The following is a 57,671-nucleotide window of genomic DNA, read 5'->3' on the forward strand; positions in this document are numbered from 1 at the left end:
GGGCCCTGACGTTGAAACGTCAGGGCCCGCCTGCTTCTGAGAGCGTGGAGTTCAGGTGCCGGGCACGATGGACTCGGTTTCGTGCGTGATCGTGCCATCGGTGACCTCGAGGCTGCTGGTCCCCTCGGCCTTGAAGAGGCGGTCGATCAGCTTGACCGGCACGCTGGTGATGGTGGGGGTCAGGCTTCGATCGACCCTGATGGTGCGGTACGAGTTCGCGTCGGTCGTGGAGATGAGGTCGTCGGTCGCCTCGCTGGTGCCCTTGTAGGCGAAGGCCTTGATCCGGTACGTGGTCTTGCGGTGCAGGCTCTTGAAGGTCACCGGCTTGTCGATCGCCGTGCTGCTCACGTCCGCCTGGACCTGGCTGGCGCCGTCCATGACGGGGCTTGGGGTGCCGCTGGCGTCCAGGGTGTAGAGCTTGAGGGTCACGCGGGCGATGCTGGCCTTGGTGTAGGCCGTGAGGGTCGATTGGGTGCGAAGCCCGCCGTCCTGGACGGCGCTCACCACCGAGAGGCTCGCGTCTCTCCCGGCGAGGTTGCCGGCCAGAGGGACGGCGCAGCCGGCGAGGAGCATGGCCGCGGCGCTCATTACAGCCCATTTGAATTTCATCTGAGGTTCACTCCGTGACGCGAGGGGAAGCTACTGTCGGGGCTGGCCGGGTTCGATGACCTCGTCCACGTTGGTGAGGGTGCCGTCGTCGAACACGATGCTGCTGGTGGCCTCGGCCCTGAAGGGCCGATCGGCGAGCTGGACCCTCAGCTCGCCCACGGTAGGCCGCTCGTCCGTATCGACCTGCACGTCGAGGCTGGAGCTGGCCTCGAACGAGATCAGATCGCCTTCGGCCTCGCCGGTGGCCTTGTAGGCGTAGGCCTTGATCCGGTAGCGGGTGTTGGGGTGCAGGTTGACGAAGCCGACCGGGGTGCCGAGGTCGGCCTTGAGGACGTCCTTGGTGATGGGGCGGCCGTTCGCATCCGCGATGGCGCTCTCGCCGGTGTCGTTGACCCGGTAGAGCTTGAGCAGCAGGTGCACGACGTCGTCCTGGCCGTAAGGCATGATCCCTGCCGTCTGGGTGCGGTAGGCGCCGCTGGCCAGCTGGGTGCGGATCTGGAGGCTGGCCTTCCCCTCGGCGGGCCGGGTGGGCGTGCCGAAGGGAAGTTGGGCGCAGCCGGCGAGGGCCACGGCGGCGACGAGGGGCAGGATCAGGCGGATGGCTGACATGGGATGGGTCTCCTTCGAGGAGTCGATCGGCCTTGCGGAGGAGGGCGCGTCGGCCGCCCCCGAGGGTGGGTGGCCAACAGGACATGAGAGTGCTAATCGCAGCAAGCTTATTCAAGAGAAGCAATCGGCGACAAGAGGGCTAGCCCCCCGGTTTCGACACGCTCGAGAGGGCTAGCCCCCGCCCTGCTTCCTGCACGACGCGACGGACCGCCCTGAGGCGGTCCGTCGTGAGGGGGATGAGGGGAGATTTACGGGCGAGGGCTCGCCCAGCAGCCTCGCCTCTTCGAGAGCTGCTGCCACCCGCCGCCAGTCGCCCTTCTCTTCGAGGGTCCCCGGCGCGGTCCGCTGAGACCTGGAAGCCTGCTTGCAGTGAGCACGAGTGGAGCCCCAGGATCTACGCAACCAAGTTATCCCTGATGCTGTGTCGCTTACTCCAGGGCACTGGCCGGATTCCGTATTGTCCAAGGGCCTCGGTGACGCCCGAGGGAATCTTGTGCTCGTCGTCGTTGAGAAATGCGATCAACTCCGCGTTCGGGGGGCGAACCTCCCGGGAGTCGACCCAGGCAAAAGCCAAGTTCTGAGCGGAGTCGCGAGCAGGCCGGTTGATGGCCTTGACGATTCTCTCGGGCTTTTTCTTGGAATGAGGGATCACGAAGTCGAAGTGGTGGCTGAACCCGCTCTTGCCAGTGAAGTTCACGGATGGCGCGTAACGGATGTCATTGTCTTCAAGCCACGCCTGCACGTCCTCCAAGAAGAGACTCTGCACCTGGCCAGCAGCCAGCACGAATAGGTCGTTGACAGTCACCATGGCCTGAACCAGTGAGTGCTTGCGATGGGGAAAGTCTTCACGCGTAGCTTGGACGCAGAGGGCATCGTCCAGAAGTTGAACCCCATGGCCGTTGAGGATGGTCTGAAGCAAGGCGAGACGCTTGGGGGTCTTCAGTTCGCACCCCGACATGCGAAGATCATCGAGGGTGTAGCCATCATCGGTCAGCCAGAATGTGCCGTTCTCTTCCTTGAGGTAGATTACCAAGCGATCGTTGTGCCGATCGAGAAACGGCGTCTGGATCTCCACCCACCCGTTGACATCACGCAACGCCGTCCGGTCTTTCAACCAGTCGGTGTAGGAAACGATCAGCCGTCGGGCCTCCGAGAGCATCAAACCCACCCTTGCTGCATGCGTGGAGGGAGCGTGATATTACAATACCCCATGAAATCGAGTAACGTCCGCTCAGTATCCTCGGGATTGGAGAAAACGTCTGGCAGGGGGAACGCCCACTTGTCGCCGTATCCCTCCCGGTAGAGGTGGATGTGGGGCGGTGGGACCTCGGTTCCATCCGGGTTATCGTGAGAGGGACCTCGCAGATCGACTCGCGCCAAGATTAGCGAGACCCGACCTCGGTTCTGGAAGGTACGTCGCACCAGATCTATCCGGTAGCGCTTCACGTCAAGAACGAACTCTTCCTTGAGGTCGGTTGACTGCAAGGGGATCTGCACGGACGTGCCGTGCGCGGGATACTCCCACACCTTTTCATCGACCCTCTGTTTTTCGACTGCGAGGAGGGCGTCTGCGAAGGCTTGCGAAACGTGCTTGTCAGCCATTTGGGAAAGACCTCCACAGTCTCGTAGTGCCCCGGTCGGGCAGGCCGATCGGGATGTCCACGGCGATGATTTCGTAGTGGCCGCTTACGACTTCTTTGAAGGTCCTGGCCAGGTGGATGGTCACGGACCCAGGCGGATCAGTGTCCTCCCAGGACGCCACTACCCAGCCGCTCGAGCAGCCATCAGCCCCCGCAAACCTCATGAACGGCCCGCCAGTTTCGCCAGCTCGAACCAAACGGCCTCGTCCCAAAACCCGCTCGCAGCCCCAGAGGTCGAGGGTGCCACGAAGATCTGGGTCGCCCCGATGTGGCACCCGGCCTGCAGCCCGAACTCGACCTTCTTGACCTGCAGGTAGGCCATCGTCGCCTGCTTCCCGTTGAAGCAGATCACCTTGGGTTGGGCCTCAAGGATCCGCTGCTCGAACCCCTCGCGGTCGTAGTCGGCCTTTTGCAGGGTGTGGTCCATCCCTGCCTTACCCTTCACCAGGTCGGTCAGGCCGATGCCGAACTCGGGCAGCTGGACGTACTCCTCGGGCTTGAGCTGTCGTGGGGTGAGGCCCGCCCGATGCAGGGTGCGCCAGAACTTGTTTCCGGGGCCTGCGTAATAAGCCTGGCGTCGGGCGGACTCCGTGCCGGCTGCCGTTCCACAAAACACGAGGTCAAGCCCAGGGTGCAGAAGGTCAGTCAGCACGGTTACCCCCTTGCCTCGGTCAGCTCTCGTGGCTTCCGGCCCCGCCGCGCCTTGGGCACGACCGCCTCGGCCCTTTCGCCCCGGATGCGATCAAGCAGAGCTGACGCGGGCTCGTCGTTGGGATCCTGGGGAACCAACTCGCCACGGAAGGCCTTGGCGAGGATGGACTGGGTTAGGGTTTCTAACCCATCAAGAGTTATTCCGACCGTTTCCCTTACTTGGCCTCGGGACATCAGGGCTCTCTCAACCACGGCGACGATGTGGCGCTGCTCTTCGAGAGGTGGTACTGGTATCGTGAGCGCCCTCAACTTTGAGCCGTTGATGTTGGCTTGTCCCACCTGTTGGTTAATGTTTTCGCCCACCCAGGCGCGGCCGAACGGAGAGTTGATGTACATCGAGACAATCTGGGGGAGGCATCCCCGGACCCGGACCCTAATCAGGTAAGAAGCGAACGAAACAGGTCCGTCAGCGCCTTCGAATACGGCAGTCTTTCCAACTAGCTCAGGGCTGTTTGTCCGGTTGAACAAGATGTCCCCGGCCTCTAGGAATAGCTCAGGAAACTCATCGTGGTCTGCTGGGAGGTACTTCAGTCCTTCCATCAACAAGGTGCCGTCCACGATATTGCCCATCCTCAGGACTGGGATGCCGGACGGATCCTCGTAGGTCTTGGCTGACGATCCGTACTGGGTGAGCACCGCAAGTTCGTCTACAGTGGCCCAACACCACCCCTCGGGCAGCGACGGTAGACCGTCAGACTCGGGGGCAAGGGGATCTTCGTACTTCGCTCTTGATGGGTCCTTCCCCTTCGTCCGTAGGTTCTTCTCCCACTTCCGATACCGCTCCTGGCGAATCCGATCCAGAAGGACCGACGCGGGCTCGACATCCGGGTTCTTCGCCCTCCACTCCGCCGTGAGGTCGCCCCGGAAGGCTGCGGCCAGCACCGATTGCCTGAAGCGGTCCAGAAGGGCGGGGATGGCATCCAGGGCTTCTCGGGCGCGGTGACTTCGGGCGGTCAGCTCCGTGATTTTGGTGACGATGTGGCGCTGCTCGTTGAGGGGAGCAACCCGAAGTTTGATCCCAGCCAAAGCCTTGAGGTAGATCCCCTTTTGGGCGGTACCCTTAGCTTCAGCTTCAAGTTGGGTTTGAATGATTGGGCTATCGAGCTGAAACTTGAGAAATTCTGGGATTACTCCCTGAGGAGCCAGAACCGCAACGCTACGTTGGAGAGTAAATGGCTGGATACTATGAGGCACAATTGCAGTTCGCCCAATCGTTCCCACAATCGTTAGAAGTACATCGCCTGGACTAACTTGAGTTCGGGCGTGTTCAACCTTGAAGCTCTGCTCTGAGATAAACCGATACTTTGTAAATTGGATCTGCCCTTCATCGATATTTCTTGCACTGAGCATCGGGAAGCCGAAATCGGCCTCCTTCGGGGGATTGTGCGATCCATCGACTAGCTTGGTAGTCAGTTCGCCCAGAGATGCTTCTGCCCAGCCAGTAGGAAGCTTTGTTGCTAGATCAGTCATCGTCAGTTAGGCTTCCACATTTGTCGCCGGCTCTGCCAGCAACTTGCTCAGCGCCTCCATCTCCTCTAGCGCTGTCCGCAGGTTTTCCATGATCTCGGTGGCGATCACCTCTGGGGTGGGCAGGTCTTCGGAACTCTCAACGCTGTCATCCTTGAGCCACGAGATGTCGAGGTTCTCTCCCCGGGCCTTGATCTGCTCGCGAGTGAAGTAGCGGAACCGCCCTTGCTCGCCCTGGTAAACACGAGGACTCTGGCCAAGCGGATTGTCGCCATAGGCCTCCTCGAAGGGCTTGAAGTGCTCGCGGGTCAGCGGGGTCCGCTTCCCGAACGAGGGCATATTGGTCCGCAGGTCGTAGACCCAGACCCCCGGGGTGTTGCCCTTGTCGGTCTTGCCCCTAGTGAAGAACAGGACGTTGGTCTTGACCCCCTGGGCATAGAAGATGCCTGTGGGCAGCCGCAGGATGGTGTGCAGGTCGCACTTGTCCATCAGGTCGGCGCGGATCTGGGCGCCGACGTTGTCCTCGAAGAGCACGTTGTCGGGCAGGACAACCGCCGCCCGGCCGCCCGGCTTCAGGCTGCGGTAGATGTGCTGAAGGAAGGCGAGCTGCTTGTTCGAGGTCGGGAAGGTGAAGTCGTCCCGAGTGGGAAGCCCTCCGCCTTTCTTGGTGCCGAAGGGCGGATTGGTGAGGATCACGTCCGCCTTCGGCAAGGCTGCGCCCTGGGGCGAGAGGGTGTCGCCCAGCAGGATGTCGCTCTGGATGTCGTGCAGCATCGCGTTCATGAGGGCGAGCCGATGGACCACAGGTCCAAGTTCCATGCCGTAGAAAGCCTCTCGGCGCTGGAACTCCTGCAGCTTCTCGCTCAAGTCGAAAAGGTCGTCGGTGATCTCCTTGATGTAGCGATCGGCGGCAACAAGGAAGCCTGCAGTTCCGGTTGCCGGATCCTGAACTCGCTCTCCTGCTTGTGGCTTCACCAGGGCAACCATGCTGTCGATAAGTGGCCGAGGCGTGAAGTATTGCCCCGCACCAGACTTGGCCTCGCTCATGTTCTTCTCAAGCAGGCCCTCGTAGAGGTCACCCAGGCCCTCGTGACGGGCGCTGTACCAGTCCAAGTCGTCGATCGAGTCGGTCAGCTTCTTCAGCGTGGTCGGCTTGGTCAGCATCGTCGAGGCGTTGGCGAAAATCGCTTGCACTCGGCCCGACCCGTGAGAACCAAGATGGATCAACATCATTCGATAGAAGGTCAGCTGATCGATGCCATCCTTGCTATCCAGGTCCTGCCAACGATAGCCCTCGGGGAGCTGGTCCTCGGTGCCGACTTCCTGCGCCATCTTGAGAAAGAGCAGGTAGGTCAGTTCGGTAACGTAGGCGAGGTACGAAACACCGTCGTCCCTAAGGACGTGGCAGAGGCTCCACAGCTTCTGGACGATATCCTGGGTCGTGCTCATCCGGTTCTATCCTGCATCTTTCCAGACCTGCTCTTGCAGGTCGCCGAGTATCATTTCAAGCTGGCCCTCGAACATCTTGTCGATCCGGGCGAAGCCACCGCTGGCCTTGAACTGGCCGCGATCGAGGGCCTCGCGATCGACGATCGTCTCCTGCTTGAGCTGGCTACCGATCCGCTCGAGCCACTTCCGCTGGGGCTCGGTCCAGTAGCGGCTGGCGACGATCTTCTTGACGGCCCGCTCCACCCGCTCCGCGTAGGGCACGAGGGGCGAGCCCAGGGCTCGCTGGCGGATGAACCCGATGATCGAGGCTGCGATGTCCTCGTTGGTCATCTCCTGCCAGGCCGTCTGAAGGGCTGCCTCATTGTACCCCGCCTGGTCCAGGGCCAGCTTCAGCTCCTTGAGCTGCGCGCGGGTCAGGTCGCGCGGGCGCTGGGTGACGATCGAAAGGGCGGGGATCAGGTTCATGTTGTCGCGGATGAACGCCGTGAACGACTCGAGGTAGTCCTCGGGACGGGTGGCGTTGCCGTAGCCTCGCTCCACTCGGCGCAGCTCATCCTCATGGTGGGAGATGAGGAGCGTGGGGCCGTCCCCGGTCCTCACCCGGTCGAGAAACAGGGCCAGGTCCTGGTGCGTCTTGAACCAGGTGGACGATCCTGCGGGCCCCTGCGACCTCAGGTGGGCGATCAGGGCGGCTGGGTTCATACCTGCAAGGGTCTCGAATCCTTCGTGACCCTTGAGCCTCTTGGCCTTGCGCTGGAGCTTGGCAAGCAGCTGGTCGTGGACCTCTTGCTGGGCCTGCGCGTGAGTCACCGATTTCAGCTCCTCGACGAGCTGCTCGAACGTGATCGTGGGGGTGGTGACCACCGGCTTCATGGTCGAGACCGGGGCCAGGGCCTTGTAGAGGTCCACCGCGTCGAAGATGCGGAAGCGATCTTTGCCGATGTCGTCGCACAGGCGGGTCGCGCGGCCCAGCATCTGCTCGTAGAGGATGCGGCTACGGACAAGGCGGATGAAGACCAGGTTGACGATCTCGGGAACGTCGATGCCCGTGGTCAAGAGGTCCACCGTCACCACGACCTTGGGGTGCTGCTCGTTCTTGAAGCGGCGGATGAGCCCCAGCGGGTCGTCGGCCGAGCCCGTGATCTTGACGATGGCGTCGTCGTCGATCCCGCCGTGCTGCTCCTCGTAGGCCTCCTTGAGGAGCCTGACCACGAGGTCCGCATGGCTGTCGGTGGCGCAGAAGAGCAGCGTCTTTCCCGGTAGCGAAGGGTCGATGTGCCGCGCCAGCTCGCGGCAGACCACCCGGTTGAAGTTCTCGGTGACTACCTTCCGGTTGAAGGCGTCCACCTCGAGGGCGACCTCATCGGGCGCCTGAAGCAGATCCACGGTGTTGAGCCGGACGTTGTAGACCGGGATCGGCTCGCCCACCTTCCAGACGATGCCGTCCTCGGCCAGGCCCGTGACGATGCGGATGGGTGGCTCATGGTCGACCAGATAGCCGTCGATGACCGCCTGGCGGTAGCTGTACTGGTACACCGGCGCGCCGAAGATCTCGGTGGTGTGCAGGGCGGGCGTGGCGGTCAGGCCGATCTTCACCGCGTCGAAGTGGTCGAGCACCCGCCGGTACTTCGAGAAGTAGTCCTCCTCGCTGCGGAAGGTCAGCTCGGTCTCCGAGAGGTCCTTGTCGAGGTTGTAGCCCCGGTGGCACTCGTCGATCACGATGCAGTCGTAGAGGTCCACGGGAAAGGGGCGGTCCTCGGTCGAGGGGTAGAGGATCCGCTTGACCATGCCCTGGACGGTGGCGATGTGCAGCCGGGTATCGGCATCGGGCACCATGTCGCCCATCCCCTTGACGTCGTAGATGTCGGAGAAGGTTTGAAGGTTCTCGAGCCGGACGTCCTTGAAGGCGTTGAGGGTCTGCTCCCCGAGCGCCGACCGGTCCACCAGGAACAGCACGCGACGGAAGCGCTTGGCCTTTGCGAGGCGGTAGATGAGGCCGATGCATGTGCGGGTCTTCCCCGTGCCGGTGGCCATCGCCACGAGCATCTCCCGCTGGCCTTGGATGATGGCCTGCTCGACGGCCCGGATGGCCTCCTTCTGGTAGTCTCGCAGGTCGAGGTAGGAGAAGGCCTCCGACGCGAGGGCCTCGTTGGAGCGATCGACGTCCTGCTCCAGGAGACCCAGCAAGCCTTGGGGGGTGTACCAGGCCTCGAGGGGATAGGGGTGGTTCTGAGCCCGCCGGGCATCCAGGAACCAGACCCCGCTCTTCTCCTTCAGTTGCCGCAGGAAAGGTCGCCCGTTGGTCGAGTAGAGGAACGGGATCTTGTACTCGCCCCACGGTCCCCCCGGGGCGGCTTCACCCGCGGATGGCTTGTAGGTCTTGCTGTAGCGCTTCGCTTGACGGATGTAGGCGGCCACATCCTTGTTTCGGCGCTTTGCCTCCACCACCCCGAGGGGCAGGAGGCCCGCGAACAGGACGTAGTCTGCGGGCCCGCTCTCGGTCGGCCACTCGGCGATGGCGAGGTTCTTGCCCTTCTGGGGGCGAACACCCTTGGCATAGGTGAGGTTCTGGGTATCGACCTCCCATCCGGCCTCGCGGAGTTGCTGGTCGATCAGGCGGCGGGTGTCCGCTTCGTCGATGTCGAGGTGCTGACCGGCCTCCACGGCCTGGGCAACGAGCTGCGAGATGGCCTCGGCGGGGCTGGAGGCAGCCTTGGCCTGCACGGCCTCGAGCTCGAGGGTGAGGCGCTGGCGTTCGGCCTGGAACTGCTCCTCGGCCTGCTTGGCGGCGGCCTCGAGTTGCTCGCGCTCGAGGGCGACGTGCTGCGCGCGGGCCTCGGCTTCGAGGCGCCGCAGGGCTTCCTCGCGGGCCGTGTCCTGGGCGGCGGTGGAGGCCTCGCGGGTCGCCGCAAGCTCCTGCTGCAGGCGCTCGATCTGCTCGGCCAGCTCGCGGGCCCCGTCGGCCGGCCGAGCAGGAAGCCTGAACGGCTCGGGCTTGAAGGCCCGCTCCTTGCCGAAGGCCTGGTGGAACCAGACCGCCAGGGCGCGGGCCATCCTCAGCTGGTGCAGGGCCTCGTCGTACTCGCCCCTGAGCGAGTGCGCGGCCCCGTTGCCGGCCTTGCGGATCCCGTGAAAGAGGTTGGCCACGTCGGGGGCCAGGACGTTCCGATCCCGCATCCGGTCGAGGATGTCCTTGAAGGAGTCCTCGGTCGAGGTGTAGAGGCCGATCCTTGCGGCGACCATTTGCGCCAGGATCTCGGCGTACTGGCGCAGCTTGATGAGGCAGGTGTTCGGGTCGTCGGCCAGGTAGCGCTCGGCCAGCGTGGCAGTGGTCACCAGGCGAGGCGAGTGCTCGGCCAGGAACGAGAAATTTGATTGGACCGTGGTCGTGCTGTCGCTCATCCGGCTCCCCGATCGCCACTACCCAAGGCTCGCTTGGTTATTGGCAATTATCGCCGGACAGGACAGTCAGATCAAGAGAGTCTTGTGTCGCAATCAGGTCAGGCGTCGGTCCGGTTATTGGACGTTCTGAGGGCTCGCCTGCGGAGCGCCGAGCGCGCCGAGGGCGAAGCGGCGGTGAAGGGCCCGCACGGCATCCTCGGCTCGGGAGCGGTCGATCACGCACGAGACCTTGATCTCGGAGGTCGAAATCATCTGGATGTTGATCCCCGCGTCGGAGAGGGCCTCGAACATGGCGGCCGCGGTGCCCGGGTGATTGATCATGCCGGCGCCGACGATGGAGACCTTGGCCACGTCGCCGGCCGCGATGACGCCCGAGGCGCCGAGGCTCTCGGCGACCTCGTTGACGATCCGCCGGGCCGAGGCCAGGTCCCCCTCGGCGACGGTGAAGGCGATGTCGGTGCGATCCGAGCCGTGTGCCGCATGCTCGGTCTGGATGATCATGTCCACGTCGATGTGCTGCTTGGCGAGCGCCCCGAAGAGCTGAGCGGCCACCCCGGGCCGGTCTGGGACCTGGAGGACGGCGAGCTTGGCCTGCTTGAGGTCCGCGGTGACGCCGGTGACCGGGTTCAACTGTTCCAACTGATCCACCCCCTTGACGACCGTCCCGGTCCCCTCGTTGAAGCTCGAGCGGACGCGCAGGAACAGCTTGGCGTGCTTGGCGTACTCGACCGAGCGCGGGTGCAGGACCTTGGCCCCAAGGCTTGCCAGCTCGAGCATCTCGTCGTAGGAGATCTCGGGGTGCATCCGGGCGTCGGGCACCATGCGCGGGTCGGCGGTGTAGACCCCGTCCACATCGGTGAAGATGTCGCAGAAGTCGGCCGAGAGGGCCGCCGCGACGGCCACCGCGGTCGTGTCCGAGCCGCCCCGGCCGAGGGTGGTGATGGCGCCCCCCTCGCTGACCCCCTGGAAGCCCGCGACCACCACGACGTAGCCCTCCGAGAGCAGGTCCTTCATGCGCCGGGTGTCGATGGTCTTGATGGGCGCGTTGCGGTGCACCGGCTCGGTGGTGATCCCTGCCTGCCAGCCCGTGAGGCTCACGGCGCTCACCCCCTCCTCGATGAGGGCCTGGGCGAGCAGGGCGATGGAGACCTGCTCGCCGGTGGAGAGCAGCATGTCGACCTCGCGCGCGGAAGGTGAGCTCGAGATCTGGCTCATCAGGGCGACGAGGCCGTCGGTGGTCTTGCCCATGGCGGAGACCGCGACGACGACGTCGTTGCCCTCGCGCCGCGTCTGGGCGACGCGGCGCGCGACGTGCCGGATCCGCTCCACGTCGCCGACGGATGAGCCGCCGAACTTCTGAACGATCAAGGCCATGGGGTGATCCTCTCGAGACGGCCCGTCATGCGGCCGGATGGATGGTGGCGCCCTGCGCGGCGATCGCACTGGGAAAGGCCCGAGCGGCGATCCCTTCCGTCGCCCAGGCCTCGGCCATCGCCAAGGCGACGGCCTCGCGGCGCTCGGAAGGACACCAGGCGAGCAAGGTGGGCCCGGCCCCGGAGAGGGTCACCCCCCACGCCCCGGCGTCGCGCGCCGCGCGCACCACCTCGGGCATGCCGGGGATCAGGGGCTCGCGGTAGGGCTGGTGGAGCCTGTCGGCGAGGGCCTCGGCCAGTAGCTCGCGGCGGCTCGAGAAGAGGGCGGTGACCAGCAGGGCCGCGCGCCCCACATTATAGACCGCATCGGCATGGGGAACAAGCGAGGGCAAGGCCGCGCGGGCCTTGGCGGTCGAGAGCTCGAAGGAGGGGACGGCGACGGCGAGCCCCGGCGCGTCCATCACCGCGAGGCGCTCGGCCAGCAAGCCCCCCTCGCCCTGGACGGCGACGCAGACGCCCCCCAGAAGGGCGGGGGCCACGTTGTCCGGGTGGCCCTCGATCTCGGTGGCCAGCCGCAGCAGGTCGCCGGGCCCGAGCCTCTCGCCGAGCACCCGGTTGGCGGCGAGGAGCCCGCCGACCACGGCGCTCGCGCTGGAGCCGAGGCCGCGCCCGAGCGGGATCGAAGCCTCGCACGCGACGGCCAGGGGGGGAAGCTCGGCGCCCACTTCGGCGGCGAGCCGCTGGGCCGCCACCCAGAAGAGGTTGCGCTCGCCCTCCAGCGCGGAGCCTGCGCCCTCGCCCGCCAGCCGGTAGGAGCCCGGCTGCCGCGGAGCCGTCTCGACCCGGAAGCGGTTGCCGAAAGGCAAGGCAAGGCCCAGGCAGTCGAACCCGGGGCCCATGTTGGCGGAGGTCGCGGGGACGAGGACCTCGAAATCTGGCATCCTACCGAGCCTTCCTGGGGCGACGCGCACCGGTTTTTTAGGCGCGCGCGCCCTTCGTTGCGCGCGGGGAAGATTGTACCATCTGAGCCGATCCGACCCCCGGATCCGGGAGGCCTTGAATGCGCGTTTGCGTCATCGGGAGCGGCCGGCTGGGCCTGGCCATGGCCGCCTTCCTCGCCGAGATCGGCCACCGGGTGCGATGCGTCGATGGAGACCAGGAGCGCCTCGATCGCCTGGAAAGAGGCGAGCTGAAGCTTCGCGAGCCCGGCCTCGAGGCCCTCATCGCCGTCAACCAGATGGCTGACAACCTTGAATTTTCGAGCGACCTGCCCGCGAGGGTCGCCGAGGCGGACGTGGTGGTGATCGCCGTCGAGCCCTCCATGCGCTCGAGCGGGGAGCCCGATCTCGGGGCGCTGCGCCGCATCGCCCAGGAGGTGGGGCGGGCCCTCTCGGGCGAGACCCTCGTCGCCCTCAAGGGCATGATCCCCGTCGGCTGCGCCGCCTGGGTGGGCATGTGGATCAACGAGGGGGCGAGGCTTTCTTTGCCCCACGGCAAGGCGCACCCCGCTCCGAGCGCCTTCGAGGTCGTCACCCTGCCCGGCCCCCTGCGCGCGGGCTCGGCCTTGCACGACGCCTTCCATCCGGATTGCCTGGTGGTGGGGGCGAGCGCCCCGCGCGCCATCGAGGGGGTGCGCAGGCTGTATGCCCCGCTGCTCGAGCGGCGCACCCCGCAAGGGGGAGAGGCCGTTCCCTTGGTCGCGACCGATCCGGCCACCGCGGAGCTCATCCCCTACGCCACCACCGCCCTCATCGCCACCCGCGCGGCCTTCGCCGACGAGCTGGCGCAGCTGTGCGAGCGCTTCGGGGCGGATCCCGACGACCTGGCCCTCGGCCTGGGGCTCGATCGCCGCCTCGACGGCATCGGGGGGGGCTGGAGCTGGGGGGAGGCGGCCCCGACCGGCGAGGTGGCCTCCTTGATCCGGCTGGCCGAGGAGTACGGCGAGGCGCCCGGGGTGCTGAAAGCGGCGCATGCGACCCTGCTGCGGCGCCGGGGGACCGCCCTCACCAAGCTCCAGCGTCACCTGAAGGTGCTGAAAGGCCGCACCGTCGTGCTCATGGGCCTGGACCCGGGGCTCGACGACTGGCGCGACTCGCTCTCGATCGCGCTGGCCGAGGACCTGCTCGCGCGCGGCGTCAAGGTCCTGGCCTACGACCCCGAGGCCGCGAGCGAGGCCGCCCTGCGGTGCCCCGCCCTGCGCGTCGCGGCCTGCCCCTACGAGGCTGCCAAGGGGGCCGACGCCCTCGTCTTCGGCACCCGCGCGCTGCGCGGCGCGCTCGATCTCACCCGGCTGAGGGGCCAGGTGCGAACGGCCTTCCTGCTCGATGCGCGCAACGCGCTCTCGCCCGGCGAGGTACGCTCCGCCGGTTTCGCCTACGCCGGTCTCGGCCGGTCTTGATAAGAGCCCCAAAGGAGGTCCCATGCGCGTGCACCTGATCAACCCCCCGGAGCTTGCGGGCTATATCAGCGATCGCGACAAGGCGGGCGGGCTGGGCACCATGTTCCCCATCAACCGCCGCTACCGCTACCGCGCCTTCACCCCGCCCCTCGACCTGATGTACGCGGCGGCGGTCGCCGAGCGCGAGGGGCACGAGGTGCGCCTCACCGACGCCTGCGCCGAGCGCCTCAAGCGCACGGACCTGCTCCTCTCCCTCGAGAAGGAGGCCCCCGACGCGGTGGGCGTCCGGCTGAGTCTGCCGACCCTCAAGGAGGACCTCTCGATCGCGAGGATGCTCAAGGCCGTCCTGCCCCGCGCCAAGGTCTTCGCCTTCGGCAACGTCATCCAGACGACCCACGCCCGCTGGCTCGACGACTGCGGCCTGGACGGGGTCCTGTTCGGGGAGCCGGAGGCCCTGGTGGCCGACTTCCTCGCAGGCAGGCACAACGCCCAGGTCTGGACCCCCAGGGTCCCCTTCGCGCCGGGCGGCTGGCTCCTTCAGGACACGGCAGCGCTCGACGCCCTGCCCCATCCCGCCTGGCACCTGCTCGACATGCGGCGCTACAGCCCCGACGGCACGCCCAGCGGCGCGACCTACTACGTGCTGACCAGCCGCGGCTGCCCGAAGGCCTGCTCCATGTGCCCCTACTACGTCCACCAGGGCGGCCCATGGCGCGCGCGCTCCCTCGAGAGCGTGACGGCCGAGCTCGACCACCTCAAGGCCCTGGGGGCGCGCTTCCTTCAGGCGCGCGATCCCAACATCGGGCTGGTCAAGAAGCGCCTGCGGGCGATCGCCGAGGCCATGACCCAGGGTGGGTACGGCTTCAAGTGGGTCATCGAGACGGACCTCGAGAGCCTGGACCCCGAGACCCTCGAGGTGCTCGCCAAGGGTGGCCTCAAGCGCCTGATGACGGGCATCGAGTCAGCGGACCCCACGATCCTGCGCGAGATCCACCAGCACCCGGATGCCCTCAAGCTGACCCTCAAGAACATCACGCGCTGCAAGGAGCTGGGCATCGAGCTGACGGGCTTCATGGTCGTCGGCTCCACCTCCGAGTCGTTCGAGAGCGTGGTCGCGACCGTCCGGATGGCCCAGCACCTGCCCATGAACTACTCGGTCTCCCTGATGACCCCGTACCTGGGCACCGTCTACCGGACCGAGGCCGAGGAGCTGGGCCACGTCGCGGACTCGGGGAACTACCACGAGCTCGGCGGGACGGCCTGCGTGGTGCGGACCCGGTACCTGGACCGCCCCAAGGTGAAGCTCGCCTACCGCTGGGCCCAGGGCGAGCTGGAGTGGACCCTGCGCCGCCGCGCCCTCGACGAGGCCCGGGGTCTCGGCAAGGTCCTGCCTGCCCTGCGCCTGGCCAAGCACGTCGTCTGGCACGCCCCGACCAGCTGGCACTTCGGGCTGGAGCGCGAGGCCGCGCGCAAGCGCGCGAACTCCAACCAGAACCTCGCGGGCGTGGGCTGATGCGGATCGGCCTCTTGTGCCCCGAGTCGCTCGGCGCGGGGGGGATCGGCACCTACACCGGCACCCTGGCGCGCGCCCTGGCGCGCGAGGGTCACGACGTGCGGGTGATCCTGCCGGTGGGGCCGGTACCCGAGGGGGAGGGGCCCTGCTATCACGGCCTCGCCTTTCCTGAGCGCTACCGCCTGCCCGCCTTCAACCGGGCGTGGGGCCTCTCGAGCGCGCTCTTGCCCTGGGCGCGCCATGCGGCCGAGGCGGTGCGGGCCCTGCACGCCGAGCATGCCTTCGACGTGCTCGAGGTGCCGGAGTGGCGGGCGGGCGGCCTCTTCCTGAGGCCGGGGCGGGACCTGCCTGCCCTGGTGGTGCGCCTCCACACCCACCTCTCCCTGGTGCGGCGGCTCAACGACCTGCCCATGACCGCGGATGCGCGGCTGGCCGCCTCGCTCGAGGCGAAGGCGGTGCGCCACGCCTCGATGGTGCTCGCCAACAGCGCCGCGCTCGCGGACGCGCTTGCGTGCGACTACCAGGTCCCCCGGCGCGCCATCGACGTGCTGCACCTGGGGGTGGACGTGGAGCGCTTCGCGCCCCGGCCGAGCGACGGCCTCAGGGGCACGCTCGGCCTCTCGGACGCGGACGTGCTCGCCCTCTTCGTCGGGCGCATCGAGCGCCGCAAGGGGATCGACACCCTGGTCGAGGCCTTCGTGGAGGCCTCGGCCTCGGTGCCGCGGCTGCACCTGGCGGTGGCGGGCGGCGACACCGAGACCGCCCCGGACGGCACCAGCCTGCGTGCGCACCTCTGCCGGCGGCTGGAGCGCGCGGGTGCCGCCCACCGCGTCCACTGGCTCGGGCCGCGCGACCACCGCGAGCTGCCCGAGCTCTACGCCGGCTGCGACTTCTTCGTGGCGCCGAGCCGGCTCGAGCCCTTCGGTCTGGTGTACCTGGAGGCCATGGCCGCGGGCCGGCCGGTCATCGGGTGCGCGGCCGGCGGGGTCCCCGAGATCGTCCAGGACGGCCGGCAGGGCCTCCTGGTACCGCCCCAGGACGCCGGCGCCCTCGCCGGGGCCCTCTGCGCGCTCGCTCTGGACCCACGGCGCCGCGAGGTCATGGGCCTGGGCGCCCGCGAGCGGGCCGAGGCCTTCGACCACCGCTCGCTCGCCACAAAGACCATCGCCTGCTACCGCGAGGCCCAGGCCCGCCACGCCCGAAGGAGGCATGCATGAACCTGCCTTCGCCCCTCCTGCGCCTCGTCCTCCCTTTCGCCTACTGGGACCGCCGCATCGCGGCTTGGCGAGAGCGGGCCCAGCGCCTGCTCCTGGAGCACGAGCACCGCGACCGGCTGAGGCTCGATCCCGACGCCGAGCTCGAGCGCGGCGTCATCTGGCGGCTGGGCGACGCCGGGCGGGTCTCGATCGGCGCCCGGAGCCGGGTGCGGACGGGGGCCGAGCTCAAGGTGGACGGCCGGCTCGTGCTCGGCCGGCGCGTCCTGGTCGGCGCCTGGTCCACCCTCTCGGTGCTGGATTCGCTCGAGATCGGCGACGATTGCCTCCTGGCCGAGCGGGTGAGCATCCGGGACCACGACCATCGCTTTGCCGATCCTTCGATGAACGTGGCCGAGCAGGGCTATGACGTGGCGCCGGTGCGGCTCGGGCGCAACGTGTGGCTCGGCTGCAACGTGACCGTGCTCAAGGGGGTGAGCCTCGGCGACTCCTGCGTGGTGGGGGCCAACGCCGTCGTCACCACGAGCTTCCCGGCGGGCTCGGTGCTCGCAGGCGTCCCTGCCCGCGTGATCAAGCGTCTGCCGATCGAGGAGGCCCATGTCAGCACCGACTAAGGTGGCCCGCCACACGGCCTTCAACTTCCTGACCATCGCCATCACCTCCCTTCTGGGGGTGGGGGTGACGGCGCTGGTCGCGCGCATGCTCGCCCCGGACCGGATGGGGGCCTACACCCTTCTGGTCTGGGGGGTGGGGATCGCGGGCCTCTTCGCCAACCTGGGCTACGTGACGGCCACCATGAAGTACATGGCCGAGGCCCTGGGGCGAGAGGACCCGTCCGAGGCCGCCGGGATGCTCGCGTTCTCGAGCCGGCAGGTGCTCGCCTGCGGCTTTGCGGTCTCGCTCCTGCTCGCCGGGATCGGCCCGTGGGCCGCCACGGCCTTGGGGCGTCCGGAGCTCGCCACGGGCCTTGCGGTCGGTGGCGCCTCGGTCATCCCCATGGCCCTCTTGGCCCTCTACACCGCGGCCTGCCAGGCTCTCCAGCGCTACGACCAGGTGGCGGCGGTCACCGGGGTCACGGCCCTTGCGTCACTCGCAGGCACGGTGCTCGCCCTGACCCAGGGCGGGGGCCTCGCGGGGCTGCTCGGGGCGACGGGGTTCGCTTCGGCCCTGGGCGTGATGGTCTACCTGGTGCTGCTGTCGCGCTGGCGGCCGGGCTGGTGGGGCGCGGCGCTTCCTGCCGAGCAGCGCCTGGCCATGCGGCGCTACCAGGGGCCGGTCTTCGTCATGCTGGTGCTGGACGCGGTGGTCTGGCAGCGTTCGGAGGTCTTCTTCCTGGGGGCCTACGCGCCGGTGCGCGAGGTGGCCTTCTACGGGATGGCCTTCAGCCTCGCGACCATGGCCATGAAGCTCATCCCGGGCACCCTGGTGGGCCTCTTGATCCCCAGCATGTCGCGCGCGATGGGCCAGGGCGATCGCGAGGGGGTGGGCCGGATCTACCGCCAGAGCTGCCGCTACATGGCGATGCTCGCGATGCCGGTGGCGGTGGGCGGGACGCTGGTGGCTCCCGCCCTGGTGGCGGTGCTGTACGGGGCCGGGTACGAGCCGGTGGCGGGCCTGTTGGGGGCGCTTCTGGGCTTCAACGCCCTGGTGATGGTCTACGGCTTCCCGGCGTCGAGCGTGCTCTACAGCACGGACGCCCAGCGCCTCATGGTCCGGATCGGGCTGGGGGTATCGGCCCTTAATTTGCTCCTGGCGGGGGTGCTCATCCCACGGTACGGGGCCTGGGGGGCGGTGCTGGCCAACGGCCTCGCGCAGCTGGCGAGCCTCTACCCGGGCATCCGGGTGGCCCAGGCCCAGACCGGGGCGGGGGTCCCCGTCCGCAGCGTGCTGCACCTCTTGCTGGCGTCACTGGGGATGGGGGTGCCGGTGTACGCGGTGGTGCGCGCCTGCCCGCCTCTCTTGGCCCTTTGCCTCGCCCCGGTGCTGGGCATGCTCGCCTTCTCGCTCATCCTGTGGCTCACCGGGGCCGTCGCCCCCGAGGACCGCGCGGCCCTCAGGGCGATCGCCTCGAGGGTCCCCGGCCTGCGCTTGATTCCCCGCCCCCCGGTGGGGCGGGGCTAGGGTGAACGTCTAACGAACTGTTCAATCAAGCCGCTTACAGCGGCCACCACAACACATGCCTGGTTTTGTTGGATGTGAGGGGTGGGGGGATAAAATCAAGTTCCTCGTGCCCCCGGCTGGAGACTCGGAGCGGTTAGATCCCCCCACCCCCGACCCCGCCCCACCGGGGGGCGGGGGGATTCAGGCTGGCGTGAACTCAGGCACCACTTTTCTACTTGATTCCCTCGCCCGTGAGGAGCACGATCGGCGTCTTGAAGAGGATCAAGAGGTCCAGCCCCAGGCCGATGCGTTCGGCGTACGCGCGGTCGTAGCCGAGCTTGGTCGGGATGTCCAGGTCGTCGCGGCCGTGGATCTGGGCCCAGCCCGAGAGGCCGGGCAGCACCGAGAGCACCCGGGCCTTGTCGTCCTCGCTCCACTCGCTCTCCACGATGCTCGGCACCTCGGGCCGCGGCCCGATGAAGCTCATGTCCCCCTTGAGGATGTTGAAGAGCTGGGGCAGCTCGTCGATCGAGGTGCGGCGCAAGAAGGCGCCGAGCTTCGTGATCCGGTGGTCGCCCACCTGGGTGAGCACCGGCCCCGCCTCGCCGCCCTTTCGCATGGTCCGGAACTTGAAGATGGTGAAGGGCCTGCCGCCCCTGCCCATCCGCGCTTGGGTGAAGATCGGGCTTCCCGGCGAGTCGAGGGGGATCGCGATCGCCACCAAGAGAAGCACGGGGCTCGCGAGCACCAGCAGGATCAAGGCGCCGAGGATGTCGGCTGCGCGCTTGACGAGGCGGTACACGGCCTACCTCCGGTAGCGGTCGGCGACCGAGAGCACCCGCTCGCAGACCGCCTCGATCTGCTCCAAGGAGAGCCTGGGCGAGAGGGGCAGCGAGATCATGCGGCGGTAGCTGTCCTCGGCCACGGGGAAGTCCCCCACCTTGAGGCCCAGCTCGCGCCGGTAGACGGGGTGGTACGAGGCCGGGATGAAGTGGACCGAGGTCTGGACGCCCAGCTCCTTGAGCGCCTCGATGAAGGCGTCGCGGTCGATGGTGAGCGCCTCGGGCCGCACGCGGATCATGAAGAGGTGCCAGGCGTGCATGTCGCCGCGCGCCTCGTCGGCGATAGGAGGCAGCTCGAGGGCCGGGTGGTCCTTGAAGGCCTCGAAGTAGCGCGCAACGTACCGGCGCCGCGTCGCCTGCATGTCCTCGAAGCGCGCGAACTGCGCCAGGCCCAGGGCGGCGGCCAGGTCGGCCATGTTGTACTTGTAGCCGGCCTCCTCGACCTCGTAGAACCAGGAGCCCGCCCCCGAGTAGCGCTTCCAGGCGTTGCGGCTCATGCCGTGCAGGCCGAGCACCCGGATCCGGTCGGCGGCCTCGTCGTGGTTGGTGGTGAGCATGCCCCCCTCGCCGGTGGCGAGGTTCTTGGTGGCGTAGAACGAGAAGGCGGTGTAGTCGGCCAGCGACCCCACCGGCCTGCCCTTGTAGAAGGTGCCCAGCGCGTGCGCGGCGTCGTCGGTGACGACCAGGTCCCTGTCGCGAGCGAGCGCCATCAGGGGGTCCATGTCCACCGGGTTGCCGGCGTAGTGGACCGGGGAGATGCCCTTGGTCCTGGTGGTCAGGACCTTCTCGACGCCCTCGGCCGAGAGGTTGAGGCTCAAGGGATCCACGTCGGCGAGCACGGGCTTCGCGCCCACGTGCAGGATGGTGTTGAGGGTCGCGCAGAAGGTCAAAGGCGTGGTGACGACCTCGTCGCCCGGCCCGATGCCGCTCGCCAGGTGCGCCAGGTGCAAGGCGGCGGTGCAGGAGTTGAGCGCGATCCCGTGCCGGGCCTGGACGTAGCCTGCGATCGCGGCCTCGAAGGCCTTGGTCTTGGGGCCCATGGTGATCCAGCCGCTCTTGAGCACCTCGGTGACGGCGGCGATCTCGGCGTCCCCGATGAGGGCCGGCGAGAAGGGGATTTGCGTGGCGGCGGCGTCGATCATGATTCACTCCCTGGAGAGGCGATGGGTTCGGGGAAGCCGTCCCGGGCGATGACCGAGTCGAGGACGGCGCGGACCTGGGTCTCGGACTGGAGGCCGATCGCCTCCTGGAGGCGCGAGAGGATCCCGGCCCACCAGTGGGGGTCGGGAGGGTGCTGGGCCTTGGCCGCGAAGACCTGGGGATGCTCGGTGGGGCGGGTGCCCTCCGAGGTGATGAGCAGCTCCTCGTACAGCTTCTCGCCGGGCCGGATGCCGCTGAAGACGATCTCGACGTCGTCCTCGCGCAGCCCCGAGAGCTTGATCATGTTGCGGGCGAGATCGAGGATCTTGACCGGCACGCCCATGTCGAGCATCAGGACCTCGCCCGAGCGCCCGAGGGTCGCCGCCTGGAGCACCAGGGTGACGGCCTCGGGGATGGTCATGAAGTAGCGGGTCATGTCGGGGTGGGTGACGGTGATGGGGCCGCCCTGGGCGATCTGGCGCCGGAAGAGGGGCACCACGCTGCCGCTGGAGCCCAGCACGTTGCCGAACCGGACGGCGACGAACTTGGTCGCGCTCTTGGTCGCGAGGTCCTGGATGATGAGCTCGGCGCAGCGCTTGGTCTTGCCCATGACGTTGGTGGGGCGCACCGCCTTGTCGGTCGAGATGAGGACGAAGTGCGAGACCCCCGACGCGTGGGCCACCTCGGCCAGGTTGCGGCTGCCGAACACGTTGTTGCCGGCGGCCTCGACCGGGTTGGCCTCCATCAGGGGGACGTGCTTGTGGGCGGCCGCGTGCAGGACGACCTCGGGCCGCTCGGTGGCAAAGACCTCCTCGACCCGGCGTCGGTCGCGCATGTCGGCGATCACGGGCACCACCGGCAGGCCGGGGAAGTTCGCGCAGAGCTCCTGCTCGATGTGGTAGATGGGGTTCTCGGCCTGGTCGAAGAGCACCAGCGCCGAGGGACCCAGCGCGGCGATCTGCCGGCACAGCTCGGACCCGATGGAGCCTCCCGCGCCCGAGACGAGCACGCGCCTGCCCGGAAGGTAGGTGAGGAGCCGCTCGTCCACCACCACCGGGTCGCGGCCCAGGAGGTCCTCGATCTGGATGTCGCGCAGGTGGCTGATCGAGACGGTGCCCTGGACGATCTCCTGCAGGGCGGGGATGGTCTGGACCCTGGCGGGGGTCGCCGCGCAGAGGCGCAGCATCTCCTTCTGGACCCGCTGGGGGGCCGAGGGCATGGCGACCACCACCAGGTCGATCCCGAGGCGCTCGACCAGTGAGGCGATCGCCGTGCGGTCGCCGAGCACCTCGATGCCGTGGATGCGCAGGCCGCGCTTCTCCTTTCGGTCGTCCACGAAGCCCACCGGCGCAAGCCCCCCCTCGGGGTGGCGCAGGATGTCGCGCGCGAGCATCTCGCCGGCGTCCCCCGCCCCCACGATGAGGGTGCGGGTGATGCTCGACTGCCTGGGGCCGGGGGTGACCTCGGCCCAGTAGCGCATGCCGAAGCGAACCCCCCCCAGCATGATGACGCTCAGGAGGGCCTCGATGAAGACGATGGAGCGCGGGAAGCTCGCGTTGCTCGAGACGTAGAGCAGCAAGGAGAAGATGGCGCTGCCCGAGACCACCGCCAGGGCGATCGCCATGGCCTCGCGCACCCCGATGTAGCGCCAGACGTGGCGGTACATGCCGAAGAGGAAGTTCACGACCATCCGAAGCAGGGGCAGGGCCGCGAAGAAGATCCAGAACTGGGAGATGTGGGCGACGGGGATCACCCCGTCGAAGCGCAGGTAGAACGCCCCCAGGTAGGCGACGGCCGCCACCCCCAGGTCGAAGAGGGGGATGAGCCCTCGCAGGCTACGGACGAACGGGGCCATCGGGTCGGATCACTCCCAGCAGGTGCCCCCGCAGGGGCGGCAGGGCCTCGAGGGCCCGGCACAGGGTCCAGCTCAAAGGGGCCAGGCGGCGGCCCAGGGCGGGTAGGAGGGTGTGGGGTTTCAGGCGCAGCTCGCACCCGGGGAAGAGGTGTTCGATCCGCTCCCGGGTCAGGGGCACCAGGTTGGAGTTGCGCGGGTCGGTGAGGCGCATGTCGTACCAGACGATGGCGCCTCCCGGCGAGAGCACCCGCAGCATCTCGTCGGCGAGGCGCTGCTGCACCCCGAGGTCCAGGATCGACGAGAAGACGGTCGATTGCATCACCAGGTCGAAGGAGCCCGAGGCGAAGGGCAGGACCCCGCCGTCGATCAGCTCGAAGCGCAGGTGGGGCGAGAGGTCGCGGGCCTTGCCGAGGCGATCGCTCAGCACGTCCACCCCGACCAGGTGCTCGGAGCGCGCTCCGTAGCGCAGCATCTGGCGCAGGTCGTCGCCCATGCCGCAGCCCACGTCGAGCACCGTCACCCCGTCGAGATCGGCGAAGCCCTCCTCGCCGAGAAGGGCGAGCAGGTCGCGCTCGCGGCGCTGGAGCCGATAAAGGTTGCCCGGCTTCATGATCGAGTAGAAGTCGGCCGGCAGGCGGCGCGCGCGCTCGGCGTAGACCCGCTCGACGCGCGCGACCTCTTGGTCCTGGGGCATGGAAGCGTCCTCTTGCGTCATGGTTTCAAACCTTCCCCACCATCTGAATCTTCCCCCCTCGAGCGCGATCGAAACGGGGCTTGCGGCAGGCGGAGCGGGGATCCGTCAGGTTCGATTCTAGCACGATCGGCGGCTAGCCGGGGCTTCGCCGACGGGCGAGCGCATTTTTTCCGTAGACAGGCGAGATTATGGGGGGATTGTCGACTTGTCGGCAAAAAAATCGTTTCGAAGCGCGCGACTCAAATAAGTTCCGGGATATTGCGCGCGAGGGCGTGAATTGTTAGAGTAATTCCAGCAACGATGCCGCCCATCGTTTCTTATTCGCCCTGATGGAGGAGAACTTAATGCCTCGTACCAAGTCCGCCACCGCGACCAAGCCCAAGAAGGCTGCCGCTTCCTCCGCCAAGGTCGCGGCTTCGAAGCGCTCGCGTCGCTCGCCTTACGAGCTGGTCCAGGAGCTGCGCGCGAAGCGCGACGCGCTTCAGGCCTCGATGGATGCCCGCATCGCGAAGCTCGATCAGCGTATCAACGCGCTCGAATCCAAGCATGAGCACAAGATCAAGGTTTCCGAGCTGCTCGCGAGCCGCTCGGCCGAGGAGCTCGAGAAGGAGCTGGAGGCCCTGCGCACCCAGCAGTCCCTGCTGCGCAAGGCCCTCAAGCAAGGCGCGAAGCCCCAATAACTTCGAAGTAAAAAACGCCCCCCGGAAGCAAGATGCTTCCGGGGGGCATTTTTACTGCGCTTGCGGCGAAAGCCGCGTCTTTTTTCCCTCGATCGAAACCGCCGCGGCGAGCACGAGGCCCGAGGCGAAGAGGACGGCCCCGCCCGCTCCGAAGCACCACACGGGGCCCCTGCCCAGGAGCGGCGGGGTCAGCACCGCCCCGACCAGGGCCCCCAGCGTCGAGATGCCCGCGACCAGCCCGATCACCCGGCCCCTGAGCGCCTCGGGCGACACCAGCATCGTGAGGGCGTTCTGGGCGGGGTAGGCGAAGGCGAAGCCGATCCCGTCGATCACGCTGAGGAAGAGCACCACCTCGATCCGCTCGGTCATGGCGTAGGAGGCGACGAGCAGCGACGAGAACAGCGTCCCCCACACCACCAGCCGCGCCGGCCCCGTCGAGTCGATCAGGCGACCGGCGACGCCCGCGAGCACGATGGCCGGCAGGGCGAAGGCCGTCCAGCTCATGCTGATGAGCCAGGTGCTGGCCCCCAGGTCCTTGAGGTAGAGGGCCCAGACCGATTCGTAAAGCCCCATGGCGAAGCCGCCCGCGAGTGCTCGGGCCGCAAGCCCCGTGAAGAGGGCCCAGCGCACCTCGGCCCAGCCCGCGCCGCTCATCGCCTGCTCTCGGTGACGCTCCCGGGCCGCCGCGCGGCCGGCGCCCGGCAGCCGGGCCGTCAGGAGGGCGCCGCCCAGGCACAGAACGGCGAGGGCGACGAAGGGCGAGGCGAGGCCGCACAGCGAGGCGAGCGCGCCGCCGATGGCGGGCCCCACCAGCATGCCGCCGTTCTGCGCCACCGTCAGGTGGGCCAGGCGCCTCCCGCGCTCGCCCTCGGGCGCGCGATCGGCCACGTACGCGAGTGCCGCCGGGGTGAAGCAGGCGCCTGCGATCCCCTCGATGCCCCGCAGCACGACGAAGGCCTCGGGCGAGCGGAAGACGAGGAAGCCCAGGGAGGCCAGGGCGTAGGCGGCGAGCCCCGCGAACATGAGCCCCCGGCGGCCGAAGCGGTCCGAGAGCCAGCCGGCGGGGTACTGGCAGACGAGGCTGGTCGCCATGTAGGCGCCGACCATCAGGCCGACGAAGTGGAGGTCGGCCCCTTGCTCGCTGGCGTAGAGGGGCAGGACCGGCAGGACGGCCGTGATGCCGAGCGACTGGACGAGGACGAGCCACCAGACGAGCCCCTCGGGGCCGCGGGGAAGGGCGGCCGTCAGGCGGCCGAGCAGTTGCGCAATCACGCCCTCATCTTACGCCATGCGGCGCTACGGGTGATACTCGGCGTCGCGGGTCAGGTCGACGGCGTGCCCTTCCTCGATCTCGCGCTCGCGCGCGAGCCGGGTATAGCCCGGCTGTTCGGTGTCGTAGCCCATGGTCTCCGCTTCGTCCGAGACGTGGAAGCCCTCGTCCTCGATCGCCTGCTGGAGCGCCATGTCCCCGGTGCGCATGGCGTCGAAGGTGACGAAGAGGCGCGAGCGACTGGTGTCGAGGATGGCCGACGCCACCCCCCGCTCCTGCTCGAGGCGCTCGACCAGGCGCTCCGCCGCGTCGAGGGCGGGATGCTCCTTGAGCTGGAAGGTGATGTCCGCCATGGTGATCCCCTTTCCGTAGGCATGACGTGGCTGCGCCGAGAGAGGATCGTAGCGCCCCGATCCGGTCATGCCAAGCGGCGGGCGTGGCATGACCGGGATGCTCGGGCGCTTTTTGGGGTATAAGGGCCTCCGTGCCTCGCCCCCTCGCTTGTCTGGAGGTTCCCCCCGGAATTGAAGAACGCGCTCTCGGTCGGCTTTCTGGCCGTCATTCTGCTCGCCTGCTCGCTGTTTCCCGGCGCCGCCCATGCGGCGCCCCTGCGCTGGGGGATGGACCTGGAGGGGGGAGCCCCCTATACCTTCGCCGACCCGAAGCACCCCGACCGGATCATCGGCTACGAGAAGGAGCTGGCCGATGCGCTCGGCAAGCGACTCGGCCGCGCCATGGAGCCCGTCCAGACCAACTGGGACAGCCTCATCCCGGCCCTCGACCGCGGCACCTTCGACCTGGTCATCAACGGGATCGAGCTGACCGACGAGCACAAGCGCGGCGCCCTCTTCAGCCGTCCCTACTACGTCTTCCAGCAGCAGATCGTGGTGCGGAAGGACGACAGCCGCGTCCAGGTCTTCGACGACCTGAAGGGCAAGCGGGTCGGCACCCTCACGGGCTCGGCCGCCCACCGGATGCTCGACCGGCTGGGCGGGGTCGACGAGAAGCTCTACTCCGACATGTTCGCCATCTACCAGGACCTGGCCATCGGCCGCCTGGAAGCGGTCTTCGTCGACCGGCCCATGGCGGTCTTCTACGCCAGGGACAACGCGAGGCTTCGCTTCGTGGACCCGCCCGTCGGCGAGGGCTACTACGCGATCGCCCTGCGCAAGGGGGACGAGGCCCTCAAGCGCCAGGTCGACGGTGCCCTCGACGGCATGATCGCGGACGGCACCCTCGAGAAGATCCTGCGGGGCTGGCAGATGTGGACCCCCGCCCAGGCGAAGCTGGTGGCCTTCCACGACACCCAGCCCGTCGCCCCCGACAAGGGGGCGTCCTGGAGGCGCTTCTTGCCCATGCTGGCCGAGGGGGCGGTCATGACCGTCAAGATCTCGGTGCTCGCGATGCTGCTGGCCATGGCCTGCGGGATGCTGCTCGCCTTGATGCGGATCTACGGCCCGGCGCCCCTGCGCTTCTTCGCCACGGCCTACGTGGAGATCGTCAGGGGCACCCCCCTCTTGATCCAGCTCTACCTGCTGTACTACGGCCTGCCGACCCTGGGCATCCAGCTGGACGCCTTCGTCGCGGGCGTTCTGGGGCTCGGCCTCAACTACGCGGCCAACGAGGCCGAGAACTACCGCGCGGGCATCCAGGCGGTGCCCAAGGGCCAGTCCGAGGCGAGCCTGGCTCTGGGGCTCAGCCGTTTCCAGCTGCTGCGCCACGTGGTGCTGCCCCAGTCGCTGCAGGTGGCGATCCCGCCGGTGACCAACGACTTCATCGCCCTGTTCAAGGACTCGTCGATCGTCTCGGTGATCACCCTGGTGGAGCTGACCAAGGCCTACGGGATGCTCGCCTCGGCGACCTACGACTACATCGGGCTGGGCCTGGTCACCGCCCTGATCTACCTGGTCATCTCATACCCGGCGGCGCTGTTCGCCCGCTGGACCGAGAACCGGCTGCGTCGCGCGTGACGAGAGGAGAAGCGGCTTGATCGTCGTCGAGAACGTTCACAAGGCCTTCGGGGCGACCCGCATCCTCCAGGGGGTGGATCTGCGGGTCGGGGCGGGCGAGAAGATCGTCCTCTTGGGTCCGAGCGGCTCGGGCAAGAGCACCCTTCTGCGCTGCCTCAACCGCCTCGAGGAGATCGATGCGGGCGCCATCCGCGTCTTCGGGCGCGACCTGCACGGCCCCAAGGCCGACGTGCGCGGCATCCGCCAGGAGGTCGGGATGGTCTTCCAGGGCTTCCACCTCTTTCCGCACCTCTCGGTCCTCGAGAACGTCTGCCTTGCGCCGGTGCAGGTCCGCGGCCTGAGCCGATCCGAGGCCCAGAGCCAGGCGCGCGAGCTGCTCTCGCGGGTCGGGATGGCCCACAAGGCCGCGGCCTATCCTTCCCAGCTGTCGGGGGGCCAGCAGCAGCGGGTCGCCATCGCGCGCGCGCTGGCCATGCGCCCGAGGGTCATGCTCTTCGACGAGCCCACCTCGGCGCTCGACCCGGAGATGGTGCACGAGGTGCTGACGGTCATCAACGACATCGCCCGCGGCGGCATGACCATGCTGGTGGTGACCCACGAGATGGGGTTCGCCCGCAAGGTGGCCGACCGGGTGCTGTTCATGGACCAGGGCCGCATCGTGGAGGACACCGACCCGGAGACCTTTTTCACCCGGCCCGAGACCGATCGCGCGCGGGCCTTCATTGCGCACCTCACCCGCTCTGCGACAGAGCGCTTGCGCGGCACCGGCCTGCTGAGCCTTGCGTCCGAGCCGGTGTAAATTACGCTTGAGACGGATCCCGCCTCGCGGCATGATGGGCGAGTCACCATCCCATTCCCTTTCAGGAGAAGCCATGCACCTCGAAGCCGACTGGAAGCAACGCGCCGTCACCCCCGCCGAGGCGATCGCCTGCGTCCGCAGCGGGATGAACGTCTTCCTTCACGGCGCGGCGGCGAGCCCCCTCTCGCTGGAGGAGGCCCTCTGCGCGCGCGAAGACCTCTCGAGCGTCAAGCTCTACCACATCCACAAGAACGGCCCGGCGCTGTTCACCGATCCCTCGCACTCGGAACGCTTCCGCTCCTTCTCCCTCTTCGCGGGCGCGAACGTGCGTGCGGCCATCGACGAGGGCCGGGCGGATTTCGTGCCGATCTTCCTCTCGGACATCCCCTGGCTCTTCGAGTCGGCCCAGGTGCCCCTGGACGTGGCGGTGGTGCAGCTCTCGTATCCCGACGCGCACGGCTACTGCTCGCTCGGCACCTCGGTGGACACGGCCAAGGCCGCCGTCGCCTCGGCGCGAATCGTGGTCGCCGAGATCAACCGCCGCATGCCCCGCACCCACGGCAACAGCTTCGTGCACCTGAGTGAGGTGGACGCCTTCGTCCTGACGGACCGCCCCCTGGCCGGGCACGAGCCCGCCGTGATCGGGCCGGTGGAGCGCGCGATCGGCGAGGAGATCGCCTCGGTCATCGAGGACGGCTCCACCCTGCAGCTCGGCATCGGGGCCATCCCCGACGCGGTCCTCGCCGCCCTCAAGAACAAGCACGAGCTCGGGATCCACTCCGAGATGTTCTCGGACGGGGTGGTGGACCTGGTCGAGGCCGGCGTCATCACCAACCGCCTCAAGGCCGTCCACCCGGGGCGGCTCGTCACCAGCTTCGTCAACGGCTCCCAGCGCCTCTTCGACTTCGTCGACGACAACCCCGCCGTCGAGTTCCATCCGTGCGACTACACCAACGACACGGCCCTCATCCGCCGGCACGACAAGATGATCGCGATCAACAGCGCCATCGAGATCGACCTGACGGGCCAGGTCTGCGCCGACTCCATGGGGACGCGGATCTACAGCGGGATCGGCGGCCAGATGGACTTCATTCGCGGGGCGGCCCTGTCGCGCGGCGGCAAGCCGATCATCGCCCTGCCCTCCACCGCCAAGAAGGGCACCGTCTCGCGCATCGCGGCCACCCTCAAGCCGGGGGCCGGGGTGGTGACGACCCGCGGCCACGTCCACTGGGTCGCCACCGAGTACGGCATGGTCAACCTGCACGGCCTGAGCCTGCGCGAGCGGGGCGAGGCCCTGGTCTCGATCGCCCACCCGGACTTCCGCGCCGAGCTGAAGGCGACCCTCAAGGAGCGCCGGCTCGTCGACATGGCCGTCCGCGGCTAGAAAAAACGAAGCGGGGGGCGCCACCAGGCGCCCCCCGCTTCGCGTGAACGGGCTTACTTGACGTCGAGGAGCTCGACCTCGAAGATCAGGGTCGCCTTGGGCGGGATCACGCCGCCGGCGCCGCGATCGCCGTAGCCCAGCTGGGGCGGGATGTAGAGCTTGCGCTTGCCGCCGACCTTCATGCCGGCGACGCCCTCGTCCCAGCCCTTGATGACCATGCCCTGGCCGAGGGCGAACTCGAAGGGCTGCTTGCGGTCGAGGGAGCTGTCGAACTTGGTGCCGTCCTCGAGCCAGCCGGTGTAGTGGACCGACACGAGGTCGCCGGTCTTGGCGACCTTGCCCGAGCCGACGACCAGGTCATCGTACTTGAGGCCCGAGGCGGTGGCGACGGCCTTGGTGGAAGGTTGGTTCTCCATCTTGTCTCCTCCGCGACAGCCGACCACGCCGAGGGCGGCCAGCATCGTCGCGACAACGATTACCTTGAATTTCACGGCGAATGGTTCCTTTCCTGGATCATGCCTGAGGCGCTTCAGTATAATCGAAGAACCCTCGCCCATGCGAGTATCCGCCTTCCGCCCCCGACTCGAAAGGATCCCGGCCCGAGCGTGAAACGCCTGCTCTTGCTCCACACCGGCGGCACCCTGGGCATGCGCCCGAGCGACCTCGCGGGGGCCCTGTGCCCGCCGGACGACGCGGCCGAGCTGCTGGCGGGCCTGCCCGAGGCCCGCTCGGTCGCCGACGTGGAGGCGCGCACCCTCTACAACCTCGACAGCTCCAACTCGGGCATCCGCGAGTGGCAGCTTTTGGCCGGGGTGATCGAGGCCGAGATGGACGCCTACGACGGCTTCGTCGTCGTTCACGGCACCGACACCATGGTCTACACGGCCTCGGCCCTGTCGTACATGCTCTCCAACCTGCCCAAGCCGGTGATCCTGACCGGGGCCCAGCGCCCCATCTCGGAGCTGAGGACCGATGCGCGCAACAACCTGATCTCCGCGCTCGAGCTCGCCACCATGGACGTGAGCGAGGTCGGCATCTTCTTCGACCACGCCCTCTATCGCGGCAACCGGGCCAAGAAGGTGAGCATCCACGAGTTCGACGCCTTCGCCTCGCCCAACTTCCCCACTTTGGCCGACGTGGGCCTCAACGTGACGCTGCGCACCGATGCCATCCGGCGCCCGTCGGGCCTCTTTCGGGTCCACCGGGACTTCTCGGACAAGGTGCTCGCCATCCGCGTGACGCCCGGGATGGACGCCGAGCTCCTGATGCCCCTGGCCGAGGGGCGCGCCGAGGCGATCGTGCTCGAGGCCTTCGGCGCGGGCAACGTGCCCATCGCCGAGAAGAGCCTCATCCCCTTCATCGAGCGCGCGACCGAAAGCGGCAAGCTGGTCGCGATCGCAAGCCAGGCCCTCTCGGGCGCGGTGGACCTCGGGCTCTACGAGTGCGGCGCGCGCGCCGCACAGGCAGGGGCCGTCTCGTGCGGCGACATGACGGTCGAGGCCGCCACCGTCAAGCTCATGTTCCTCCTGGGCCAGCTCGGCTCGGCGCAGCGCGCGGCCAAGAACCTGGGGGTCCCGCTCGCCGGCGAGATAACCGCCTAGCGCCTTGCCTTACTTCTGATTTTATCTGAAATCAGGTCATTTTTTGCGGTTTTATTCACGATCGGCTCATCCTTGTGCTATTTTAGGGTCACCAAGGCGTAAGAATGCATTACTTCGTGAAGAGACGTGACGATGAATCGACCTACCGGCAATTCTCCCGATTCACTCGATGAGCACGTCGAGCGCCTGATGGAGCGTCTGGGGGCGTCTCTTGACCCCGAGGCGCTGCGCCAGGCGCTGCGCTCGGAGCTCTCGACCTTCGCCTCGGGCCTGGAGCGGACGCTGCGCGAGGAGAGCCGTGCGGCCCTCCAGCGCATGTCGAGCGCCGACGCCCTGACCGGCCTGCCGAACCGTGCCCTCTTCCAGCACCGGCTGCGCCAGGTCCTGACCGAGCCCCAGCGCGGCGGGAGCGAGACCGGTCTTCTTCTGCTGGATCTCGATCGCTTCAAGGTCATCAACGACACCCTCGGGCACGCCACCGGCGACATGCTGATCCGCGCGATCGCCGAGCGCCTCCTGGGGGCCCTCGGCCCCACGGACCACATCGCCCGGATCGGAGGCGACTCGTTCGCCGTCATCCGGCCCCGGCTCTCGGGGCCCGAGGAGGCGGTGAGCCTGGCGGGCGCGCTCCTCGCGGCCCTCGCAGAACCCCTGCTCGTCGAGGGCCACGAGCTCTTCGTCACGGCGAGCATCGGCTACGCCGTCTTTCCCTCGGACGGCGACGAGGCGGTGGCGCTCAACCGCAACGCCGAGACGGCCATGTACCGGGCCAAGGAGCACCGCAACTTCGCGATGCGCTACGAGAGCGCCATGGGCGAGGCCGCCCTGGAGCGGCTCTCGCTCGAAAGCCAGCTCCACAAGGCCCTGGACCGCGGCGAGTTCCTGCTGCACTACCAGCCCCAGGTGGACCTGCGCACGGGGCGGGTGGTGGGGGCTGAGGCCCTCATCCGCTGGCGGCACCCGGAGCTCGACCTGGTCTCGCCCGCCAGGTTCATCCCCCTGGCCGAGGATACCGGCCTGATCCTGCCCATGACCGACTGGGCGATCAGGACGGCCTGCGAGCAGGCCAAGGCCTGGCAGGATCTGGGCCTCGCGCCCATCCGGGTGGCGGTGAACCTCTCGGGCTCCTACTTCCGCCAGCCGAACGTCGCCGAGCGCGTCCAGGAGGTGCTCGCCGAGTTCGAGCTGCCCGCGAGCACCCTGGACCTGGAGCTGACCGAGAGCATCTTCATGGGCGACCTGGACTCCACCCTCGCCACCCTCAAGGCGCTGCGGGAGATGGGGGTCAGCGTCTCCATCGACGACTTCGGCACGGGATACAGCTCGCTGAGCTACCTCAAGCGCTTCCCCATCGGGATGCTCAAGATCGATCAGTCCTTCGTCCGGGACGTGCCGCGCGACGCCGACAGCGCCGCCATCGTCCAGACGATCGTCCTCCTTGCTCACAGCCTCAACATGGGCGTCATCGCCGAGGGGGTAGAGACCGCCGAGCAGCAGGCGTTCCTCGAGGGGCTCGGCTGCGACGAGGTCCAGGGCTTCCACATCAGCCGGCCGCTGAGCGTGGAGGCGCTGACCCACCTGCTGGGACAGGAGCTGGAGGAGCGCCGCCGGGCCTTCTGAGCCCCCGGGCCTCGGCCCCCAAGACGAAGCCCCGCCGGATCGCACTCCGGCGGGGCTTCTCGTCTTGAGATCAGGCCTTGAGCATGGGGACCGTCGCCCCGGCTGCCGGGACGCGGGCCTCGGCCTCGTGCGCGGCGTCCAGCTTGAAGAAGGCGATGGCGTCGAGCAGGGCCGAGGCCTGGAGCTGGAGCCCGCCCGAAGCCTGGGCGATGAGCCGGGTGGCCTCGGCCGCCTCCGTGGAGGCCCTGCTGACGTTCTCGGCGGCGAGCACGATGCGCTCGCCCCCCTTCTTCTGCTCGGCGGTGGCCTCGGAGACCTGGTGGGTCATCCGGTTCATGACGTCGGTGGCCCGGGCGATCTGCTCGGTGCCGACGGCCTCCTCGCGGGTGGCCGAGGTGACCTGCTGGGTCAGGTGGCTCATGTTGGCCACCGCCCCGGTGATCTGCTCGGCGGCGTGGGCCTGCTCCTGGGCGGCCTGGGCGATCTGGGCCATCAGCTCGCCGGCGCGCTCCACCGAGCCGACGATGGCGCTCAGCGACTGGCCGGCCGCCTGCGCCAGGTCGACGCCCTCGCGGATGACCTTCTCGCCGCGATCGCTCGACTCGATGGCGAGCGTGGTCTCGCGCTGGATGCCCTTGATGAGGGTCGCGATCTCGCCGGTGGCCCGGGCCGAGCGCTCGGCGAGCTTGCGCACCTCGTCGGCGACCACGGCGAAGCCTCGGCCGGCCTCGCCGGCGCGGGCCGCCTCGATGGCGGCGTTGAGGGCCAGCAGGTTGGTCTGCTCGGCGATGTCGTCGATCACCTCGACGATGGCGCCGATCTCGCCCGAGCGCTTGCCCAGCCCCTCGATGGCCTGGACCACCTCGCCCATCACCTGGCTGACGTTGGTCATGCCCGAGACGGTCTTCTCGACGGCCTGCTGTCCCTCGCGGGCGGCCTCGTTGGCGTGGCTCGCGACCCGGTGGGTCTCCTCGATGTTGCGGGCGACCTGCTGGATGCTCGCGGCCATCTCCTCGATGGCCGCCGAGGTCTCGCCGACGGCCGAGCCGAGGTTGTCGGAGTTCCCGGCCACGTGGCGGATGCTCGCCATCATCTCCTCGATGGCGCTGGAGGTGTCGTCGACGCTCTGGGCGAGGGTCTGGGCGTTGCCCGCGACCTGCTGGATGCTGGCCGCCATCTCCTCCATGGAGCTCGAGGTCTCGTCGGCCGCCACCGCCTGGCTCTGGGAGGCGCGGCTCATCTCCTCGGCGCTCGCGCTGATCTCGCTGACGCCGGCCTCCACCACGTGGGCGCTGGTGCGGACAGCCCCGACCACCTGGCGCAGGCTCTCGACCATCCGCCGCAGGCCCGCGGCCATCTGGCCGATCTCGTCCGAGCTGCGGACCTCGATGTCCTGGCTGAGGTCACCGTGGGAGACGGCGTCGACGACCCGGACCATGCGATCGAGCGGGCGAAGCGCGCGGCGTAGCAGCCAGAAGACGAAGGCGCTCGTGAGGAGCCCGACCACCAGCGAGGCCGCGGCCATGGTGAGGACGAAGCCCCGGATCTGGGCATCCAGGCGGGCCTTGGAGAAGCCGACCCGGAAGGATCCCCAGTGCTTCCCTTCCACCGTGATGGGGCTCGAGATGTCCCAGGCCCACTCGCCGGTGTCGCGGTGGTAGAGCTGGACGAGGCCCTCGGGGTCGGTGTTGCGCGCGGCCTTGAGGCCGTTCTCGTCGTCGAAGCGCCGCTTGGAGCGCGCGGGGTTGTTGTGGGTCCCGATGTAGCCGTTGCGATCGGCCGCGGCGGCGAAGAGGATGTCGGGATCCTTCAGGAAGACGTCCTGGACCCGGGGCAGGGCCAGGTCGGTGAAAGCGACGAACCGCGTCCGGAACTTGGAGGTCTCGGCGCCTGCGATCGTCTCGTAGCGCTCGTCGAAGGCGTCCTCCGCCGTGAGTTTCTTGTCCCGGATGCCCGTCGTGAGCAGCTCGGCCACGATGGTTGCCCCCTGGCGGGCCATCCCCTTCCCCTTGAGCAGGAGGTTGTGCTCCATCTTCGAGGCGGCGGTCGTGATGAAGAACGCGCACAGCGCAGTCATCAGCACGCTCATTCCGAGCACCAGGAAGGCGGCAATCCTGAGGGACAGGTTGTTCTTGAGGTGGCGAATCATGTGCGTATCCCCATCTAGGCGTCGAAAGCCATCGAACGCTTGAACGACGGATCCATCATACGGGATCTCCAGAAAGCCTGTTGAGCGTGGATATTACGGAGCCTGCGGGGGGGCGATGAGCTATAATGGGGGCAGCACGCGCATGCCCGGGCCAGGCTCGGCTGTCACCAGGAGGCTGGATTGTCGCTCTCCCTGTCCGATGAGGTCCGGCGTCGCCGGACGTTCGCCATCATCTCCCACCCCGACGCGGGTAAGACCACCCTCACCGAGAAGCTCCTGCTGTACGGAGGCGCCATCCACATGGCGGGCTCGGTCAAGGCGCGCCGCGCCCAGCGCCACGCCACCTCGGACTGGATGGAGCTCGAGCGGCAGCGCGGCATCTCGATCACCTCGAGCGTCATGCAGTTCCCGTACGAGGGCCTCGAGGTCAACCTGCTCGACACCCCGGGCCACGAGGACTTCTCCGAGGACACCTACCGGACCCTGACGGCCGTGGACTCCGCGGTCATGCTGATCGACGCGGCCAAGGGCGTCGAGGCGCAGACCAAGAAGCTGTTCCAGGTCTGCCGCCTGCGCGAGATCCCCATCTTCACGTTCATCAATAAGCTCGATCGCTTCGGCCGCGATCCCCTGGACCTGATGGACGAGCTGGAGAAGGTGCTCGGCATCCGCTCGTGTCCCATGAACTGGCCCATCGGCATGGGCTCGGACTTCAAGGGCGTCTTCGTGCGCGCCACCCGCAAGATCCACCTCTTCAAGGCCACCGACCACGGCCAGCGCCAGGGCACCTCCGACGTGATCGCCCTGGACGATCCGGCCCTGCCCGAGATCCTGGGCGCGGCGCTCCATGCCCAGCTGCTCGAGGACATCGAGATGCTCGAGATCGCAGGCGATCCGTTCGACCTGGAGCGGGTGCTGGCCGGGCAGCTGAGCCCGCTGTTCTTCGGCTCGGCCATGACCAACTTCGGCGTGCAGATCTTCCTGGACGACTTCGTGAAGATCGCCCCCTCACCGGTGCCCCGCGAGACCAGCGACGGGCCCGTGGCGCCCGACCTGGAGCGCTTCAGCGGCTTCATCTTCAAGATCCAGGCCAACATGAACCCCGCCCACCGCGACTGCATGGCCTTCATGCGGGTCTGCTCGGGCAAGTTCACCCGGGGCATGACGGTCAAGCACGCGCGGACCAACCGCGACATGCGCCTGGCCAACAGTCACCAGCTGCTGGCGCAGGACCGGGCGGTGGTCGAGGAGGCCTATCCCGGCGACATCGTGGCGCTGTTCGACTCCGGCAACTTCCGGATCGGCGACACCCTGTGCGAGGGCAAGGCCTTCGAGTACCGGGGGATCCCGCGCTTCATGCCCGAGCACTTCGCCCAGGTGCGCCTCAAGGACCCCTCGAAGCGCAAGCAGCTCAAGAAGGGCCTCGACCAGCTCGCCGGGGAGGGTGCGGTCCAGGTCTTCTACCGGCCCCAGGTCGGCGACCAGGAGGCCATCCTCGGCGCGGTGGGCGTGCTCCAGTTCGAGGTCATGCAGCACCGCCTCAAGGCGGAGTACGGGGTCGACATCATCCTCGATCGCATGGGGGTCGAGCTGGCGCGCTGGGTGACGAACCCGGACTTCGACTACCGGACGATCAAGGACGCGGTGTGCGTGGTCGATCGCGACGAGCAGCCGGTACTCCTCTTCCGCGACCAGTGGATGATGCGCTTCGTGCAGGAGCGAAACCCGAACCTGGTCCTCACGGAGATCAGCTAGCCAAGAAATCGCCCCCCTCGAAGTGAGGGGGGCGATTCTCTTACACCGTCAAGAGGCGCAGGGTGTGGCTCTTGGGGTCCCAGCCCAGGGCCGAGCGGCCCTCGAGGATGGCGCGCAGCCGCTCGCCCAAGAGCGAGCCGCGCCAGCCTTCCAGGAAGGACAGGCTGAGCGACTCGCCCCGGCGGTAGGCCTCGGCGAGGCGCTGCAGGTCGCCGTTGGTCGCGAGCAGGGAGGCTGCGATCCCGGACTCGGCCGCGACCGTGTGGGTGACGGCCTGCAAGAGGTCCGCCAAAGCGAGGGTCGCCTCGTCGGGCGGGGGCGAGGGGGGCTCGGCCAGGGGGTACTCGGCGCGCGGGCGCGCGAGGGCGCGGGTGACCAGGTCCACCAGCTCGTCGCCGTAGCGGTCCAGGTCGCGGGGCTGGATGCCGCGCAGGTTGCGAAGCTGCTGCGCGCGCTTGGGCGAGCGGCGGGCGATCTCGACCAGCATCTCGTCCTTGAGGATGGAGCCGCGGGGCCTGTCGCGGCGCTGCGCCTCGCTCTCGCGCCACATGGCGAGCTCGCGCAGCACGCACAGGCCGCTCGAGTCCAGAGCACCCTTGCCGCGCACGCGGGTGTAGAGGGTCTCGGGGTTCTCGCGGGCCTGCTGCTGGGCGGCGACCGCCGACACGAGCTTCGTGCACTCCTGCTCGGCCCACTCCAGGCGGCCCGCCTGGCTCAGGGCGGCCTTCACCCGGTCGTAGACCGCCAGCAGGTGTCGCACGTCGTCCAGGGCGTAGGTGAGCTGGGCCTCGGTCAGGGGGCGCAGGGACCAGTCGGTCATGCTCTCGCCCTTGGGAAGCTTGATCTTGAGGACCGCCTCGACCAGCGCCCCGTAGCCCGGCTTGGCGCCGTAGCCGACCAGACCCGCGGCGAGCTGGGTGTCGAACATGGAGGGCATCAGCTCGCCGGTCAGGGCGCTGAGGACCTCGAGGTCCTGCTCGGCGGCGTGGAAGACCTTGAGGATGGCCGGATCGCGCAGCAGCGCGACGAAGGGGTCGCTGTCCATCCGGCCGAGCCTGCCGTAGTCGATGGCGGCGACCACGCCGTCGCGGCTGGCCACCTGGACGAGCTCCAGGCGCGGCGCGTAGCTGCGCTCGCGGATGAACTCGGTGTCGAGGGCGAGCACGTCGCAGCCCCGCAGGTCGTCGCAGAGGGCGGCGAGGCCGTGCGGGGTGTCGATGAAGCGGATCTCGGAGTTGGGTACCATCTCAAAGCCTTCCTAGTAGAGGGATCAGTCCATGAACCCACGCCGCAAATGCCCGTGTCAAGGCCGCTCGGGGGATGGCGGACAAACGCATCGAACTTATGTTTAAATGAACCCATGCGAGTTGAAACCGAGATCGATTCCAGCCTCCTCGACCTGCTGCGCCGCCACTGGGGCTACGACAGCTTCCTGCCCAACCAGGCCGAGGCCGTCCGGAGCGTCATGGAGCGGCGCGACTGCCTCGTCATCCTGCCCACGGGCGGCGGCAAGTCCATGTGCTACCAGCTGCCGGCGCTCGCGCTCGACGGCATGGCGGTGGTCGTCTCGCCCCTCCTGGCCCTCATGAAGGACCAGGTGGACGCGCTCCTGTCCAACGGGATCGCGGCCGCCACCCTCAACAGCAGCCTCTCGGCCGACGAGAAGCGCCGCACCTACCAGGCGATCCGAGAGGGAGCGATCAAGCTGCTCTACCTCTCGCCCGAGCGCCTCGCAGCCCCCGACGTCCACGATCTGCTCAAGAGCACGCCCATCAGCTTCTTCGCCGTGGACGAGGCGCACTGCGTCAGCCAGTGGGGCCACGAGTTCCGCCCCGACTACCGCAACCTCGCGAGGCTCCGCGAGTGGTTCCCCGAGGTGGGGATCCACGCCTACACCGCCACCGCGACCGAGGCGGTGCGCGAGGACGTGGTGCGGGCGCTCGGCATGAACGACGCCCTGACGCTGGTGGGCAGCTTCGATCGGCCCAACCTCCTCTACCGGGCCGAGTACCGCAAGGACATGCTCGCCCAGGTGCGCGCCGTGCTCGATCGCCACGCCGGCGAGGCCGGGGTCATCTACTGCATCCGCCGCGCCGACGTGGAGAGCCTGTGCGAGACGCTGCAGGGCCTCGGCTACAAGGCCCTGCCCTATCACGCGGGGCTTTCCACCGAGACCCGTCGCCACAACCAGGAGGCCTTCTCGACCGAGCGGGTGGATCTGATCGTGGCGACCGTCGCCTTCGGCATGGGGATCGATCGCTCCAACGTGCGCTTCGTCATCCACACGGGCATGCCCAAGGCCATCGAGAACTACCAGCAGGAGGCGGGCCGCGCGGGCCGCGATCGCCTCGAGGCCGAGTGCGTGCTCCTGTACGGGGCCGCCGACCCCATGGCCTGGCGCACCATCCAGGGCGAGCCTCGCAGCGACTACGACCGGCTCGCGCTCGACAAGATCAACGAGATGTACCGCTTCTGCCGGACGCTCACCTGCCGCCACCGCTTCCTGGTGGGCTACTTCGGCCAGGAGTTCGAGGGCGACAACTGCGGGGCGTGCGACGTCTGCCTCGGCGAGCACGCCGTGCTTCCCGACTCGCTGGTGGTCGCCCAGAAGATCCTCTCGTGCGTGGCCCGGGTCAAGGAGCGCTTCGGCGCCCGCTACGTGGCCGAGGTCCTCAAGGGCTCGAAGACCGCCAAGGTCCTCCAGAACGGCCACGACCAGCTCACGACCTACGGCCTCTTGGCCGAGTACCAGCTCACGGACATCGGCGACTGGATCGATCAGCTGACCGGGCTCGACTTTCTCGTGCGCGAGGGCGAGTTCCACACCCTGCGCCTGACGGCCGGGGGCTGGGCCCTGCTCAAGGGTGAGGCGAGCGTGCAGCTCACCCTGCCGCGCCAGGTCGAGCGCAAGGCGCCCGCCCGGCGCTCGGGGGCCGAGGGGGTCGCCCTCTCGCCGCAGGAGGAGAGCCTGTTCCAGGAGCTCAGGACGTGGCGGCGCGCGATCGCCCAGGAGCGCGGCGTGCCGCCCTACCTCATCCTCGGGGATGCGACCCTCAAGGAGCTCGCGCACCACCGGCCCGGATCGAGCCTCGCCCTGCGCGGCATCAAGGGCATCGGCGAGGCCAAGGCGCGGGACCTGGGCGATCGCCTCCTCGAGATCATCGCCCACCAGGCCCAGGCCCTCGGGCTGAGCCCCGCTGTCGAGGCGCCCTTGGTCTCGCTGCCCAGGGCCTCGGTGCCTGCCCCCGAGCCCGCCGCGGAGCGTCCCGGCCGCCCCAACCCCCAGCGCGAGGCGGCCTTCGAGGCCTTCCGGGCGGGATCGACGGTGGACGAGGTGGTCTCGCGCACGGGGCGCGCCGCGAGCACCGTCGAGGGCTACTTGCTCGAGTTCGTCCAGGATGAGAACGTCACGCGCCCCGAGCCCTGGCTCAGCCGGGCGACTTACGCCCGGGTGGTCGAGGCGGCGGCTCGTCTTCAGGCCGAGCGCCTCAAGCCCATCTACGAGGACCTGGGCGAGCGGGTCTCCTACGGGGACATTCGCCTGGCTCTCGCCATCCGGGCGAACCAGGCGCACGCAGGTGATGCCTGATTCCTGAGCCGAGGGCCCACCAAAAAAACCGGCCCCCCTTGGGGAGCCGGTTTTTTTGCTACGAGCGGGTGCGCGGGCTGTCCGCCACGTCGATCAGGTAAAGCAGGTTGTCCTTCCACTGCTTCCAGTCGGTGTCGACCTGGGAGTAGGGCGGGTTGAAGCGCGGATCCTGGAGCTCGGCGGCGAAGGCCAGGATGCCGTGGGCGTTGTACTGCCAGGTGGCCATGTCCGCGTAGGTCGGGTAGATGGTGCGGTTGATGGTGCCGTAGCGGTAGCCAAGGGGCTTGGCGATGCGATCGCCGATCTTGCGGAAGGTCGCTTCGTCCTTGGTGGGCGTGCTGGTGTTGCCGGGCGGCCAGAGGAACATGCCGCCGTAGCAGTGGATGTCCAGCGAGACGGTGAACTTCTCGCGGGCGCACAGGTCGCGGATCGCCTGCGACTCGGGCTCCGAGAAGGGGGCGCTGCCGCGGAAGTCGTCGGCCGACGAATCGGAGTTGCCCTGCTCGAAGTGGTCGTCGGCGTTGCGGTTGGTGTCCACCCCGCGGGTGCCGTCTCCGTTGTTGCGGGCGTTCTTGCGCCACATGGCGCTGCCGCCCTCGACCATGGTGCGGCCGTCCGGGTTCAGCACCGGCACGATCCAGATGTCGCGGGTGTCCACCAGCTTGGTGATGGCCGCGTCCTTGCCGTACTGCTCGGTCAAGAGGTGGAGGAGGCGCATGTTGAGTTCGACCGGGGGCAGCTCACGGGCGTGCTGGCCCGAGGTGATGAGCAGCGCGGGCTGGGTGCCCTGGGGCTGGGAAGTGACGTGGACGGCGGTGAGGGGGCGGTCCTGGAGCGATTTGCCGATGGTCTCGAGGCGCACGATCGAGGGGTACGCCGCCGCCACCTGCTTGACGTCGCTCATCACGTCTTCGACCGACTTGTAGCCTGTGGGCATCCCCACGCCCCGGATGCTGGGGGCCTGGATCACCTCGTAGCGGATGCCGAGGCGCTTGAGGGCCTCTTCGCCCTTGGCCGAGGCCAGGGCGTCGACCGTGCCCGCCGCGCGGTCCACGTTCTCGAAGAGGTCCACCCCGGCACGCGAGGCCGCCGTGAGCTCCGAGACGTCACGGAAGTGGATCCGAACCTGGCTACGCGGGGCCTGGCTCTCGGCGGCGCGCTGGGCGTTGCTGCGCTCGGCGTCGTTGTTGCCGAGCTGGAGGGCGCTGCTGCAGCCGGCGAGTGCCGCCAGGCTGAGCGTGAGACCGAGGAGCGCTGAGAAGCGTTTCATGTTCTTCCGCACGTTGACCTTTCCGATTTAAATCGAGGTTAAAGGATAATCTAATCTTAACACGAGCGTCCCGGCGAGGGCTACTTGCCGAAGACGGCCCCGATGGCGTCCACGGCCCCGTGGCCGTAAGCGTCATCCTTGCCCGGGGCGCCGAGGTCCCGGGCCGTCTTGTAGAGCTGCTGCTTGATCTGCTCCGGGGTCCAGTCCGGGTGGCGGGCGGCGATCAGGGCCGCCACGCCCGAAACGTAGGGGGCGGCGAAGGAGGTACCGCTGTGGTAGCCGTAGCCGCCGCCGAACCAGGCGAGAGCCTTGGTGCCGGGGGCGGCGAGATCGACGGCGGGCCCTCGGCTCGAGTCCTCGGCGAGCTTGGCTGCGCCCTGGGTGTCGTCGAGGTTCGAGACCGCGACCACCCGGGGATCGCTGGCGGGGAAGAGGACCGTGTCGGGTAGCTGGTCGCCCTCGTTGCCCGCGGCGACCACCACCAGGCTTCCCTTCGCCTCGGCGTAGGCGATCGCCTCGCTCACGGCCTTGATGGCCTCGGCGTGGGCCTTGGGGTCCGAGGGGGAGAGCTCCCACTGCAGCTTGGGGTCGAGGAAGTTGGAGCCGATGCTGACGTTGATGATCCGAGCACCGTGGTCGGCCGCGTAGCGGATGCCGTCGGCGAGCTGAGGCAGGAACTTGTCGTCATCCCAGTCCTGGATCTTGATGGGCAGGATCTTGACGCCCTTGGCCACGCTGTCGGCAGTGTCCGAGCCCGCGATGAGCGAGGCGACGGCGGTGCCGTGCCCCTCCTCGTCGTCCGCGGTGTCGGTCCCCTTGGTGCCGGTGTTGTAGCCTTCGAGCAGCCTTCCTTCGAGGATGCGGCTCTTGGGGGCCACCCCCGAGTCGATGACGGCGACCGTCACGCGGAACTGGTCGAGCTCGCTGAAGCCGTCGTCGGTGTAGAGGACGGTGTTCTTCTTGCCGCCTACCGTGACGCGATCGGCCAGGCTGAGCGCCTGCTCCGCGCCCAGGTGGGCGATCTTGCTCTCGGTGCGCAGCGCGCCCTTGAAGTAGGAGAGGGTGGCGCCGTCGCTCGTGATCACGCTCGGCATCTTGTCCTTGGCGGCCTGCGCCTTGAGGGCGGCGAGGTTCGCCTCGTTGTCCAGCATGCGCCTGGCGGGCTTGAGCTCGAGCGCGGGCGCGGCGCTTGCCGGCCGGGCCTGGCGGGCCGTGAGCTTCAGGGCGTCCTGGGCGAGAGAAAGCCTTTGCTGCGTTGCGGGCTTGGCCTGGGAAGGACGCTGGGTCGGGGCCGTGGCGGGGGCCTTGGCCACCCGGGTGTCTGCGCGCATGCGAATCTCCTTGGACGCTCTCTCGACGATCCGATAGCATCCTTATCGCCTCATCGAGGCCGCAGATTCTTATACGCGCACCAAGAAAAAATTAAATTGTATGGTTGGCCGGTGTGCGCCGCTCATTCTTCCTCGGTCCATTCGAGTAGCTTACGGCGCAGATCGTCCTTGCTCGGGAGAAACAACCGATACTCGCGCGCATGGATGTTTGCCCCCTCGGGGAGGGTGATTTCGACGAGCGCGTCGTGCTTCTTTTTGCAAAGGATGATGCCGATCGTCGGTCCTTCTTCGGGCAGCTTGACGTGCCGGTCGTAGTAGTTGACGTACATCTGCATCTGGCCGAGGTCCTGGTGGGTGAGCTTCCCGATCTTCAGGTCCACGAGGACGAAGCAGCGCATGAGGCGATTGTAGAACACGAGGTCGACGTAGAAGTGCTCGTCGTCGAAGGTGAAGCGTCGCTGGCGCCCCTCAAACAGGAAGCCCTTGCCGAGTTCCAGGAGGAAGTGCTCCAGCTTGTCGATGATGCCGGATTCGAGCTCGGACTCCGAGTAGCTCGGGCGCTGATCCAGCCCGAGGAACTCCAGCACGTAGGGCTCTTTGAGCAGATCGGTCGGCTTGGCGACGACCTGACCCTCGATCGAGAGCGCGCGAACTGCGTCCTTGTCGCGCGACAGCGCGAGCCGCTCGTAGAGGCTCGTATCGTACTGGCGGCGCAGTTCGCGCAGCGACCAGCCTTGATTCGTGGCCTCGATCTCGTAGAAATCACGTTCCGCGGGGTCGCCGATCCCGATGAGGAAGGCGTAGTGCGACCAGCCCAGGGTAAACGGGCGATGCATCGTGGGCGAGTATTCTGTAGACGGTGTCTGGGAAACCCCAGCAACACCAATGCTCTCCGAAATCCCAGACACTGTCTGGGATTTCGGAGAGCGATCCTGGTAGGCAACGTAAAACCGCCGGAACAGCCTCAGATTCTCGACCGAATAGCCCCGCCCGAACTCCGCTACCAAAGCCTTGGAAAGCGAAGGAAGCACACCCCGGCCATACTCGGCCCGCTCCTCCCCGCCCTGCTCATGCAGAACGATCCGCCGACCGATCTCGAAGTTGGTGAGCACCGCCAGTGCGTTGACCTGGCGCGCGGCGCTGGTGCGAGCGGCCTGGAGCAGTGCGCGGATCTCGGCGACGAGGGACGAGGCGTCGGGTAGGCTCATGCGGCGCCTCAGAGCGTCTCGAGCTTGCGGGTCATGCGGCGGTGGGGGATGTCCGCGTCCATGAAGATCGGGCCCTCGGCGACGAAGCCGAGCTTCTCGTAGAGGGGCATGGCCTCGAGCTGGCTGTCGAGCACGGCCTCGGTGAAGCCCTCGCGCCGCGCGTACTCCATCAGGAGCCTGACCAGCTTGCTTGCGATCCCCTTGCCGCGGTGAGGCTTCAGGGTGGCGACCCGGCCGATCTTGACCCGGCTGGCGTCGAGGGAGATGAGCCGGGCGGTCGCGACCGGCGTGTCGTCCTCGCTCGCGAGCACGTGCCATGCGATCCCGTCGTAGTCGTCGATCTCGAGATCGAGCGGGACGCCCTGCTCATGGACGAAGACGGCCTCGCGGATGCGCAGCGCGTCGCGGACCTGGGGATCGGTGCCGGCGAAGAGGTCGAGGCTCAGCATGGGGCTACCGGCTCAGCTTCTCTTCGATCCCGAGCAGGGCCTGGCCTGCGGGCGAGCTCTGGAGGACGTTGGCCAGGATCGAGAGGTTGTTGGAGAAGATCAGGACGCCGACGGCGACGAGCAGGAGGCCGCTTGCGATCTCGACCTTGCGCATGTGCTGCTTGATGCGGTTGAACAGCGAGAAGAAGGCGTTGATGGCCAGGGCCGTCGCGAAGAAGGGGACCCCCAGGCCGAGCGAGTAGGCCAAGAGCAGGGCGATCCCCTGGTTCAGCGTCTCGGACTGGCTCGCGTAGGTGAGGATCGCAGCCAGGATCGGCCCGATGCACGGGGTCCAGCCGAAGGCGAAGGCCAGGCCTACCAGGATCGCGCCGAAGAAGCCGGCAGGCTTCGCCGCCACCTGGAAGCGCTTCTCCATGTACAGGGCCTTGATCTTGAAGAGGCCCATGGTGTGGAGGCCGAAGAGGATGATCACCACCCCCGCGATCTGCGAGAGCAGGGTCAGCTTCTGGTTGAGGACCTGGCCGAAGGCCGTCGCCGTCGCGCCCAGGGCCACGAACACGATCGAGAAGCCCAGGATGAAGCCCAGCGAGTTGACGATCACCTTGCGCCGGGTGGCGGCGTCGGCGCCGTCACGCATCTGATCGCTGGACACCCCCGAGATGTACGAGAGGTAGCCGGGCACCAGGGGCAGGACGCAGGGCGAGAGGAACGAGATGAGGCCCGCCAGAAAGGCGGTCGGCAGGGAGATCGTCGCGTTCATGGGGTTCCTTCTTGCGAGGGGACTTCGAATCTAAGAGCATCTAACAAGACCAGGCATGTTATGCCGTTGGCCGCCGTGGGCGGCTCGAAGGAACAGTCTTGTTAGGCGCTCTAAGAAAGGTACGACATCCCCCCTGAAGCGTCAATTTTGGCGTATCCAGCCCTTCAAAAGGCTCTTCCCTTCGGAAATTGCCATCGCTTCCATCTTCAGCCAGATCTCGGCCGTCGCCCTGGCGTCGCCCAGGGCCCGGTGGCGGTCCTTGGCGCTCAGGCTCACGCCGAAGTGACTGACCAGCGCGTCCAGGTTGTGCTTGCCGAGCCGGGGCAGCAGCAGGCGCGCCACGCGCAGGGTGTCCAGGTGGGCGTGGGGCAGCGGCGCCTCGGTCACGAGCGTGGCCTGGAAGTCGAGGAAGCTGCGATCGAAGGGGGCGTTGTGGGAGATCAAAGGCGAGTCGCCGCAGAAGTCGAGGAACTGCGGCAGGACCTGGTCGAAGCGCGGGGCCGAGGCCACCATGGCATCCGAGATGCCGTGGATGCGCTGGACGAAGTAGGGGATCGAGCGCTCGGGGTGGACCAGGGTGGCGTAGGTCCCGGCGAGGCGCCCGTCCTCGATCGCCACGGCGCCGATCTCGACGATGCGATCGCCCTTGGCGGGGGACATGCCGGTGGTCTCCAGGTCGACGACGACCCAGCGCTTGCGAGAAGTGGTCTGCATGGGGCCATGATACCCTCAAGCGGGCGATCCTGCATGGTAAGATCTCCGCTTGTCCCCCCTCAAACTAGCCGCAGGCGCTAATCTCACCCGACGAGGACCCTATGGAACCCTGGCAACTCCTGACGACCCAGGCCGCCGAGTGGGGCGTGCCCCTCGACCCCGCGCAGGTCGACGCCCTCAAGCGCTTCTACGCCCTTTTGATCGAGGGCAATCAGCGCGCCAACCTCACCCGCATCACCGACGAGCGCGAGGCGGTGGTCAAGCACTTCCTGGACTCCCTCTCGGTGCTGCGCGCCTTCTCGGCCGAGGACCGAAAGGCGCCGCTGCGCTTCATCGACGTGGGGGCGGGCGCCGGCTTCCCGGGGATCCCGCTCATGGCCCTGGTCGGCGCCTGGTCGGGGACCCAGCTGGAGGCCACCCGCAAGAAGGTCGACTTCATGAGCGAGGCGATCGAGGCCCTCGGCCTGAACGGCCGGGCGCTGCACGGCCGCGCCGAGGAGCTCGCCCAGACCCCCGAGCACCGCGAGCAGTACGATCTGGTCTTCGGCCGGGCGGTGGCGGAGCTGAACGTGCTCTGCGAGCTGTGCCTGCCCTTCCTCAAGCTGGGAGGGCGCTTCGTGGCCATGAAGGGGGCGGGGGCCGACGACGAGGTCGCGCGCGCCCAGAAGGCCCTCAAGACGCTCGGCGGCGAGATCCGCGGGATCGTGAAGTTTTCTCTCCCCGAGGGGTTCGGCGAGCGGGCGCTGGTCGTGGTGGAGAAGGTTGCGCCAACGCCCAAAGCCTACCCTCGGCGGGCCGGACAGCCGGCTGCCAAGCCGTTATGTTAAGCAACATCAACTTGATGACGCGCGGATAATTTTTCAGGGGGCACGGGTATAGGAGGCACAGGACGCCAGGGGCGCTGAAACGGCGCGCCCACGGGAATCGCCAGGATTGGAGTGTGTGGGATGAAAAATTTTTCGGTCGTTCAAGAGCACTTCCGGAAGCTGCGTTGTGCGCACTGCAACGAAGCTTTCACGCCCGAAGGCGTCAAGCTCCTGCGCGAGGAAAAGGATTACTGGGTCGTCCGCGTCCACTGCACCGAGTGTAACCAGCCCGCGGGCGTGGCCATCGTCGGCGTCGAGTACGAGTCCGCCGAGGCGAGCACCACTCCGAGCGAGGCGAGCCGCGAGGGTTCGAGCCAGCCCCAGGTGAGCCGGGTTCGCGGCATCTTCTCGTCGCGCCGCGAGGAAGAGAAGTTCTCCGGCCTGCCCCCCATCTCGTCGGACGAGGTGCTGGACGCCCACCACTTCTTCGCGAAGCTCGGCAGCGACTGGATGGACCAGATCCCCAAGAAGACCCGCTAGTCATCCCCTCTCAACGCAAGGACGCCCGGCCATCGGCCGGGCGTCCTTGCGTTGAGAGGCTAGAGGTCGTCGATCGCCCCGGCGCGGCGCTTCATCTCCTTGCTCTGATCCGCCTGCATGGTCCAGCTGCGGCTCGCGGCGATGCGGCCCAGGTTGTTGCGCAGCTTGCGGCCGATCTCGGGCATGGCCCTGGTCAGGCGCTGGTAGTCGTCGAATGGGAAGTTGAGGAGCTTGGCGTCCGAGACGGCCACCACGTCCGCCGTGCGCTCGGGCTGCTTGTAGACCAGCGCCATCTCGCCGAAGACCTGGCCGGCACCGAGCCGCGCCACCGGCATGGCCTGGCCGTCCTTGGGGATCTGCACCTCGCAGTGGCCGTGGACGATCAGGTAGAAGGAGTCGGCCGGCGACCCCTGATGGACGATCGGTTGACCGGACTGGGCGGTGAAGGGAAGGGCGATCGCCTCGAGGGCCTTCAGCTCCTCCGGCTTGAGCCCGGCGAAGATGGTGGCGGCCTTCATGGCGTCGTGGTTGCTCGCCTGAGGGGCCTTCGCGGGCTCCTCGATGGCGCGAAGCACTCCGGTTCCCGCCTGGTTGGGGAGGGTGCTCCAGACCCGGCCCGCGACGATCTTGCCCAGGTTGCTGCGGAACTTGGTGCCGATCGCGGGGTGCTGCTGGGAAAGGCGCTCGTAGTCCGAGTAGGAAAAGCGCAAGAGCACCGCCTCGCTGGCCGCGAGCACGTCGGCCTGGCGCAGGGGCTGGGCGTAGAGCAGGGGCATCTCACCGACCAGCTGGCCCGAGCCGACCTGGGCGATGGGGGTGGCGGGGACGCCCTTGCCCTGGGGCAGGAGGATCTCGAGCTGGCCCGCGGCGACCAGGTAGAAGCAGTCGGCCTTTTCCCCCGTCTTGAGGATGGGATCGCCCGGCTGGAAGACGTGCTTGGTGGCGATCTTGAAGAACGCCGTCATCTCCTCGGGGGTCAGCCCCTGCAGGGCGGGCAGCCTGGAGAGGCGATCGAAGTTGACGTTGGCCATGGGCGCGCGCGCGAGCCTCCTCGTGAGGGTGGGGGAATCTCCGAGAGGATCATACCGTCGCTTGTTCAATTCGTAACCCACCGAGCGGGTGATCGCGTGACCGCGCGCACCGCCCCGCGCGCCGTACCTGGCTTAGCCTTGGAGCGTGGCGTCGGAGGCACTCATGCGCAATATCACTCGCTGGCTCGTCCTCGTGGCCGCCGCGGCGATCGCCGCGGGGCCCCTCGCGCCTGTCGAGGCCAGGGTCCGCCCCCGGGCCGAGGCCGCGCGGGTCGCGCGCCCCGTCGCGGACCCCGCCGTGGTCACCGGCATCTACTGGCGCGACGGCAGGCTCGAGATCGAGGGCGATCGCCCCCTCCAGGCGCGCCTGCTCAAGCTCGAGGCGCCCCACCGGGTGGTGATCGACCTGTTCGGGGCCGAGCTCGCCGATCCGGCGCTTTGCCAGACCCTCTCCATCCAGGAGGGCCCCTTCGCCCAGCTGCGGGTCGCGCTCCACCCCGAGGAGGGCTTCATCCGCTTCGTCCTGGACTGCACCGCCGAGGCCGACGTCCGGCTCAGCCAGCAGCAGGAGGGGCAGACCCTCAGCCTGGCGCGCGTGTCGCCCGACCCTGCCAGAGCGCCCCGGCCCGAGCAGGGCTCGCGCGTCACCCGCACCCCGATCGAGGCCCACGGCCCCGCCGCGCCGCGGGTCTTCCTGGAGCACGGCCCGGCCGTGCCCGACTCCTTCTGGGTCTACGGCCCCGCCCTGCCCGCGGACTGGCCCGAGGCCCTGAGCGAGCGCCAGCTCTACGGTCCCGCCCAGCCCGCGCCCAGCCCCTCGCCCACCCCCGAGGCTCTCGTCTCGCTCGAGACCGTCGCGCGCGCCCAGCGCCTCGACTCCCTCACCCTCCGGCGCAAGCGCGGGCAGGTCTTCCTGCGCCTGGCCTGCGATCGGGCCCTCTCCTACGAGGTCGAGCAGGAGTGGGCGCCCTCCAAGCTCACCGTCCGGGTTCCCGGGGGCAGCTTCGCGGGTCGCCTGCCCGGGCTGGTCGACGGGGTCGAGGCCCTCGGCGTGGAGAAGGAGGGCAAGGACTGGCTCCTTCACCTGACCCTGCCGCGCGGCCTCTACGCCTACGACGCCCAGGCGAAGGACGGCGGCAAGGTGCTGGAGCTGAGCTGGCGCCGGCAGGACGTGGCGGGCGGCAAGCCCACGGTCATCGTGGACGCGGGGCACGGGGGGGACGATCCCGGGGCCATCGGCCCGGGGGGTACCAAGGAGGCCCACGTCACCCTCGCCATGGCCAGGGCGGTGCGCGAGGCGCTCGAGGCCCGGGGCGACCTGAACGTCGTCATGACGCGCACCACCGACTCTTCGGTGGATCTGGCCTCGAGGGCCCGCCTGGTGGACACCCTCAAGCCCGCCCTCTTCGTCAGCCTGCACGGCAACTCCTGCGAGTCGGCCGAGATCGGGGGCCTCGAGACGTACTATCGCAACGAGGTGAGCCGGCCTCTGGCGCGCCACTTGCACAGCGCGATCGCACGGATCCTCGGCCGCCCGGATCGCGGCGTTCGCCAGGCGCGCCTCTACGTCCTGCGCAGCCAGAGCGTGCCGTCGGTGCTGGTCGAGTCGGCCTACCTCTCCAACCCGGACGAGGAGAAGCTGCTCGCGAGCGAATCCTTCCAGAAGGAGCTGGGCTCGGCGGTGGCCAAGGGGATCCTGGGTTACCTCTCGCAGACCCCCGTGGCGGAGCTACCGAGCCGGGCCGAGTAGCGGCTTCGGCGCGAGGCTCTCCAGGCGATCCGCGGTATCGAGCAATCGATCCAGGCTCACCCCCCGCGCCTCCAGGGTCATGGGCAGCGCCCTCCACTCGGGGTGCTGGCCGAGCAGCTCCTCGATCCAGCCCGACTCGGTCGGCAGGCGATGGTCCTGGCCGCTGCGGTCGGTCTCGTGGAGCCGCAGGGCCGTGAGGTGCGGCGCGATCGCGGCGAGGAGGGCCTCCGCGCCCTCGTAGCCGGAGCCCGAGGCCCGTGCCGAGGCCAGGGCGTGACCCAGGTCGGCCTGCACCCCCAGGAAGGGCACCTGGAGGGCCTGGATCATCCCGCTGATCTCGTCCGCGTCGCCGAGCAGCATGGCCGGGTGGCGCATGTCGCTGTTGGTCAAGGCGAGCGACATGCCGCGCGCGTCGGCCACGTTCGCGAGGCGATCCAGCGATCGCATGAGCGCGTCGAGGGCGAGCTCGCGCGGCACGCTGCGGCTCGCGCGGGTCTGGTCCAGCGTCTCTTCGAGGGCGAAGCCCGGCATGAGGCTCAGGCGCGTGACCCCGAGCTCCGCCGCGCGCGTCATCACCTCCTCCACCAGCCGGATCGAGCGCAGCCGGAAGTCCTCGTCGAGGGCGGCGAGGTTGGCGCGCGGGGCGTCCGAGAAGGCGTGGTGCACCGTGAGGTCGCACCCGGCTTCCTGCAAGGGGCGCATGACCGCCGGATCGCAGAGCAGGGCCGGGATGCCGGGCAGGGCGATGCGCCGGTGCGCGGCGAGCCGGAAGACCTCGAGGGTCTCGGCGAGGCCCATGGCCGGAGCGAGGCTGCGAGCAGAGAGGAAAAGGGGCATCGGGACCTCCTGGTGGTCCCATGGTCGGCCAAGGCCGCCCGGGCGTCAAGGCACCCCCTTCCGAGATTTCGCTCAAAATTAACACCGGCTTAACCGCTTGCGCGTCAGGCGCGCCCCGCCTGGGCGGATAACTCCTGGGTAGGGGTTTTAGGAGATTCAGAGCCGTGACCAAGGATGAGCGCCAATTGAGCCTCCATCGCTTGACCGCCATCTTGGCGGGGCTCGTCCTGATCCTGACCGGGTGCGGGGCCCCCAACACCAGCGCCATCTCTTACAACCGCTCGATGCAGACCAAGGCCCAGAGCCTCGCGGTCCGCTCCAGCCGGGTGATCGTCAAGTTCCGCGCCACCGCCACCGACCAGCAGGTCAAGAGCGTCTCGCGCTTCGTGGCCGCGAGCATCCCGAGCCTCGGCATCTCGGTGCTCAACGTCGGCACCAAGGACGCGAGCACCCAGCTCGCCGCGCTGGCGAGCACCGGCGCGGTCGAGTACTCCGAGCCCGACTACGTCTCGAAGACCCAGGTCACCACCAACGACCCCGGCCTCGGCCAGCAGTACGGCCACCGCGCCATCAACGTCTCGCGCGCCTGGGACGTGACCATGGGCGATCCGAGCGTCGTGGTCGCCGTGGTGGACACCGGCATCGACCTCAACCATCCCGACCTGCGCGATCGCCTCGTCTCGGGCGTCAGCTTCGTTCCCGGCACCTCGGGCCCCATGGACGACAACGGCCACGGCACCCACGTGGCGGGCATCATCGCCGCCACCGGCAACAACGGCCAGGGCGTGGTCGGCGTGGCTCCCAACTGCCGCCTGATGCCCGTCAAGGTGCTCGACACCAACGGCGAGGGCAACACCAGCGACATCGTCTCGGGCATCGTCTGGGCCACCGAGCACGGCGCGCGGGTCATCAACCTCAGCCTGGGCGGCGGCGGGGGCGGCAAGGCCCTCGAGAGCGCCGTGGCCTACGCCCAGCGCAAGGGCACCGTGGTGGTCGCCGCCATGGGCAACGACGGCAGCAACCTCCAGGCCTACCCGGCCTCCTACCCCGGCGTGATCGCCGTCGGCTCGGTGGACGAGGGCGACAGGCGCTCGGACTTCTCCAACTTCGGCCGCTGGATCAGCGTCACGGCCCCGGGCGGCGAGATCTACTCGACCATGCCCACCTACCGCACCACCCTCATGGACGAGGACCCGGGCGCTGACATCGGCTACGGCACCCTCTCGGGCACCTCGATGGCCACCCCCTACGTGGCGGGCCTGGTGGCGCTCATCTGCTCGGCCAACCCCCGCATCGCCCCGGCCGCGGTCAAGACCCTTCTCGAGCGCAGCGCCACCGATCTTCAGACCCCCGGCTACGACTCGTTCACGGGCTACGGCCGGATCGACGCCGCCAAGGCCCTGGGCCGGTAGCCCATCGGATAAGGCCAGGCTCGGTGTTGTCGGGTGTTCTGTTTTTGGTCAGGATTAACGAAATGTTTCGCGGCGGTTGCGTCCGGGAGCCCGCTGTGCTACATTTAATTCGCGGGGTAGAGCAGTCCGGTAGCTCGTCGGGCTCATAACCCGAAGGTCGTAGGTTCAAATCCTGCCCCCGCAACTCAAGCAGAGGCCGCCGTTTTCGGCGGCCTCTGCTTTTTTTGCGCCGTCGCGTCGGAACTTCGGCCCCGCGACGCGGGGCCATGTCCTCCGGTGCGCGGGCCGTGCATTCGCGATCGCCGCGCGATATAATCAGAGGCGCCTGACGAGACCGTTCCTCCCTGGTCGCCCGCGGTGGCCAACGGTCGTGATCCGCCTGGTTTTGTCGGGCCCCCCAAGAGGCGCCGTGAAAGAGACCCAAGACCTCGCGCCCTCGACGCCGCCGCCGGCCTCCAGGGTGTCGCTCATAACCGTCATCAGCCGCGTGTTGCTGATCCTCACCTGCCTTCTGGGCGGGGTGCTGACGGTTGCGGGGATCTCCTTCTACCAGTCGCGCCACGCCCTGCTCCATGAGGGGGTCAGGGCGGTCGAGGCGGGCGTCTCGCTCGCGCTCGGGGTGCCCGTCTCCGTCGGCAAGGTCGAGGGGCCCTACTGGGATGGCCTGACGATCCGCGACGTCAAGATCTACGGCTCGCACCGCAAGGGAGCGCCGGTCATCGCCGAGGCGCCCCTCATCCGGGCCTCGTACTCGATCATCGAGATCCTTCGCCTCGGCAAGCGCCCTGTCATGGTGGACGTCTACCGGCCGCGCTTCTTCCTCTCGCGCTCAGCCACGGGCTCGCTCGATTACGTCCCGACCTTCGCGCAGGGCCCTGCCGGCCCCACCAAGCTCCCCGACCTGCCTCCCATCCGGGTCCGCGTCCACGACGGCAGCGCCGCCTGGCGCGACCATGCCATGTACCGCGTGGCCGACTTCAGGGCCGAGGCGCGCGACCTCTCGGGGCAGGTGGACATCGTCGACAAGGTGCTCAAGTTCCAGGCCTCGGCCCGAGAGGCCCCCGCGCGCCTCAGCGCCCATGGCGCGATCCACCTGGAGCGCATGAGCGGCCGGATCGACGCCGAGGTGCAGGCCCTTCCCACGGCGCGCTGGGTCAACTACCTGGCCTCGTCGCCCGACTTCCTCATCACCGGCGGCGCCGCCCGGGTGGGCGCCCGCATCCAGTGGGAGAGCCCCGAGAACCTCACTCTGAAGGGTGACGTGCAGGTCACCGACGCCTCCCTTGACGCGCGCGGCGTTCGCCTGCCGGTGCAGGACGTCCAGGCCCGCGCCACCTTCGACCTGAACGAGGTGGTGGTGAGCGAGGCGAGCGGCGCCATGGCGGGCAACCGCTTCTCGGCGACCGGCAGGGTGCTCGACCTGGGCAAGCCCGCCATGCGCCTGCGCTTCACGGGCGGCGCCCCCCGGGTCGACGTGGCGACCCTGATCCCCCTGGTTCCGGATCTCGCCTCTTACGGCATCAACGGCCTCGCGCAGGGGACCGCGGTGGTGAGCGGCACCACCCTGCGCCCGGTCGTGGACGCCAAGGCGACCATGGCCGAGGGGCGCGTGCTCGAGCAGGTCGCGCGCGACGTGTCCGCCGACATCCACTACGAGGGGATGGACGTCACCCTCCCGCGCTGGCAGGCGACACTCAACGGCGGAACGGTCACCGGCCGCTCGAGCTTCACTCTCGAGGAGAACCCCAGGCTCACGACCGAGGCCCGCTGGGCGGGGGTGGACGTCCCCGAGACCCTTTCGCGCTACGTGAAGGACGTGCCGAGCGTTACAGGTAAGCTCGAGGGCCAGGTCAGCGTCACGGGCACCACCCTGAGGCCCGTGGCGACCGGCTCGGTCCGGATCGCGGACGCCCGCTACGCCGCCCAGGGTTTCTCGGCCGCCCGGGCTTCCTTCGCCTACGCCGATCACCGCTGGCGCGTCCCCGAGGGCGAGGTCGGGCTCGGCGAGGGCCTGCTGCGCTTCTCGGCCAACGGCACCGAGACGGGCGTCTTCGCGGGCCGCTTCGACGCGCAGTCCCTGCCCCTCGAGGCCCTCGGTCCCCTCGGCGTCGAGGCCCCGGTCACGGGCAGCGCCGCGGCGAGCGGCTCGTTCGCGGGCGACTGGACCCGCATCGCCGAGATCCGCGCCCGCGGCGAGGCCGCGCTCCGCTCGGCCAGCATCGCCAAGCAGCCTATCGAGGAGGCCACGGCGAGCTGGGCGGTCGCGGGCGGCCAGCTTCAGCTGTCGGGAGTGGCTGCGGCCCTCGCGGACGGGGCGGTGGCGGGCAGCGCCATGATCGACCTGGCGGCGCCTTCGAGCAAGCTGCCGCGCCTGCGGGCGGACTTCACCGCCAAGGGCCTGGAGCTCGCGCGGGTCGAGCCCCTGCAGGCCGAGCTCGCCTCTCAGGCCGGCGAGCTGAAGGGCCGCGTCTCGGCCACCGGCAGCGTCGAGAGTGACGGGACGGCCTGGCGCATGCAGGCCGAGGCGCTCGGCACCGAGATCGACGCGGCGCGCCTCGGGCACCTGCAGCGCGTCTCGGGGCCCGTCTACTTCGGCCACCAGCACCTGACGTTCCCCGAGCTGGCCATCCGCCTGCCCAGGGGGGTGGGCGCGACCGTGCGAGGGTCGCTGGCCTTCGACCGGCCGGTGCCCGCCGCCGACCTGGAGGTGAGCATCCAGGACGCGAGCGCCAAGGACCTCATGACGGCCCTCCACTGGGAGCAGTTGCTGCGCGGGACCTGGATCGACCGCCGTTTCGGCGAGAAGGAGCCCGAGGGGCCGCCCACGGAGGTAGCGACCCTCGCCGACGACGTGCCTCCGAGCACCGGCGGCTCCGTCTCCTTGAAGGAGCTGATCGCCCACTGGGAGCGCCGTCACCTGGAGCCCCTGAGCGTCGGGGAGGACTTCGCCGGCTCCAAGCTGCCCTTCTGGCAGGCGGTGGATGGCCGCTTCAACCTGGATCTCGCCTACCAGGGCCTCGTGAGCGAGCCCGAGGTGCGCGTGCGCGCCCGCCTCAAGGACGGAGTGGTCTACGGCCACCCCATGCGTAACGCCAGCCTGACGGCGGTCTACCGCAACCAGCGCCTCTACGTGCCGGTCTTCGACTTGTTCGAGGCTCCGGCCGCGGGCGCTGCCTCGGAGACCGGGGCCGCCCTCCAGGCGCGCGGAGTGCTCGGCCAGGACGGCACCCTCGCCATCTACGGCAGCAACCTGGACTTGAGCTGGGTCAACCCCTACCTGCGCGCCCAGGAGCTCGCGCTCTCGGGTCGCGGCGGCTTCACCCTGCTCGCGAAGGGGGATCTGGCCGACCCGCGCTTCGAGATCGTCGCCGAGGTGGGCAACGGCGCCATCGGGCCTTCGAGCGGAAAGCCCAAGGAGGACGAGGAGAACCGCTTCACCTTCACCCGGGCCGACGCCAAGGCCTCGTACTACCGGGGGCGCGTGACCATCGAGAGCTCCAAGGTCGTCAAGGACGGCCACGAGGCCCACATCTCGGGTGAGCTCCCCGTCATTCCCGCCCTCGCCGGGAACTCGCTCGACGTGGCCCTCGACCTCAAGGACGAGAGCCTCGCCATCGTCACGGCCCTCACCCGAGGCGAGATCCTGTGGAAGGGCGGCCCTGGCAGCGTCACGCTCAAGCTGGGCGGGACGCTCGAGACCCCCGAGCTCTCGGGCAACATCGACCTGAGGGGGGTGACGATCCGCGAGCGCAACCTCAAGAACGACATCCACGAGATCCGCGCGCTGGCGACCATCTCGACCAAGGCCATCTCGATCGAGCGGGCGTCGGCCCTCTACGGCAAGGGAACCCTGCTTGCGACCGGCCAGGTCATGCTCAAGCAGTTCCAGCCCGACAAGCTGCGCTTGCAGGCGATCGCGCGCCAGACCCACCTGGAGATGACGAGCGGCCTCTACAGCGGAATGGTCGATGCCTCGCTGGAGATCGGGGGGACGGTTCGCCGGCCGGTCATCGGGGGGACGGTCGCCATGAGCCGCGGTACCGTGGACCTGGAGGCGATGATGGGGGCCGAGGGCGGCGGGAGCGCCGCGGCCGCCGGCCCCGCGGTGCCCATCGAGATCAAGGACCTGAACCTGCGCATCCACGACGGGATCACGGTGCTCGGCAACAAGGCCGTGATTGCCCTGGGGGATGCGCGCATGTTCGAGGCGGGGATCGACGGCGGCCTGCTCGTGAACGGCATGCTCGACGCGCCCCAGGCGCGGGGCACGATCAACGTGCGAAGCGGGACCTTCGTGCCCCTCAACAGCCCCTTCGACATCGTGGGCGGGACCATCGAGTTCCTGGGGCAGGGGGTGACCCCCGACGCGGCGACCGAGGGTTTCGACGACCTGCTGCCCTCCTTCGGGATCGCGCAGGGGGACTCCAAGCTGCCCAACGCGCGCCTCAACGTCGTCGCCAAGGGCCAGGTCTACGACTACAACCCGCTGGACTTCCCGAATCCCGAGGCGAACCGCAACGGAGGGATGCTCGAGGTCAAGGCGACGGTCACCGGCAGCCTCCAGAACATGGAGCGCAAGTTCGAGTGCACCAACATCCAGAACCTCTCCCAGGACCGCATCGAGAAGGTGCTCGGCAAGGAGTACCTGGTCACGGGCATCATCGGCGGCGGCATCATGCAGAGCGGCGACGACGGCAAGAAGGACGACAGGACCAGGGCCATCGTGACCACCGAGGTCTCGGGCTTCCTCTCGACGGCGAGCCGTCGCTTCTTCACCCCCGTGACCTCGGGCCTGCAGAGCTTCCTGCCGCTCGAGTCCTTCGGTTTCGATCTGGTCTCGATGGTCGGCAACGCCGAGAAGATGGCGATCTTCTCGGGGCTGGGCCTCAGCCCCTCCATGTACACGGAAACCAAGCCCCTCTTCGGCGGAGTCTCCCTCTCGGGTCGCTACACCTTCCGCACCGACGGCAAGAACGTTTACCAGGCGGGCTTGAACTACCGGTTCAACGAGTTCCTGTCGCTGCAGGCGGGAGTGGACAACAACGAGATCCAGGGAGCGCAGAAGCCGTACCTCGAGAACCTGGGTGGCGCCAACCCCTCGGCCACCCTGAACTGGCAACGTCGCTTCTAGGCCTTAAGACCTCCTTAGCGATTTCTTGTCAAGGTTAAGGCCCAGTGATAGAATCAAGGTTAAGAAACCCGCCTGAGGTGGGTAAAATGCTCGTGCGCGGGCTTTTTCACCGAGCGACTCACGCGCTTGCAAAGGAGTGGCAATGGCCGAGAAGATTCTGCTTGTCGACGACGAAGAGATGATCGTCGAGTCCATCGAGTTCGCTCTCATGCAAGAGGGTTACGAGGTCGTCAAGGCCCACGATGGACAGGAGGCCCTCCAGCAAGTCCAGCTCGCGAAGCCCAACCTGATCGTCCTGGACCTCATGCTGCCCAAGCTGAGCGGCCTCGAGGTCTGCCGTCTCTTGCGCCGCGAGCAGAACGACATCCCCATCATCATGCTCACCGCCAAGGGCGAGGAGATCGACCGCGTCATCGGCCTCGAGGTCGGCGCCGACGATTACCTGATCAAGCCCTTCAGCCTCCGCGAGCTGGTCGCCCGCATCAAGGCCCTGCTGCGCCGCAGCAAGCCCAGCGACGTCGAGAGCAAGAGCAAGGTCTTCCAGCACGGCGACCTGATGATCAACCTCTCCGAGCACCGCGTGATGGTCGGCGATCGCG

At 68.3% G+C, this 57,671-nt stretch carries 46 protein-coding genes and 1 tRNA gene (1 of these 47 running past the window's edge); 20 read left to right on the plus strand and 27 right to left on the minus strand.

Annotated elements, in window-relative coordinates:
* Positions 1-51: 51 nt before the first annotated feature.
* The 10 genes from V6D00_09010 to thrB all read right to left on the minus strand — a co-directional run bounded on the left by V6D00_09010 (position 52) and on the right by thrB (position 12,201).
* Entirely contained in the window at positions 52-609 is a 558-nt protein-coding gene (locus V6D00_09010) for a hypothetical protein (protein ID HEY9899306.1), read from the minus strand.
* A 30-nt stretch (positions 610-639) separates the two neighbouring features.
* Positions 640-1,218 (minus strand): hypothetical protein, encoded by a 579-nt coding sequence (locus V6D00_09015; GenBank protein HEY9899307.1) that lies wholly within the window; start codon positions 1,216-1,218, stop codon positions 640-642.
* A gap of 394 nt (positions 1,219-1,612) precedes the next feature.
* A complete protein-coding gene (locus V6D00_09020; protein HEY9899308.1) occupies positions 1,613-2,377 on the minus strand; it encodes a DUF1829 domain-containing protein in 765 nt (254 codons plus the stop codon).
* Complete coding sequence (locus tag V6D00_09025; protein ID HEY9899309.1) at positions 2,377-2,820, minus strand: hypothetical protein; 444 nt, start codon at positions 2,818-2,820, stop codon at positions 2,377-2,379. Before V6D00_09025 ends, V6D00_09020 begins: the two co-directional genes overlap by 1 nt.
* Before the next feature lie 198 nt (positions 2,821-3,018).
* Complete coding sequence (locus tag V6D00_09030) at positions 3,019-3,510, minus strand: mismatch-specific DNA-glycosylase (GenBank protein HEY9899310.1); 492 nt, start codon at positions 3,508-3,510, stop codon at positions 3,019-3,021.
* 2 nt (positions 3,511-3,512) lie between these two features.
* Complete coding sequence (locus V6D00_09035) at positions 3,513-5,039, minus strand: restriction endonuclease subunit S (GenBank protein ID HEY9899311.1); 1,527 nt, start codon at positions 5,037-5,039, stop codon at positions 3,513-3,515.
* A 6-nt stretch (positions 5,040-5,045) separates the two neighbouring features.
* Positions 5,046-6,485 carry an N-6 DNA methylase gene (locus tag V6D00_09040; GenBank protein HEY9899312.1) on the minus strand — a complete coding sequence of 480 codons (1,440 nt, stop codon included), beginning with the start codon at positions 6,483-6,485 and terminating at the stop codon, positions 5,046-5,048.
* A 6-nt stretch (positions 6,486-6,491) separates the two neighbouring features.
* Positions 6,492-9,887: a type I restriction-modification system endonuclease gene (gene hsdR / locus V6D00_09045; GenBank protein HEY9899313.1), complete on the minus strand. Its 3,396-nt coding sequence runs from the start codon at positions 9,885-9,887 to the stop codon at positions 6,492-6,494.
* Positions 9,888-10,001: 114 nt separating this feature from the next.
* A complete protein-coding gene (locus V6D00_09050; GenBank protein ID HEY9899314.1) occupies positions 10,002-11,261 on the minus strand; it encodes an aspartate kinase in 1,260 nt (419 codons plus the stop codon).
* Positions 11,262-11,286: 25 nt separating this feature from the next.
* Positions 11,287-12,201, minus strand: coding sequence for a homoserine kinase (gene thrB, locus V6D00_09055; protein HEY9899315.1), 915 nt, complete (start codon positions 12,199-12,201; stop codon positions 11,287-11,289).
* A gap of 119 nt (positions 12,202-12,320) precedes the next feature.
* Between thrB and V6D00_09060 the strand changes: the two genes are divergently transcribed.
* The 5 genes from V6D00_09060 to V6D00_09080 are packed head-to-tail and all read left to right on the plus strand — an operon-like array spanning position 12,321 to position 18,506.
* Positions 12,321-13,658, plus strand: coding sequence for a nucleotide sugar dehydrogenase (locus V6D00_09060; protein HEY9899316.1), 1,338 nt, complete (start codon positions 12,321-12,323; stop codon positions 13,656-13,658).
* Between the two features lie 22 nt (positions 13,659-13,680).
* Complete coding sequence (locus V6D00_09065) at positions 13,681-15,171, plus strand: radical SAM protein (GenBank protein HEY9899317.1); 1,491 nt, start codon at positions 13,681-13,683, stop codon at positions 15,169-15,171.
* The gene (locus V6D00_09070; GenBank protein HEY9899318.1) at positions 15,171-16,388 is read left to right on the plus strand and encodes a glycosyltransferase family 4 protein; all 1,218 of its coding nucleotides are present in this window, start codon (positions 15,171-15,173) and stop codon (positions 16,386-16,388) included. The genes V6D00_09065 and V6D00_09070 overlap by 1 nt, the downstream gene beginning before the upstream one ends.
* The gene (locus V6D00_09075) at positions 16,385-16,999 is read left to right on the plus strand and encodes an acyltransferase (protein ID HEY9899319.1); all 615 of its coding nucleotides are present in this window, start codon (positions 16,385-16,387) and stop codon (positions 16,997-16,999) included. Before V6D00_09070 ends, V6D00_09075 begins: the two co-directional genes overlap by 4 nt.
* Positions 16,983-18,506 carry an oligosaccharide flippase family protein gene (locus V6D00_09080; protein HEY9899320.1) on the plus strand — a complete coding sequence of 508 codons (1,524 nt, stop codon included), beginning with the start codon at positions 16,983-16,985 and terminating at the stop codon, positions 18,504-18,506. The genes V6D00_09075 and V6D00_09080 overlap by 17 nt, the downstream gene beginning before the upstream one ends.
* 211 nt (positions 18,507-18,717) lie before the next feature.
* On the opposite strand, the gene V6D00_09085 is transcribed toward V6D00_09080, so the two are convergent.
* From V6D00_09085 to V6D00_09100, 4 genes are read right to left on the minus strand one after another with little or no spacing between them, the layout of a single operon-like run.
* Positions 18,718-19,287, minus strand: a complete 570-nt coding sequence (locus tag V6D00_09085; GenBank protein ID HEY9899321.1) for a sugar transferase — start codon at positions 19,285-19,287, stop codon at positions 18,718-18,720.
* Positions 19,288-19,290: 3 nt separating this feature from the next.
* Positions 19,291-20,469 (minus strand): DegT/DnrJ/EryC1/StrS aminotransferase family protein, encoded by a 1,179-nt coding sequence (locus V6D00_09090; protein ID HEY9899322.1) that lies wholly within the window; start codon positions 20,467-20,469, stop codon positions 19,291-19,293.
* Positions 20,466-22,322: a nucleoside-diphosphate sugar epimerase/dehydratase gene (locus V6D00_09095; protein HEY9899323.1), complete on the minus strand. Its 1,857-nt coding sequence runs from the start codon at positions 22,320-22,322 to the stop codon at positions 20,466-20,468. Before V6D00_09095 ends, V6D00_09090 begins: the two co-directional genes overlap by 4 nt.
* Positions 22,303-23,016, minus strand: coding sequence for a class I SAM-dependent methyltransferase (locus V6D00_09100; protein HEY9899324.1), 714 nt, complete (start codon positions 23,014-23,016; stop codon positions 22,303-22,305). Before V6D00_09100 ends, V6D00_09095 begins: the two co-directional genes overlap by 20 nt.
* A gap of 344 nt (positions 23,017-23,360) precedes the next feature.
* On the opposite strand from V6D00_09100, the gene V6D00_09105 reads away from it, so the two are divergent.
* Positions 23,361-23,696 carry a hypothetical protein gene (locus V6D00_09105; GenBank protein HEY9899325.1) on the plus strand — a complete coding sequence of 112 codons (336 nt, stop codon included), beginning with the start codon at positions 23,361-23,363 and terminating at the stop codon, positions 23,694-23,696.
* 51 nt (positions 23,697-23,747) lie between these two features.
* Here V6D00_09105 and V6D00_09110 read toward each other — a convergent pair whose 3' ends face one another.
* Positions 23,748-24,968 (minus strand): MFS transporter, encoded by a 1,221-nt coding sequence (locus V6D00_09110; GenBank protein ID HEY9899326.1) that lies wholly within the window; start codon positions 24,966-24,968, stop codon positions 23,748-23,750.
* A 24-nt stretch (positions 24,969-24,992) separates the two neighbouring features.
* On the minus strand, positions 24,993-25,409 hold the full coding sequence (locus V6D00_09115) for a heavy metal-associated domain-containing protein (protein ID HEY9899327.1): 417 nt from the start codon (positions 25,407-25,409) through the stop codon (positions 24,993-24,995).
* A gap of 81 nt (positions 25,410-25,490) precedes the next feature.
* Between V6D00_09115 and V6D00_09120 the strand changes: the two genes are divergently transcribed.
* The 3 genes from V6D00_09120 to V6D00_09130 all read left to right on the plus strand — a co-directional run bounded on the left by V6D00_09120 (position 25,491) and on the right by V6D00_09130 (position 29,119).
* Complete coding sequence (locus V6D00_09120) at positions 25,491-26,936, plus strand: ABC transporter substrate-binding protein/permease (protein ID HEY9899328.1); 1,446 nt, start codon at positions 25,491-25,493, stop codon at positions 26,934-26,936.
* 16 nt (positions 26,937-26,952) lie between these two features.
* A complete protein-coding gene (locus tag V6D00_09125; GenBank protein HEY9899329.1) occupies positions 26,953-27,735 on the plus strand; it encodes an amino acid ABC transporter ATP-binding protein in 783 nt (260 codons plus the stop codon).
* Between the two features lie 73 nt (positions 27,736-27,808).
* Entirely contained in the window at positions 27,809-29,119 is a 1,311-nt protein-coding gene (locus V6D00_09130) for an acetyl-CoA hydrolase/transferase C-terminal domain-containing protein (GenBank protein HEY9899330.1), read from the plus strand.
* Between the two features lie 53 nt (positions 29,120-29,172).
* Here V6D00_09130 and V6D00_09135 read toward each other — a convergent pair whose 3' ends face one another.
* Positions 29,173-29,610, minus strand: a complete 438-nt coding sequence (locus V6D00_09135; protein ID HEY9899331.1) for an FKBP-type peptidyl-prolyl cis-trans isomerase — start codon at positions 29,608-29,610, stop codon at positions 29,173-29,175.
* Between the two features lie 114 nt (positions 29,611-29,724).
* On the opposite strand from V6D00_09135, the gene V6D00_09140 reads away from it, so the two are divergent.
* Both V6D00_09140 and V6D00_09145 read left to right on the plus strand, forming a co-directional pair.
* Positions 29,725-30,720: an asparaginase gene (locus tag V6D00_09140; protein ID HEY9899332.1), complete on the plus strand. Its 996-nt coding sequence runs from the start codon at positions 29,725-29,727 to the stop codon at positions 30,718-30,720.
* A 132-nt stretch (positions 30,721-30,852) separates the two neighbouring features.
* Positions 30,853-32,340 (plus strand): bifunctional diguanylate cyclase/phosphodiesterase, encoded by a 1,488-nt coding sequence (locus V6D00_09145; protein HEY9899333.1) that lies wholly within the window; start codon positions 30,853-30,855, stop codon positions 32,338-32,340.
* Between the two features lie 70 nt (positions 32,341-32,410).
* Here the strand turns inward: V6D00_09145 and V6D00_09150 are convergent, their stop codons facing one another.
* A complete protein-coding gene (locus V6D00_09150; protein ID HEY9899334.1) occupies positions 32,411-34,489 on the minus strand; it encodes a methyl-accepting chemotaxis protein in 2,079 nt (692 codons plus the stop codon).
* Positions 34,490-34,669: 180 nt separating this feature from the next.
* Here V6D00_09150 and V6D00_09155 point away from each other — a divergent pair, with 180 nt between their 5' ends.
* Entirely contained in the window at positions 34,670-36,244 is a 1,575-nt protein-coding gene (locus V6D00_09155; protein HEY9899335.1) for a peptide chain release factor 3, read from the plus strand.
* Positions 36,245-36,284: 40 nt separating this feature from the next.
* Here the strand turns inward: V6D00_09155 and rnd are convergent, their stop codons facing one another.
* On the minus strand, positions 36,285-37,490 hold the full coding sequence (rnd, locus tag V6D00_09160; protein HEY9899336.1) for a ribonuclease D: 1,206 nt from the start codon (positions 37,488-37,490) through the stop codon (positions 36,285-36,287).
* 114 nt (positions 37,491-37,604) lie between these two features.
* Between rnd and recQ the strand changes: the two genes are divergently transcribed.
* A complete protein-coding gene (recQ, locus tag V6D00_09165; GenBank protein HEY9899337.1) occupies positions 37,605-39,833 on the plus strand; it encodes a DNA helicase RecQ in 2,229 nt (742 codons plus the stop codon).
* 58 nt (positions 39,834-39,891) lie between these two features.
* Here the strand turns inward: recQ and V6D00_09170 are convergent, their stop codons facing one another.
* The 6 genes from V6D00_09170 to V6D00_09195 all read right to left on the minus strand — a co-directional run bounded on the left by V6D00_09170 (position 39,892) and on the right by V6D00_09195 (position 45,565).
* Positions 39,892-41,103, minus strand: coding sequence for a M14 family metallopeptidase (locus tag V6D00_09170; GenBank protein ID HEY9899338.1), 1,212 nt, complete (start codon positions 41,101-41,103; stop codon positions 39,892-39,894).
* 80 nt (positions 41,104-41,183) lie between these two features.
* A complete protein-coding gene (locus tag V6D00_09175) occupies positions 41,184-42,434 on the minus strand; it encodes a S8 family serine peptidase (GenBank protein ID HEY9899339.1) in 1,251 nt (416 codons plus the stop codon).
* A gap of 122 nt (positions 42,435-42,556) precedes the next feature.
* The gene (locus V6D00_09180; protein ID HEY9899340.1) at positions 42,557-43,642 is read right to left on the minus strand and encodes a PDDEXK nuclease domain-containing protein; all 1,086 of its coding nucleotides are present in this window, start codon (positions 43,640-43,642) and stop codon (positions 42,557-42,559) included.
* An 8-nt stretch (positions 43,643-43,650) separates the two neighbouring features.
* Positions 43,651-44,091, minus strand: coding sequence for a GNAT family N-acetyltransferase (locus V6D00_09185; protein HEY9899341.1), 441 nt, complete (start codon positions 44,089-44,091; stop codon positions 43,651-43,653).
* Between the two features lie 4 nt (positions 44,092-44,095).
* Positions 44,096-44,851: a cytochrome c biogenesis protein CcdA gene (locus V6D00_09190; protein HEY9899342.1), complete on the minus strand. Its 756-nt coding sequence runs from the start codon at positions 44,849-44,851 to the stop codon at positions 44,096-44,098.
* Positions 44,852-44,992: 141 nt separating this feature from the next.
* The gene (locus V6D00_09195) at positions 44,993-45,565 is read right to left on the minus strand and encodes a 3'-5' exonuclease (protein HEY9899343.1); all 573 of its coding nucleotides are present in this window, start codon (positions 45,563-45,565) and stop codon (positions 44,993-44,995) included.
* Positions 45,566-45,666: 101 nt separating this feature from the next.
* On the opposite strand from V6D00_09195, the gene rsmG reads away from it, so the two are divergent.
* Both rsmG and V6D00_09205 read left to right on the plus strand, forming a co-directional pair.
* Positions 45,667-46,392 carry a 16S rRNA (guanine(527)-N(7))-methyltransferase RsmG gene (gene rsmG / locus V6D00_09200; protein HEY9899344.1) on the plus strand — a complete coding sequence of 242 codons (726 nt, stop codon included), beginning with the start codon at positions 45,667-45,669 and terminating at the stop codon, positions 46,390-46,392.
* Between the two features lie 120 nt (positions 46,393-46,512).
* Positions 46,513-46,911: a hypothetical protein gene (locus V6D00_09205; GenBank protein HEY9899345.1), complete on the plus strand. Its 399-nt coding sequence runs from the start codon at positions 46,513-46,515 to the stop codon at positions 46,909-46,911.
* 59 nt (positions 46,912-46,970) lie between these two features.
* Here V6D00_09205 and V6D00_09210 read toward each other — a convergent pair whose 3' ends face one another.
* Entirely contained in the window at positions 46,971-47,942 is a 972-nt protein-coding gene (locus tag V6D00_09210) for a cyclic nucleotide-binding domain-containing protein (GenBank protein HEY9899346.1), read from the minus strand.
* A gap of 163 nt (positions 47,943-48,105) precedes the next feature.
* Between V6D00_09210 and V6D00_09215 the strand changes: the two genes are divergently transcribed.
* Complete coding sequence (locus V6D00_09215; GenBank protein HEY9899347.1) at positions 48,106-49,692, plus strand: N-acetylmuramoyl-L-alanine amidase; 1,587 nt, start codon at positions 48,106-48,108, stop codon at positions 49,690-49,692.
* On the opposite strand, the gene V6D00_09220 is transcribed toward V6D00_09215, so the two are convergent.
* Positions 49,672-50,529: a TIM barrel protein gene (locus tag V6D00_09220; protein ID HEY9899348.1), complete on the minus strand. Its 858-nt coding sequence runs from the start codon at positions 50,527-50,529 to the stop codon at positions 49,672-49,674. The two genes, V6D00_09215 and V6D00_09220, sit on opposite strands and share 21 nt — an antisense overlap.
* A 185-nt stretch (positions 50,530-50,714) precedes the next feature.
* Here V6D00_09220 and V6D00_09225 point away from each other — a divergent pair, with 185 nt between their 5' ends.
* The 4 genes from V6D00_09225 to V6D00_09240 all read left to right on the plus strand — a co-directional run.
* Positions 50,715-51,941, plus strand: a complete 1,227-nt coding sequence (locus tag V6D00_09225) for a S8 family peptidase (GenBank protein ID HEY9899349.1) — start codon at positions 50,715-50,717, stop codon at positions 51,939-51,941.
* Positions 51,942-52,051: 110 nt separating this feature from the next.
* A tRNA-Met gene (locus V6D00_09230) sits at positions 52,052-52,125 on the plus strand.
* Positions 52,126-52,350: 225 nt separating this feature from the next.
* Positions 52,351-57,072: a translocation/assembly module TamB domain-containing protein gene (locus V6D00_09235; protein HEY9899350.1), complete on the plus strand. Its 4,722-nt coding sequence runs from the start codon at positions 52,351-52,353 to the stop codon at positions 57,070-57,072.
* Between the two features lie 142 nt (positions 57,073-57,214).
* Positions 57,215-57,671, plus strand: the 5' portion of a protein-coding gene (locus tag V6D00_09240; GenBank protein ID HEY9899351.1) for a response regulator transcription factor. Its footprint extends 233 nt past the window's final position; only the first 457 of its 690 coding nucleotides appear in the window; its start codon is at positions 57,215-57,217; its stop codon lies beyond the right edge, outside the window.

This window comes from Pantanalinema sp., assembly GCA_036704125.1.
Classification (GTDB): domain Bacteria; phylum Cyanobacteriota; class Sericytochromatia; order S15B-MN24; family UBA4093; genus JAGIBK01.

Excerpts from the sequence above, each read along its gene's own strand:
- V6D00_09010 (HEY9899306.1), bottom strand. The coding sequence starts at position 609 with ATGAAATTCAAATGGGCTGTAATGAGCGCCGCGGCCATGCTCCTCGCC.
- V6D00_09015 (HEY9899307.1), bottom strand. The coding sequence starts at position 1,218 with ATGTCAGCCATCCGCCTGATCCTGCCCCTCGTCGCCGCCGTGGCCCTC.
- V6D00_09020 (HEY9899308.1), bottom strand. The coding sequence starts at position 2,377 with ATGCTCTCGGAGGCCCGACGGCTGATCGTTTCCTACACCGACTGGTTG.
- V6D00_09025 (HEY9899309.1), bottom strand. The coding sequence starts at position 2,820 with ATGGCTGACAAGCACGTTTCGCAAGCCTTCGCAGACGCCCTCCTCGCA.
- V6D00_09035 (HEY9899311.1), bottom strand. The coding sequence starts at position 5,039 with ATGACTGATCTAGCAACAAAGCTTCCTACTGGCTGGGCAGAAGCATCT.
- V6D00_09040 (HEY9899312.1), bottom strand. The coding sequence starts at position 6,485 with ATGAGCACGACCCAGGATATCGTCCAGAAGCTGTGGAGCCTCTGCCAC.
- hsdR (HEY9899313.1), bottom strand. The coding sequence starts at position 9,887 with ATGAGCGACAGCACGACCACGGTCCAATCAAATTTCTCGTTCCTGGCC.
- V6D00_09050 (HEY9899314.1), bottom strand. The coding sequence starts at position 11,261 with ATGGCCTTGATCGTTCAGAAGTTCGGCGGCTCATCCGTCGGCGACGTG.
- thrB (HEY9899315.1), bottom strand. The coding sequence starts at position 12,201 with ATGCCAGATTTCGAGGTCCTCGTCCCCGCGACCTCCGCCAACATGGGC.
- V6D00_09060 (HEY9899316.1), top strand. The coding sequence starts at position 12,321 with ATGCGCGTTTGCGTCATCGGGAGCGGCCGGCTGGGCCTGGCCATGGCC.
- V6D00_09065 (HEY9899317.1), top strand. The coding sequence starts at position 13,681 with ATGCGCGTGCACCTGATCAACCCCCCGGAGCTTGCGGGCTATATCAGC.
- V6D00_09070 (HEY9899318.1), top strand. The coding sequence starts at position 15,171 with ATGCGGATCGGCCTCTTGTGCCCCGAGTCGCTCGGCGCGGGGGGGATC.
- V6D00_09075 (HEY9899319.1), top strand. The coding sequence starts at position 16,385 with ATGAACCTGCCTTCGCCCCTCCTGCGCCTCGTCCTCCCTTTCGCCTAC.
- V6D00_09080 (HEY9899320.1), top strand. The coding sequence starts at position 16,983 with ATGTCAGCACCGACTAAGGTGGCCCGCCACACGGCCTTCAACTTCCTG.
- V6D00_09090 (HEY9899322.1), bottom strand. The coding sequence starts at position 20,469 with ATGATCGACGCCGCCGCCACGCAAATCCCCTTCTCGCCGGCCCTCATC.
- V6D00_09095 (HEY9899323.1), bottom strand. The coding sequence starts at position 22,322 with ATGGCCCCGTTCGTCCGTAGCCTGCGAGGGCTCATCCCCCTCTTCGAC.
- V6D00_09100 (HEY9899324.1), bottom strand. The coding sequence starts at position 23,016 with ATGCCCCAGGACCAAGAGGTCGCGCGCGTCGAGCGGGTCTACGCCGAG.
- V6D00_09105 (HEY9899325.1), top strand. The coding sequence starts at position 23,361 with ATGCCTCGTACCAAGTCCGCCACCGCGACCAAGCCCAAGAAGGCTGCC.
- V6D00_09115 (HEY9899327.1), bottom strand. The coding sequence starts at position 25,409 with ATGCCACGCCCGCCGCTTGGCATGACCGGATCGGGGCGCTACGATCCT.
- V6D00_09130 (HEY9899330.1), top strand. The coding sequence starts at position 27,809 with ATGCACCTCGAAGCCGACTGGAAGCAACGCGCCGTCACCCCCGCCGAG.
- V6D00_09145 (HEY9899333.1), top strand. The coding sequence starts at position 30,853 with ATGAATCGACCTACCGGCAATTCTCCCGATTCACTCGATGAGCACGTC.
- V6D00_09150 (HEY9899334.1), bottom strand. The coding sequence starts at position 34,489 with ATGATTCGCCACCTCAAGAACAACCTGTCCCTCAGGATTGCCGCCTTC.
- rnd (HEY9899336.1), bottom strand. The coding sequence starts at position 37,490 with ATGGTACCCAACTCCGAGATCCGCTTCATCGACACCCCGCACGGCCTC.
- recQ (HEY9899337.1), top strand. The coding sequence starts at position 37,605 with ATGCGAGTTGAAACCGAGATCGATTCCAGCCTCCTCGACCTGCTGCGC.
- V6D00_09170 (HEY9899338.1), bottom strand. The coding sequence starts at position 41,103 with ATGAAACGCTTCTCAGCGCTCCTCGGTCTCACGCTCAGCCTGGCGGCA.
- V6D00_09175 (HEY9899339.1), bottom strand. The coding sequence starts at position 42,434 with ATGCGCGCAGACACCCGGGTGGCCAAGGCCCCCGCCACGGCCCCGACC.
- V6D00_09180 (HEY9899340.1), bottom strand. The coding sequence starts at position 43,642 with ATGAGCCTACCCGACGCCTCGTCCCTCGTCGCCGAGATCCGCGCACTG.
- V6D00_09185 (HEY9899341.1), bottom strand. The coding sequence starts at position 44,091 with ATGCTGAGCCTCGACCTCTTCGCCGGCACCGATCCCCAGGTCCGCGAC.
- V6D00_09190 (HEY9899342.1), bottom strand. The coding sequence starts at position 44,851 with ATGAACGCGACGATCTCCCTGCCGACCGCCTTTCTGGCGGGCCTCATC.
- V6D00_09195 (HEY9899343.1), bottom strand. The coding sequence starts at position 45,565 with ATGCAGACCACTTCTCGCAAGCGCTGGGTCGTCGTCGACCTGGAGACC.
- rsmG (HEY9899344.1), top strand. The coding sequence starts at position 45,667 with ATGGAACCCTGGCAACTCCTGACGACCCAGGCCGCCGAGTGGGGCGTG.
- V6D00_09205 (HEY9899345.1), top strand. The coding sequence starts at position 46,513 with ATGAAAAATTTTTCGGTCGTTCAAGAGCACTTCCGGAAGCTGCGTTGT.
- V6D00_09210 (HEY9899346.1), bottom strand. The coding sequence starts at position 47,942 with ATGGCCAACGTCAACTTCGATCGCCTCTCCAGGCTGCCCGCCCTGCAG.
- V6D00_09215 (HEY9899347.1), top strand. The coding sequence starts at position 48,106 with ATGCGCAATATCACTCGCTGGCTCGTCCTCGTGGCCGCCGCGGCGATC.
- V6D00_09220 (HEY9899348.1), bottom strand. The coding sequence starts at position 50,529 with ATGCCCCTTTTCCTCTCTGCTCGCAGCCTCGCTCCGGCCATGGGCCTC.